The organism is Paenibacillus tengchongensis, from assembly GCF_008973665.1.
GTDB classification, from domain to species: Bacteria; Bacillota; Bacilli; order Paenibacillales; family Paenibacillaceae; genus Paenibacillus_AQ; species Paenibacillus_AQ tengchongensis.
Window position 1 is genome coordinate 1 of sequence record NZ_WACP01000003.1, and the last position, 57,671, is coordinate 57,671.

Annotated in this window: 52 protein-coding genes, 1 pseudogene and 1 riboswitch (1 of these 54 running past the window's edge); of the genes and pseudogenes, 35 read left to right on the forward strand and 18 right to left on the reverse strand. The window is 52.5% G+C overall.

The window, feature by feature from the left end; genetic code table 11:
- The first annotated feature begins 614 nt into the window (after positions 1-614).
- The 6 genes from F1381_RS05730 (at position 615) to F1381_RS05755 (ending at position 10,757) form a co-directional block, all read left to right on the forward strand.
- On the forward strand, positions 615-1,859 hold the full coding sequence (locus F1381_RS05730; RefSeq protein WP_151733880.1) for a sugar ABC transporter substrate-binding protein: 1,245 nt from the start codon (positions 615-617) through the stop codon (positions 1,857-1,859).
- A gap of 144 nt (positions 1,860-2,003) precedes the next feature.
- Positions 2,004-2,867 (forward strand): carbohydrate ABC transporter permease, encoded by an 864-nt coding sequence (locus F1381_RS05735; protein WP_187355238.1) that lies wholly within the window; start codon positions 2,004-2,006, stop codon positions 2,865-2,867.
- A 42-nt stretch (positions 2,868-2,909) separates the two neighbouring features.
- Positions 2,910-3,734, forward strand: coding sequence for a carbohydrate ABC transporter permease (locus F1381_RS05740; RefSeq protein WP_151733882.1), 825 nt, complete (start codon positions 2,910-2,912; stop codon positions 3,732-3,734).
- A gap of 45 nt (positions 3,735-3,779) precedes the next feature.
- A complete protein-coding gene (locus F1381_RS05745) occupies positions 3,780-4,772 on the forward strand; it encodes a LacI family DNA-binding transcriptional regulator (protein ID WP_151733883.1) in 993 nt (330 codons plus the stop codon).
- 322 nt (positions 4,773-5,094) lie between these two features.
- Positions 5,095-7,305: a glycoside hydrolase family 3 N-terminal domain-containing protein gene (locus F1381_RS05750; protein ID WP_151733884.1), complete on the forward strand. Its 2,211-nt coding sequence runs from the start codon at positions 5,095-5,097 to the stop codon at positions 7,303-7,305.
- Between the two features lie 77 nt (positions 7,306-7,382).
- On the forward strand, positions 7,383-10,757 hold the full coding sequence (locus tag F1381_RS05755; protein ID WP_151733885.1) for a GH36-type glycosyl hydrolase domain-containing protein: 3,375 nt from the start codon (positions 7,383-7,385) through the stop codon (positions 10,755-10,757).
- An 80-nt stretch (positions 10,758-10,837) separates the two neighbouring features.
- Here F1381_RS05755 and F1381_RS05760 read toward each other — a convergent pair whose 3' ends face one another.
- Complete coding sequence (locus tag F1381_RS05760; RefSeq protein WP_187355213.1) at positions 10,838-11,440, reverse strand: TetR/AcrR family transcriptional regulator; 603 nt, start codon at positions 11,438-11,440, stop codon at positions 10,838-10,840.
- A 304-nt stretch (positions 11,441-11,744) separates the two neighbouring features.
- Here F1381_RS05760 and F1381_RS05765 point away from each other — a divergent pair, with 304 nt between their 5' ends.
- On the forward strand, positions 11,745-12,512 hold the full coding sequence (locus F1381_RS05765) for an SDR family NAD(P)-dependent oxidoreductase (RefSeq protein ID WP_151733887.1): 768 nt from the start codon (positions 11,745-11,747) through the stop codon (positions 12,510-12,512).
- A 68-nt stretch (positions 12,513-12,580) separates the two neighbouring features.
- Here F1381_RS05765 and trpS read toward each other — a convergent pair whose 3' ends face one another.
- The gene (gene trpS / locus F1381_RS05770) at positions 12,581-13,573 is read right to left on the reverse strand and encodes a tryptophan--tRNA ligase (protein WP_246187919.1); all 993 of its coding nucleotides are present in this window, start codon (positions 13,571-13,573) and stop codon (positions 12,581-12,583) included.
- Between the two features lie 635 nt (positions 13,574-14,208).
- Positions 14,209-14,303: riboswitch (cyclic di-GMP riboswitch) on the forward strand.
- Positions 14,304-14,509: 206 nt separating this feature from the next.
- Here trpS and F1381_RS05775 point away from each other — a divergent pair.
- The gene (locus F1381_RS05775; RefSeq protein WP_151733888.1) at positions 14,510-14,869 is read left to right on the forward strand and encodes a hypothetical protein; all 360 of its coding nucleotides are present in this window, start codon (positions 14,510-14,512) and stop codon (positions 14,867-14,869) included.
- 47 nt (positions 14,870-14,916) lie between these two features.
- Positions 14,917-15,915, forward strand: a complete 999-nt coding sequence (locus F1381_RS05780) for a ketoacyl-ACP synthase III (protein WP_151733889.1) — start codon at positions 14,917-14,919, stop codon at positions 15,913-15,915.
- A 130-nt stretch (positions 15,916-16,045) separates the two neighbouring features.
- On the opposite strand, the gene F1381_RS05785 is transcribed toward F1381_RS05780, so the two are convergent.
- Positions 16,046-16,708, reverse strand: coding sequence for a hypothetical protein (locus tag F1381_RS05785; protein WP_151733890.1), 663 nt, complete (start codon positions 16,706-16,708; stop codon positions 16,046-16,048).
- A gap of 459 nt (positions 16,709-17,167) precedes the next feature.
- Here F1381_RS05785 and F1381_RS05790 point away from each other — a divergent pair, with 459 nt between their 5' ends.
- The 6 genes from F1381_RS05790 (at position 17,168) to F1381_RS05810 (ending at position 23,647) form a co-directional block, all read left to right on the forward strand.
- Positions 17,168-18,028 (forward strand): alpha/beta fold hydrolase, encoded by an 861-nt coding sequence (locus tag F1381_RS05790; RefSeq protein WP_151734221.1) that lies wholly within the window; start codon positions 17,168-17,170, stop codon positions 18,026-18,028.
- Between the two features lie 375 nt (positions 18,029-18,403).
- Entirely contained in the window at positions 18,404-19,756 is a 1,353-nt protein-coding gene (locus F1381_RS05795) for a sodium-dependent transporter (protein ID WP_151733891.1), read from the forward strand.
- 121 nt (positions 19,757-19,877) lie between these two features.
- Positions 19,878-20,051, forward strand: coding sequence for a hypothetical protein (locus F1381_RS28135; protein ID WP_187355214.1), 174 nt, complete (start codon positions 19,878-19,880; stop codon positions 20,049-20,051).
- A 160-nt stretch (positions 20,052-20,211) separates the two neighbouring features.
- Positions 20,212-21,180 carry an ABC transporter substrate-binding protein gene (locus tag F1381_RS05800; protein WP_151733892.1) on the forward strand — a complete coding sequence of 323 codons (969 nt, stop codon included), beginning with the start codon at positions 20,212-20,214 and terminating at the stop codon, positions 21,178-21,180.
- A gap of 272 nt (positions 21,181-21,452) precedes the next feature.
- The gene (locus F1381_RS05805; protein ID WP_151734222.1) at positions 21,453-22,406 is read left to right on the forward strand and encodes an EamA family transporter; all 954 of its coding nucleotides are present in this window, start codon (positions 21,453-21,455) and stop codon (positions 22,404-22,406) included.
- Between the two features lie 128 nt (positions 22,407-22,534).
- Positions 22,535-23,647: a metallophosphoesterase gene (locus tag F1381_RS05810; protein WP_151733893.1), complete on the forward strand. Its 1,113-nt coding sequence runs from the start codon at positions 22,535-22,537 to the stop codon at positions 23,645-23,647.
- A 46-nt stretch (positions 23,648-23,693) separates the two neighbouring features.
- On the opposite strand, the gene F1381_RS28140 is transcribed toward F1381_RS05810, so the two are convergent.
- A complete protein-coding gene (locus tag F1381_RS28140) occupies positions 23,694-23,861 on the reverse strand; it encodes a hypothetical protein (RefSeq protein WP_187355215.1) in 168 nt (55 codons plus the stop codon).
- 229 nt (positions 23,862-24,090) lie between these two features.
- The gene (locus F1381_RS28145; protein ID WP_187355216.1) at positions 24,091-24,240 is read right to left on the reverse strand and encodes a hypothetical protein; all 150 of its coding nucleotides are present in this window, start codon (positions 24,238-24,240) and stop codon (positions 24,091-24,093) included.
- A gap of 95 nt (positions 24,241-24,335) precedes the next feature.
- Here F1381_RS28145 and F1381_RS05820 point away from each other — a divergent pair, with 95 nt between their 5' ends.
- From F1381_RS05820 to mnhG, 10 genes are all read left to right on the forward strand, one after another.
- Entirely contained in the window at positions 24,336-24,971 is a 636-nt protein-coding gene (locus tag F1381_RS05820) for a carbohydrate-binding protein (protein ID WP_246187920.1), read from the forward strand.
- A 137-nt stretch (positions 24,972-25,108) separates the two neighbouring features.
- The gene (locus F1381_RS05825; protein WP_151733894.1) at positions 25,109-25,474 is read left to right on the forward strand and encodes a hypothetical protein; all 366 of its coding nucleotides are present in this window, start codon (positions 25,109-25,111) and stop codon (positions 25,472-25,474) included.
- Positions 25,475-25,624: 150 nt separating this feature from the next.
- Entirely contained in the window at positions 25,625-26,605 is a 981-nt protein-coding gene (locus F1381_RS05830) for a phosphotransferase enzyme family protein (protein WP_151733895.1), read from the forward strand.
- A 121-nt stretch (positions 26,606-26,726) separates the two neighbouring features.
- On the forward strand, positions 26,727-27,362 hold the full coding sequence (locus F1381_RS05835; protein WP_246187921.1) for a universal stress protein: 636 nt from the start codon (positions 26,727-26,729) through the stop codon (positions 27,360-27,362).
- A 66-nt stretch (positions 27,363-27,428) separates the two neighbouring features.
- Positions 27,429-30,299, forward strand: a complete 2,871-nt coding sequence (locus F1381_RS05840; protein WP_151733896.1) for a Na+/H+ antiporter subunit A — start codon at positions 27,429-27,431, stop codon at positions 30,297-30,299.
- Positions 30,299-30,634, forward strand: a complete 336-nt coding sequence (locus tag F1381_RS05845) for a Na(+)/H(+) antiporter subunit C (protein ID WP_151733897.1) — start codon at positions 30,299-30,301, stop codon at positions 30,632-30,634. Before F1381_RS05840 ends, F1381_RS05845 begins: the two co-directional genes overlap by 1 nt.
- On the forward strand, positions 30,631-32,109 hold the full coding sequence (locus F1381_RS05850) for a Na+/H+ antiporter subunit D (RefSeq protein WP_151733898.1): 1,479 nt from the start codon (positions 30,631-30,633) through the stop codon (positions 32,107-32,109). The genes F1381_RS05845 and F1381_RS05850 overlap by 4 nt, the downstream gene beginning before the upstream one ends.
- 33 nt (positions 32,110-32,142) lie before the next feature.
- On the forward strand, positions 32,143-32,595 hold the full coding sequence (locus tag F1381_RS05855) for a Na+/H+ antiporter subunit E (protein WP_343043388.1): 453 nt from the start codon (positions 32,143-32,145) through the stop codon (positions 32,593-32,595).
- Between the two features lie 32 nt (positions 32,596-32,627).
- Positions 32,628-32,885, forward strand: a complete 258-nt coding sequence (locus F1381_RS05860; RefSeq protein ID WP_343043389.1) for a Na(+)/H(+) antiporter subunit F1 — start codon at positions 32,628-32,630, stop codon at positions 32,883-32,885.
- Complete coding sequence (mnhG, locus tag F1381_RS05865) at positions 32,860-33,243, forward strand: monovalent cation/H(+) antiporter subunit G (RefSeq protein ID WP_151734225.1); 384 nt, start codon at positions 32,860-32,862, stop codon at positions 33,241-33,243. Before F1381_RS05860 ends, mnhG begins: the two co-directional genes overlap by 26 nt.
- Positions 33,244-33,320: 77 nt before the next feature.
- On the opposite strand, the gene F1381_RS05870 is transcribed toward mnhG, so the two are convergent.
- The gene (locus F1381_RS05870; RefSeq protein WP_151733901.1) at positions 33,321-34,574 is read right to left on the reverse strand and encodes an MFS transporter; all 1,254 of its coding nucleotides are present in this window, start codon (positions 34,572-34,574) and stop codon (positions 33,321-33,323) included.
- A gap of 339 nt (positions 34,575-34,913) precedes the next feature.
- On the opposite strand from F1381_RS05870, the gene F1381_RS05875 reads away from it, so the two are divergent.
- Positions 34,914-35,516, forward strand: a complete 603-nt coding sequence (locus F1381_RS05875) for a sensor domain-containing protein (RefSeq protein ID WP_187355217.1) — start codon at positions 34,914-34,916, stop codon at positions 35,514-35,516.
- A gap of 86 nt (positions 35,517-35,602) precedes the next feature.
- Here the strand turns inward: F1381_RS05875 and F1381_RS05880 are convergent, their stop codons facing one another.
- From F1381_RS05880 to F1381_RS05890, 3 genes are all read right to left on the reverse strand, one after another.
- Entirely contained in the window at positions 35,603-37,897 is a 2,295-nt protein-coding gene (locus F1381_RS05880) for a preprotein translocase subunit SecA (protein ID WP_151733903.1), read from the reverse strand.
- A gap of 328 nt (positions 37,898-38,225) precedes the next feature.
- Complete coding sequence (gene gdhA, locus F1381_RS05885; RefSeq protein ID WP_425495250.1) at positions 38,226-39,608, reverse strand: NADP-specific glutamate dehydrogenase; 1,383 nt, start codon at positions 39,606-39,608, stop codon at positions 38,226-38,228.
- Between the two features lie 1,173 nt (positions 39,609-40,781).
- A complete protein-coding gene (locus tag F1381_RS05890) occupies positions 40,782-41,036 on the reverse strand; it encodes a sulfurtransferase (protein ID WP_151733904.1) in 255 nt (84 codons plus the stop codon).
- A gap of 157 nt (positions 41,037-41,193) precedes the next feature.
- Between F1381_RS05890 and F1381_RS05895 the strand changes: the two genes are divergently transcribed.
- A complete protein-coding gene (locus F1381_RS05895; RefSeq protein ID WP_151733905.1) occupies positions 41,194-42,246 on the forward strand; it encodes a hypothetical protein in 1,053 nt (350 codons plus the stop codon).
- 8 nt (positions 42,247-42,254) lie between these two features.
- Here F1381_RS05895 and F1381_RS05900 read toward each other — a convergent pair whose 3' ends face one another.
- The 4 genes from F1381_RS05900 to F1381_RS05915 all read right to left on the reverse strand — a co-directional run bounded on the left by F1381_RS05900 (position 42,255) and on the right by F1381_RS05915 (position 44,644).
- Entirely contained in the window at positions 42,255-43,013 is a 759-nt protein-coding gene (locus tag F1381_RS05900; RefSeq protein ID WP_151733906.1) for a Crp/Fnr family transcriptional regulator, read from the reverse strand.
- A 93-nt stretch (positions 43,014-43,106) separates the two neighbouring features.
- Positions 43,107-43,751: a class I SAM-dependent methyltransferase gene (locus F1381_RS05905; RefSeq protein WP_151733907.1), complete on the reverse strand. Its 645-nt coding sequence runs from the start codon at positions 43,749-43,751 to the stop codon at positions 43,107-43,109.
- A complete protein-coding gene (locus F1381_RS29230) occupies positions 43,741-44,232 on the reverse strand; it encodes a GyrI-like domain-containing protein (protein ID WP_151733908.1) in 492 nt (163 codons plus the stop codon). The genes F1381_RS05905 and F1381_RS29230 overlap by 11 nt, the downstream gene beginning before the upstream one ends.
- Positions 44,195-44,644, reverse strand: a complete 450-nt coding sequence (locus F1381_RS05915) for a helix-turn-helix domain-containing protein (protein ID WP_151733909.1) — start codon at positions 44,642-44,644, stop codon at positions 44,195-44,197. Before F1381_RS05915 ends, F1381_RS29230 begins: the two co-directional genes overlap by 38 nt.
- Before the next feature lie 230 nt (positions 44,645-44,874).
- Here F1381_RS05915 and F1381_RS05920 point away from each other — a divergent pair, with 230 nt between their 5' ends.
- A complete protein-coding gene (locus tag F1381_RS05920) occupies positions 44,875-46,398 on the forward strand; it encodes a copper amine oxidase N-terminal domain-containing protein (protein ID WP_151733910.1) in 1,524 nt (507 codons plus the stop codon).
- A 194-nt stretch (positions 46,399-46,592) separates the two neighbouring features.
- Here F1381_RS05920 and F1381_RS05925 read toward each other — a convergent pair whose 3' ends face one another.
- Both F1381_RS05925 and F1381_RS05930 read right to left on the reverse strand, forming a co-directional pair.
- A complete protein-coding gene (locus F1381_RS05925) occupies positions 46,593-47,501 on the reverse strand; it encodes a sulfurtransferase (protein WP_151733911.1) in 909 nt (302 codons plus the stop codon).
- A gap of 268 nt (positions 47,502-47,769) precedes the next feature.
- Positions 47,770-48,138: a hypothetical protein gene (locus tag F1381_RS05930; protein ID WP_151733912.1), complete on the reverse strand. Its 369-nt coding sequence runs from the start codon at positions 48,136-48,138 to the stop codon at positions 47,770-47,772.
- Positions 48,139-48,299: 161 nt separating this feature from the next.
- Between F1381_RS05930 and F1381_RS05935 the strand changes: the two are divergent.
- Positions 48,300-48,746: pseudogene (locus F1381_RS05935) on the forward strand (ATP-binding cassette domain-containing protein); the annotation flags it as partial.
- A gap of 277 nt (positions 48,747-49,023) precedes the next feature.
- On the opposite strand, the gene F1381_RS05940 reads toward F1381_RS05935, so the two are convergent.
- Entirely contained in the window at positions 49,024-49,404 is a 381-nt protein-coding gene (locus F1381_RS05940; RefSeq protein ID WP_151733914.1) for a PilZ domain-containing protein, read from the reverse strand.
- Between the two features lie 258 nt (positions 49,405-49,662).
- Between F1381_RS05940 and F1381_RS05945 the strand changes: the two genes are divergently transcribed.
- The 5 genes from F1381_RS05945 (at position 49,663) to coaD (ending at position 54,586) form a co-directional block, all read left to right on the forward strand.
- Positions 49,663-51,294 carry a sensor domain-containing diguanylate cyclase gene (locus tag F1381_RS05945; protein ID WP_151733915.1) on the forward strand — a complete coding sequence of 544 codons (1,632 nt, stop codon included), beginning with the start codon at positions 49,663-49,665 and terminating at the stop codon, positions 51,292-51,294.
- 493 nt (positions 51,295-51,787) lie between these two features.
- Positions 51,788-52,588 carry a glycoside hydrolase family 73 protein gene (locus tag F1381_RS05950; RefSeq protein ID WP_151733916.1) on the forward strand — a complete coding sequence of 267 codons (801 nt, stop codon included), beginning with the start codon at positions 51,788-51,790 and terminating at the stop codon, positions 52,586-52,588.
- 123 nt (positions 52,589-52,711) lie between these two features.
- On the forward strand, positions 52,712-53,134 hold the full coding sequence (locus F1381_RS05955; protein ID WP_151733917.1) for a hypothetical protein: 423 nt from the start codon (positions 52,712-52,714) through the stop codon (positions 53,132-53,134).
- A 326-nt stretch (positions 53,135-53,460) separates the two neighbouring features.
- Positions 53,461-54,072: a 16S rRNA (guanine(966)-N(2))-methyltransferase RsmD gene (gene rsmD / locus F1381_RS05965; RefSeq protein ID WP_151733919.1), complete on the forward strand. Its 612-nt coding sequence runs from the start codon at positions 53,461-53,463 to the stop codon at positions 54,070-54,072.
- Entirely contained in the window at positions 54,056-54,586 is a 531-nt protein-coding gene (coaD, locus tag F1381_RS05970; RefSeq protein ID WP_151733920.1) for a pantetheine-phosphate adenylyltransferase, read from the forward strand. Before rsmD ends, coaD begins: the two co-directional genes overlap by 17 nt.
- Here coaD and F1381_RS05975 read toward each other — a convergent pair.
- Positions 54,546-55,745 (reverse strand): nucleoside recognition domain-containing protein, encoded by a 1,200-nt coding sequence (locus F1381_RS05975; RefSeq protein ID WP_151733921.1) that lies wholly within the window; start codon positions 55,743-55,745, stop codon positions 54,546-54,548. The genes coaD and F1381_RS05975 overlap by 41 nt on opposite strands.
- Before the next feature lie 159 nt (positions 55,746-55,904).
- On the opposite strand from F1381_RS05975, the gene F1381_RS05980 reads away from it, so the two are divergent.
- Positions 55,905-56,942 carry a SepM family pheromone-processing serine protease gene (locus tag F1381_RS05980; RefSeq protein ID WP_151733922.1) on the forward strand — a complete coding sequence of 346 codons (1,038 nt, stop codon included), beginning with the start codon at positions 55,905-55,907 and terminating at the stop codon, positions 56,940-56,942.
- Here the strand turns inward: F1381_RS05980 and F1381_RS05985 are convergent.
- Positions 56,932-57,671: the 3' portion of a nucleotidyltransferase gene (locus F1381_RS05985; protein WP_151733923.1), read on the reverse strand. Its footprint extends 499 nt past the window's final position; only the last 740 of its 1,239 coding nucleotides appear in the window; its start codon lies beyond the right edge, outside the window; it ends in the stop codon at positions 56,932-56,934. The two genes, F1381_RS05980 and F1381_RS05985, sit on opposite strands and share 11 nt — an antisense overlap.

The following is a 57,671-nucleotide window of genomic DNA, read 5'->3' on the forward strand; positions in this document are numbered from 1 at the left end:
TGGACAACGTGCCTACCTTCTTACAATAGAGTTTTTTCTATTTATGGACAGTTAATTTATACCATTTGGCTAATGTCAGCTTTTATGCAACGCTAGTGGTGATTATCGAATTAGGTGACTTGAAATCAGGATAATGGCTAAATTAGATTGCGAAAATCCAACTAGATGAAACAAACTATTGAATTATTCATCTTATAGCGATTACTAACCGGAATAATTTGAGGCTACGCCAACAGGCGGAGCCTCTTCGTATAATAATGCCTTTCGGCAGACACCAGAAAGTGAAAATGCGCTATTCGACATTTTTTTTGTCAACATACTTGAAATCGCTCACAAAGAGTCATATAATGAACTCATCGAAACGATTCGAATAGCCGGAGAGACTTCACAACAAGCACAGTCACCTTTATGCTTTATCTATGAAGAATAATGTCGAAATACTGTTTCATTCCTCCATAATATGGTTACTGAGTACTGTGGAGTCTGTGAAAAAGCCGCAATCTTCCTAGAAAGCAGAGAATTTTTTTTCGAAATAAATCGAAACGTTTCGATGTAAGGGCTTTATTTATGATTTTCTAATGAATGGCTTACACTAAAACAGGGGTGAAAAGACAATGAAGAAAAAAACCGGAATCACTGTGCTGTCTACGCTGCTGGGCTTCTCTGTAATTGTGGCAGGCTGCGGCAATTCGAACGAAGGGGCAGACGGAGGCGATACGAAGACGCTGAAGGTCTGGTTCATGGGTACATCGGATACAGTCGACCCGATCGCCAAAATGTATGAGGAGCAAAATCCGGGAATCAAAGTGGATGTGCAGGCGATTCCCTGGGATTCCGCCCATGATAAGCTGCTGACTGCAGTGGCTTCCAAGGACGGCCCTGATGTGGTGCAGATGGGCACTACCTGGATCCCCGAATTTGCGGCGGCAGGCGCGCTGATGGATCTGGCGCCGTACATTGAACAATATCCGGAGCTTCAGCCGGACAACTTCTTTGAAGGAGCCGTTCAGACGACGCAATATGAAGGCAAGACCGTAGGTATTCCATTCTACGTTGAGACGCGTGCCATGTTCTACCGTACCGATCTGCTGGCTGAGGTCGGCTATCCGGAAGGTCCCAAGACCTGGGACGAACTGAAGGATGCCAGCCGCAAGCTGGTCGAGAAAGGCGGCGCCGGTCATTACGCCCTGCCGGTTGAAGGCAAGGACTCGATCTTCCCGGCCATCTTCGCCTGGCAGAACGGCAGCGAGCTGATCGACGAGAACCGCCAGCCGCAGTACAATCAGCCTGCTTATGTTGAAATGGTTGAATACTTGAAGAGCTTCTACGACGAAGGACTGTCGCCGCTCGGTACCGACCTCGACACCGTGTCGGCGTTTAAAGAAGGCACAATGGGCATGTTCATCAGCGGTCCGTGGATGATTCAGACCGTGAAGGACAAGGCTCCGGAAATCGACGGCAAATGGGCGGTAACTACGCTGCCGGCCAAGGAAACGAATGTCTCCTCCATCGGCGGATCGAATATGTCGATCTTCAGCTACACGAAGAATGCGGATGAAGCGGCGAAATTCCTCTCTTTCATGGCAAGCCAGGAAGCGCAGCTGAAATACTATGAAACCTCCAATTCCATGCCTGCCCTGAAGGCGGCCTGGGAGAATGAAGCCCTGTCCGATCCGATGATCGCGGCCTTCGGCAAGCAGCTGGAAACTACGCGTCCGGCGCCGATGGTGAAGGAATACGAAGAAATCGCCCAGGCCGCTATGGCCAGCTTCGAACAGATTACGGTCGGCGGTGCAGATATTCAGAGCGAACTGGATAAGCTGAACGAGAAGGCGAACGATCTGCTCGGCAACAACTAAGCAAGGGTGCAGGAGAGAGCCGGAATCTTCCATATGAACTGGGGTTCCGGCCTGCTCCGGTTACTCTGCCGGGCATATGCCGGAGTAATGTGAAGGGATGTGAGGAAAGTGAATACATTGCTGAAGCAATGGAACAAGCATAAAATGCCGTATTTGTTTATCGCGCCGGCCGTTATCCTGCTGACTTTGTTTTCAATCATACCGATTTTTATCGCGCTGGTGATCAGCTTTACGGATATGGATCTGGTCGGGCTGGCGGATTACTCCAATATCAGCGGCGTCGGCTTTGCGAATTATGTGGATATTTTCAAAGACCCCGTGTTCCTGAAATCGATGTACAACACGGTTATTTACGTGGTCATCGGGGTGCCGATGGTCGTCGTGGCCTCCATGGGCGTCGCTCTACTCCTGAATTACGGGACAGGCTGGCTCTTCAAAAGCTTCCGCGTCATCTATTACATGCCGTCCATCACGAATATCGTCGCTGTGGCGGTAGTATGGGGCTATCTTTATAACGGAACCTACGGGTTGTTCAATCATATGCTTTCCTGGTTCGGACTGCCTGCACAGCAGTGGCTCCAGGACCCGGCTCTCGCTAAGTTCTCGCTGATTCTGATGGCGTTCTGGAAGGCGATCGGACTCAACATGATTATTTTCCTGGCGGCGCTGCAGGGCATTCCGCGCACTTATTATGAGGCGGCGGAGATTGACGGGGCCACCGGCTGGAAGAAGCTGCGGTATATAACGGTGCCGCTGCTCGGATTCGCTACTTTCTTTGTGACCATTACGACCTTGATCGGCTGGATTCAGTTCTTCGAAGAACCTTTGGTGATGACCAAGGGCGGTCCGCTCAATGCGACGATGTCCATGGCGCTCTTTATTTACAATAACGGGTTCCAGCTCAGCAAGTTCGGTTATGCGGCCAGCGGTTCGTTCGTGCTCTTCGTCATCATTATCATTGCGACAGTCATCCAATTCGCGGTCAAAAAGAAAGAAGTGGAATATTAATCCGGCGCTGCCGGCGTTTCTCGCAAGAAGGAGGGAACTAGAATGGCTTTTCGTGTCAAAACGATGGAAAAATGGCTGATGGCAGCGCTGCTGATCTTCGGAGGCCTCTTGATGATGGTGCCTTTTATCTGGATGATCGGCTCCTCATTCAAGCCGGAAAATGAATTTACCGTGATTCCGCCGGCATTGTTTCCGCAGAATCCGACGCTCGATAACTATAGAGATCTGTTTACAAAAATGGACTTTCTGGTCTATTTGAAAAATACGCTGATTATCGTCTTCTTCTCCTTTGTCGGCATGTTTCTCAATGCAATGGCCGGCTATGCCTTCGCCAAATTTGAGTTTCCGGGCAAAAACAAGTTTTTCTTCCTGATTCTCGCCACGATGATGATTCCCGGACAGGTGACCATGATTCCGACCTATCTGATCATCAACAAGCTGGGTTTGGTCAATACCATGGGGGGGATTGTGCTTCCCGGACTGGTCGGGGCCTTCGGGATTTTCCTGTTCCGGCAGTTCATGTCCACCATACCGTATGATCTGCTTGAAGCAGCCCGGCTTGACGGCGCTGGCGAGCTGCGGATTTTCTTTCAGCTGATGGTTCCGGTAGTGAAGCCGGTATTCGCCGTCCAGGGGATTCTGGCATTTATCGGAGCTTGGAACAGCTTTCTGTGGCCGCTTATTATCGCCAATGATGAGAAGCTCTATACCCTGTCGGTGGGCCTCTCGCTGCTCAAGGGGCAGTACGGTACGGAATACGGGCTGCAAATGGCCGGAGCCGCCTTTATGGTCGTGCCGATCATTATTATATTTATCTTCTTCCAGAAGCATATCATAGAAGGATATACGATCTCGGGCATGAAATAATATAAGGACACACCTGCGAAGGTCTTATACGAAAGGTTGAACAGCATGGCAACGATAAAAGATGTAGCAAAGCTGGCGGGAGTCGCGCTCTCGACGGCCTCCTATGCGATGAACGGCGACAGCAAGGTCAGTGCGAAGACAAGGGCCAAGGTGCTGGAAGCGGCCCGGACGCTCAATTATCAGAAGAACGGCTTTGCCATGGATCTTAAGCGCAGCCGCACCAACACAATCGCCCTGATCCTGACTGATCTGTCGGGCCCCTATTATTCGGAGCTGATCCGCAGCATTCAGGATGTCGCGCTGTCCAATAATTATGATCTGATCGCCTGCAGCTCCATGGGCGGCAAGGAGTCGACGGCGGTCCGGTTCATGCTTGAGAAAAGAGTGGACGGCGCCATTGTTCTGGCCCAGAATATTTCGGATGAAATTCTCCAGGCTTCGGCGGGCAGCCGCTTCCCGATTGTGGTGATGGACCGGCTGCTTTCCGGATCAGGGCTCACCAGCGTCGTTGTGGACGGCGAGCAGGGCGGTTATACCGCCACGCGTTACTTGATCGAGAAGGGGCATCGTTCCATTGCCTACATCAGCGGTCCGGCCAATTCGTATGACAATGCCTTGCGGTATCAGGGATTTCTGCGGGCGATGCAGGAAGCGGGACTGGAGGAGAAGCCGAAATGGCGGCTCAGCGGCGGCTTCGTCCGCGACGGCGGCCATAAAGCGACCAAGATGATGCTCATGCAGGGGGATTTACCAACGGCGGTCTTCTACGGTAATGATGAAATGGCCATCGGCGGACTGAAGGCGCTGGAAGAGGCGGGCGTATCGGTGCCTGGCGATTTGTCGGTCATCGGATTCGACGATATCCAGTTAGCCGAGTACATCCAGCCTGCGCTTACGACCATCCGGCAGCCGATGTATGAATCGGGCTCGCTGGCCGGGCATCTGCTGTTCCAGATGCTTAACGGGGATAGCGTCAATGACATTTATAAGTTAAAAATCGAGCTGATCGACCGGAAATCGGTGATAGCCCATACCTGATTAAGCAGGGATGGGGCCGATCCGGCCGCAGGCTGCTGGAGGTCCGGACCGTACCTATGGCCGGACCGGCAGGATCACCATAGGCTTGCCGCAGCCAATCCTCAACATAACGTGTACTTGGCGGAGTGACGTATGGAGTTGCCCGGGGAAGATTACATGCTTTGCATATGCTGGAGATATGAGCGCATCGCACTAAACGGGGCTTATCCATACGTTTTGAGTGAAACGTTTATGAAAAATACGATATACAAACCTAAATATTCCTTTAGAATAAACAAAAATATTAATAGAAACGTTTCGAAATAGGAGGGAGCGGAGAACGATGAATCGCAATGTAGCTGTAGAGAATCAGGCATCTCTTGAGAATGAACCACTGTACCGGAAGTATATACAACCTATGACCTTGGAAGAAAAAGCGGCGCAGCTGCTTCAGCTGGCAGCCCCTTTTTATGATAAGCCCGGCGGTCATTCCGAGATTACCGGACCGATGGAGGAGCTTGGCATCGGCGGCGAGACTGTACAGAATGCGGGCTCAGTGCTCGGCATCTCCGGCGCCGAGAAGATGATCGCTGTACAGAAAGCGCATCTTGAGAATAATAAACTGGGAATTCCGTTATTATTCACGGCTGACATCGTGCACGGGTTCAAGACGATCTTCCCGATTCCGCTGGGCATCGGCTGCTCCTGGAATCCGGAGCTGGCCTCACGCAGCGCGGAGGTAGCCGCACATGAAGCAGCGGTTTCAGGCATTCATGTTACCTTCGCCCCGATGGTCGATCTGGTGCGCGATCCGCGCTGGGGACGGGTAATGGAATCTACAGGGGAAGATCCCTATTTGAATTCGGTCTTCGCCCGAGCCTTTGTCGAAGGCTTCCAGGGTGAAGATCTGACCGGCGACGTGTCGCGGGTAGCCGCTTGTGTGAAGCATTTCGCCGCTTACGGGCTGGCGGAAGGCGGCCGGGATTACAACACGGTCGACCTGTCGGAACGCCAGCTGCGCGAATACTATTTGCCGGCCTACAAAGCGGCGGTAGACGCCGGCGCCGAGATGGTAATGACCTCCTTCAACACTGTAGAGGGCATGCCGGCTACCGGGAATCGCAAGCTGCTGCGCAGCCTGCTGCGGGAGGAATGGGGCTTTGACGGCGTCGTGATCTCCGACTGGGCGGCGATCAAGGAGATTGTGGCCCACGGGGCGGCCGAAGACGATAAGGAAGCGGCGCTCAAGGCGATGATGAGCGGCGTTGACATCGATATGATGACGGCAAGCTATATCAACCACCTGCCGGAGCTGGTGCGTGAAGGCAAGGTGGAGGAACGGCTGCTGGACGAAGCCGTGCTGCGTATCCTGAAGCTTAAGGAGAAGCTGGGCCTGTTCGAGAACCCGCTGCGCGGCGCCGATCCGGCGGCCGAAGCGGAAATCATGCGCTGCACGGAGCACCGTGAGGTCGCCAGGCAGCTGGCTGAGCAGTCCGCCGTTCTGCTTAAGAACGAAGGTGTGCTGCCGCTGCGGCAAGGGCAGAAGATTGCGCTGATCGGCCCGTTTGCGGACAGCGGCGATATCCTCGGCTGGTGGTCCTGGCTGGGCGATACCGAGACGGCAGTGAAGCTGGGCGGAGCGATGCAGCAGCTCGCGGCCGATCCCGGCGATATCGTGATCGCTGAAGGCAGCGGCATCGAGAGCATCAGCGTAGCGCAGAAGGATGGGGCGCTGCAGGCGGCGCAGGACGCCGATGTAATCGTGCTGGCCCTGGGCGAAGCCTCCTATATGAGCGGCGAAGCCGGCTGCCGCAGCGATATCCGTCTGCCGGAAGCGCAGCTGGAGCTGGTCCGCCTGATGAAGGAGACGGGCAAGCCGCTGGCGGTGGTGCTGTTCAACGGCCGGCCGCTTGACCTGCACGGCGTGTATGACGCCGCAGATGCTGTGCTGGAGGCCTGGTATCCGGGAAGCGAAGGTGGCGAAGCCTTGGCGAACCTGCTGTATGGCCGGAGCAATCCGTCCGGACGGCTCAGCATGTCCTTCCCTTACTCCGTGGGACAGGTACCGGTTTATTACAACCATTACAGCACCGGCCGGCCCTTCTCGGCTGCCGAGAAGGAGAAGGGTAACCGCTACATTTCGAAATACCTGGATATTCCGAATGATCCGCTGCTGCCGTTCGGCTTTGGACTCAGCTACACCAGCTATCAGTATGAAGGCCTGCAGCTCTCGACCCATGAGATGACCGCCGGCGGGGAGCTGGAAGTGAAGGTCACAGTAACGAATACCGGCAGCATGACCGGAACCGAAACGGTCCAGCTGTATGTGCGCGATGTGGCCGGCGAGGTGGTCCGGCCGGTTAAGGAGCTTAAAGCGTTCCGGCAGGTTACCCTCGCTCCCGGAGAGAGCCGCGAGGTCGCATTGACTCTGACGGAAGAGCAGCTGCGCTATCATCACAGCGATCTGTCGCTCAGCAGTGACCCGGGCCGGTTCCGGCTCTTCGCCGGAAGCAGCAGCAGAGATGTGCTGGAAGCCGAGTTCCGTCTGGTGTAATTCCGGCAGTGGAATGGAACGAATAAAGAACATAAATAATGCGGGAACTACCCGCTGCTGATAAGGAAGTGAGAAGAATGACAACTGTATCAGGCACCAAGCTGTCACTTCAACAAGGCGGAACAGCGTTTACGTTTCTGCCGGGCGGGGATCTGTATCAGGCGGTCTCCGGCCAGATGATGATCAACCAGCTGCTCTCCAGCGCCGTAGACGGCGCCGCCGGCAATATTTATCTCCGCGTGCATACACCGGAAGGCATTCATCCGTTTCCGCTGCTCGGCGTGAAATCGGGCAGCCGCTTCGGCCGGGCGGGCGACGCTCTGGTATGGGAAGGAGCCATTGCCGCCGCTGCTGTGCCGGGACTGAAGGAAGCTGTTCATTACAAGGTGGTATTCACCTTAACAGAACACGATGTATGGTTCTGGGATGTGACGATTGCGGGCAGCGGAGCCCGGGTAGACCTCGTCTATGCCCAGGATGTCGGCATCGCCGCTCCCGGTGCGGTTACAAGCAATGAAGCTTACTTATCGCAATATATCGATCATACCGTATTCGGCAGCGGGGAGACCGGGTATACCGTCTGCTCGCGCCAGAACCAGCCGCAGGGCGGGAAATTCCCTTACCTGCAGCAGGGGCTGCTCGGCGGCGCCGTGTCCTATTCCACTGACGGCTTTCAGTTCTTCGGCCTGAGCTATAAGGAAACCGACAAGCCGGAGGCCTTGTACCGCGAACGTCTGGCCGCTGAAATCTACCAATATGAATTTGCTTATGTGGCTTTGCAGTCGCCTGTAACAGAGCTCGGCGGAGAGGTAAGCTTCACGTTCTACGGACTGTTACGCGAAGATCATCCGGCAGCGGTAACGGAGCTGGAGTTCGCAGATCTTGTGCGTACCGCGAGAGAGCAGGCCGTAAATAGCGCGGCAGCACCGACTGCGGCTGACTGGCAGGCGCCGGTTACGCGCTCGCGGAAGCTGGGTGAGCCGCTTGAGACCCTGCCGCTGACGGAAGAGGAGCTGACGGAGCTGTTCCCGGTGAAGCGCCAGGAAGAGCGGGAGGAGGGCAAGCTGCTCTCCTTCTTCACCGACACCTATGAGCATGTAGTGCTGAAGGAGAAGGAGCTGCGGGTCGAACGGCCGCACGGCCATATTCTGATGAGCGGGGACAATGCGCGGCTGAATCCGGAAGTGATGACAACCACCTCTTATATGTACGGAATCTTCAACTCGCAGGTGGTTGTCGGGAATACCAATTTCAATAAAATGATCTCCAACAGCCGCAATGCGCTGAATGTCTTCAAGACCTCCGGCCAGCGGATTTATGTGGAGAAGGATGGCCTGTACCGTCTGTTGACAATGCCCTCGCTGTTCGAGATCGGGCTGAATTATGCCCGCTGGTATTATAAAACAGCCGATGATACGCTGATCATCACCAACTATACCCGCTGCGATGCACCGGAGATCAAGCTGGAGGTGCGTTCGGCAGGCGGCTTTGCCTACCGCTTCCTTGTCAGCCAGCAGATTACGATGAATGTGGCGGAATATGAGCTGCCTTACCGGCTCACACAGGAATCCGGCGCCCTTGTCTTCCGTGCAGATGGCGGCATCAGCTCCGGCGTGTATCCGGAGCTTGCCTACCGGCTGCTGCCCGAAGGCGCGGATTACCGGACCGGGGATGAAACACTGCTCAGTGAAGGCGCTGCTCCGGGCAGCGCTGCGCTGACCGTATTGGAGCTTGAAGCCAGCAGCGCCTGGAGCATTACGTTCCAGGGCCTGCTGGACGGCAAGCCGCGTCCGGCCGGTGAGGCATCGTTTGAGCAGGAGACCGCACGCTACAGGGAATTTTTGTCCGGCGTCATGAACGGCTTCAAGCTGACCCGCACCGGCGGGGACGAAGCGGAGCTGTTCAAGGTGAACGCGCTCGCCTGGTGGTACACCCACAACATGCTGGTCCATTATTCTGTACCGCACGGGCTTGAACAGTACGGCGGCGCAGCCTGGGGGACGCGCGATGTGTGCCAGGGGCCGGTGGAATATTTTCTCGCCACCCATAAATATGACCAGGTCCGCGAGATTCTGCTGACGGTATTTGCCCATCAGTATGAGGAAGACGGGAGCTGGCCGCAATGGTTTATGTTCGACCAGTATGCGTCCATCCAGCAGGAGGAGAGCCATGGCGACATTATCGTCTGGCCGCTGAAGGTGCTGGGCGATTATTTACGGGCCACCCGCGATTACGGGATTCTGGACGAGAAAGTGCCGTACACACGCAAGCATGGCTTCCAGTTTACGGAAGAGACGGCTACAGTGCGGGAGCATGCGCGCAAGGAGCTGGAATATATCCGTACGCATTTTTTGCACGGCACATTCCTCTCCTCCTACGGCGACGGAGACTGGGATGACACCCTGCAGCCTGCCAATAGCCAGCTGAAGCAGTATATGGTCAGCAGCTGGACTGTGGCTTTGACTTACCAGGCGGTGCTCGGCCTGGCGCGCGTGCTTGAGGAAAGCGAAGCCTCCTGGTCGGAGGAGCTGAACGGAATGGCGGAAGGCATCCGCTCCGATTTCAACCGTTATCTCCTCGGTACAGATGTGATCCCCGGCTTCATGTACTTTGAGGATCCGGCACAGCCGCGGCTGATGCTGCATCCGGAAGATGAGGAGACCGGGATTAAGTACCGCCTGCTGCCGATGACGCGCAGCATGATCGCCGAGCTGCTCACACCGGAGCAGATGGAGGAGCATTACCGGCTGATTCAGGAGCAGTTCCTTTGCCCGGACGGCGTGCGGCTGATGAACCATCCGGCGCAGTATGCCGGCGGTGTCAGCATGCACTTCAAGCGGGCGGAGCAGGCGGCGAACTTCGGGCGGGAAATCGGGTTGCAATATGTGCATGCCCACATCCGCTTCGTGGAGGCGATGGCCAAGACCGGCAAGCGGGACCAGGTCTGGAAGGGCCTCCTGACGATCAATCCGGTCGGCATCCGCGACGCCGTGCCGAACGCCGAGCTGCGGCAGAGCAACGCCTATTTCAGCAGCTCGGACGGCAAGTTCGCCACGCGGTACGAGGCGGACCGCCGCTTCGGCGAGCTGCGCGAAGGCAAGGTTCCGGTCAAGGGCGGCTGGAGAATCTATTCCAGTGGTCCCGGAATCTATATGAACCAGCTGATTTCCAATGTGCTGGGCATCCGCGAAGACAGCGGCGATCTCGTCATTGATCCGGTGCTGCCGGCGGAAATGGACGGCACGGTATTCCGGTTCGAATACGGCGGCCTGCCGGTGAAATTTATCTATCACTGCGGCGGCGAACATCTCCAAAGCGTGAAGGTGAATGGAGCTGAAGCAGAGGCAGAGCGGCTGGTCAATCCGTACCGGATAGGCGGCCTGCGGATCAAACGCGCGGAAATTGACCGTCTGCGCACGGAAGAGCCTTTGACGATTGACATTTATATGTAAGTATAATGGACAGACTAAAAACGGACTCGGGTACCGCCTCAGGCGGGAACCGGGTCCGTTGCTGTTTCTGCAGGAAATGGTTAAGTTCTGCGCTTAAAAACAATATGATCAATCGGCGTATTCACCAGCAGGGTGAGCTGACCGGCCATAAAGTCCGCCGAATATTTAAACCGGCTTTCCGCCCAGTACATAATGACGCCGACCGTGGCGGAGGTCTGATAGCTCAGAATAATCTCGTAGTCCAGCTGCGGCGCCCCCGGCTTCATCTCGATATGCATGTCCTCCTGCATCGAGTGGCGGAAGGTCTGCAGCAGATCGGCCCTCAGTTTCTCGCGGCTGACCGACAGCAGCGCCAGGAAAACGTCCTTGTGCGTCTCAATATGCCGGAATAATTCGTGTATCGACGGTGCAATCATTGCCGCATCGACCTGCTGCAGTCCCGAGTAGGGCTGTACCAGCGCTTCCGATATATGCAGCAGAAAGTCATCGTGAATTTCACGCAGCAAGTCCTCTTTATCGATAAAATGCTTGTAAAACGTCCCCCGGTTATAATCCGCACGCTCTGCGATGTCGAGTATGGTCACTGCGTCGTAATCTTTTTCCAGAATCAGTTCAATAAAAGCGGTCTTCAAGGCCAGCCTGGTTCTGCGCGTTCTGCGGTTTGTCTGTTCTTCCGGCATCATTGCCATCTGCCCCCATGTCCACAATCTAATATAAGTATAACCATGAACCGCCATAAAGAAATAAAGGATTTCTATTGTCTGTGATATATGTTACTGCATAATAAAATCAACATTTAAGTATTGAGTGTGCAAAATGAGCACAACCTGAACACATTGGGCTCCGGTCTGTCGGTTAAGCAACATTAGCTGCAAACCTGATTATTGTCACGACAAGTATAGAGGTGTAAGCTAGTTTATGTAAAGGCACTATACGATAGTAAGTTACATTTAAGCACCTACTATACAAACGAAGGATGGGATAATCATGAGTCAAACACAAGTCAAAACTGCTGTAATCACAGGCGCTGCCGGAGGCATCGGCAAGGAGCTGGCCCGCCGCCTGGCCGCACGTAAACTGAATCTCGTATTGGTCGATTTGAAGGAGGACGCCATCAAGCAGGTGATGGCTGAGCTTGGACTGGACGAGTCCCATGCGCTGGCGGTTGCAGCCGATGTTTCGAAGGAAGAAGATGTACAGAATTATGTAAATAAAGCAGTGGAACGATTCGGCACAATCGATTACTTTGCCAATAATGCAGGTATCGAAGGCCCATCCGCACCCATTGACGAAATGGCGGTCAAAGCGCTGGATCAGGTCTACAATGTCAATGTACGAGGCGTGTTTCTCGGTCTGCACTATGTGATCCCGGTGATGAAAGCCCAGAAATCCGGCGCGATTCTCAACACTTCCTCGCTGGCCGGACTGATGGGTGCACCCGGCATGTCCCCTTACATCATGTCCAAGCATGCGGTTATCGGCTTGACCCGCGTGGCGGCCAACGAGCTTGCGCCGTTGGGCATCCGCGTCAACGCCGTTCTTCCCGGCACGATCAACACGCAGATGATGCGCAAGATCGAGAACAATTTCGGCAATGCCGCAGAGTATAAGAAAGTGAACGAAGCGGCGACCCCGATGGGCCGTTACGGTGAGCCGGAAGAGGTGGCTGCGGTCATGAACTTCCTGCTTTCCGAGGAAGCATCGTTTGTGACGGCTTCCCTGTACACCGTGGACGGCGGTATGGTCGGACAATAAACAACCGCACAGGGGAGATAAGAGGGGCCGGGGCTGCACTTATGCAGCCCCGGCCCCTTATTTTGTTTTCAGCCAAATAGATTCAAGCTCATTGCTTCCCGCACCTCCAGCATTGTCTCCCGGGCGAGGGAGCGGGTGCGCTGCGTACCGTCCATAACAATGTCATTTACCAGCTGCTGACGCTCTGTATAGTAGGCCCGGCGCTCGCGCATCGGTGATATTAACTGCTCCAGTGCGGCGGTAATGCGCTCCTTGCAAGCAGTGCAGCTGATGGTCCCGCGTTCACAGCCTTCGCGGATTTCCGGCGCTTCAGCGGAGATGAAGGCCTGGTGATAAGCATAGATGGGGCAGATCTCCGGATGGCCGGGATCATGCTTGCGGATGCGGGCGGGATCGGTCTTTGCCTTTCTAATCTTGAAGACGATTTCTTCCGCGCTGGCATCCAGCGTGATCGTATTGCCCAGGCTCTTGCTCATTTTAGCGCTGCCGTCGGTGCCGATGAGCCGCGGCGTTTCGCTGACCAGCGCTTTGGGCTCGACCAGCACCGGCCGGTACAGCTCGTTGAAGCGGCGGACGATTTTACGGGCCAACTCCAAATGAGGCAGCTGGTCCTCGCCGACAGGCACCAGCGTAGCCTTGCAGAAGGCAATGTCGGCCGCCTGGCTTACCGGATAACCGAGGAAGCCGTAGTACAGCTCATCCAGGCTGCTGTTTTTGGACTCCGCTTTGACGGTCGGGTTGTGGCGCAGCATATTGACCGTGACAAACATCGAGAAATACATCGTCAATTCGGCGATCTCCGGAATTAGGGACTGCACATAGATCGTTGTTTTTTCCGGTTTGAGGCCTGCGGCCAAATAATCAAGCACAATGTCACGCGCATGATCCCGGATGACTTCCGGACGGTCAAAATGGGTGGTCAGCGCCTGCACGTCGGCCAGAAAGACAAAGGATTCATACTGCTCCTGCAGCGCTACGCGGTTCTTCAGACTTCCGGCGTAATGGCCAAGGTGGAGTTTGCCGGTCACCCGGTCTCCTGTTAATACACGTTCTTGCATCATAGAAATTCCTCCTAGAAAATAATGGTTGATAAATGTGGTTCAGTTCCGAATCATTCTGCATTGAACAGAAGCGCCACCAGCCATCCTCCACGGCCATCACCCCCTTTCAGGCAATAAAAAAAACTCCGTCCCCTTAAGGACGAAGTTAACTTCGCTGTGCCACCTTAAACAACCGTACAGCCCGGATAAACGGGATGCAGCGGCCTGTGCTGTAACGGTGCGGAGAACCATGAGCTTCCGGTCTCGATACCGCTCCCGTGATAACGGCGGGAAGCCCGGCATTCTCCTACTGCAGCCTATCCGGCGGTTCGGAGAAGCAACTCCAAAGTCCATTCACGCAAATGCCGGACACCGGTTCACACCAACCACCGGCTCTCTGCAAGTCCCGCCGCATTCGGCTACTTACTCTTTGTCAACGTTGTTCCAAATATAGGGTTTATATTACTGCAATCTGCAATAAAATTCAACCACATAGATTTTATAGACGGCGTTTCAAGGAAAAGGTTGTATTTTTTACGAAAAAATTTATTATCAATCCTGTTAATTAAAAAGAAGGATTATCCAGAATTCTGTCGAATTTAATAAATACATAGATAATAAATACCAATATATGTTTGTTTTCTGAAGCGCCAGCTGATGAACAAAGGCAACTCCGCCGAAAGGCGGAAGACGCAAAGCCACCGGTCTAACCCGCAAGGATCTGCAGCGGTATGACAGCGGGGTTACTCATGTAGTTTGGTTTTTTGTTGTCTAAATACAACAGAGGAGAATTGCAACTATGCTGGATTACGTTATCTGTCCGCTCAGGCGGAGCGTTCGGCCTATTTCCGGGACGTAGCTTATCGGCAGTATGCGGCTGAAGAAGCCGTGCTGTGTCTTTTCCTGAAAACACCTTTGAATGATTCTGAAAAATATTGAACAGGAGTGTAATATCCCATGATCGCAGAAACGAAAATGTATCCCGAACATAATACCATTTTTATCAGCTTGCACGGTTTCGCCGACCTGGCGGAAACCATCAAAGAAGTGGATATTTTTGAAGCTTCGCTTCCGACCTTGCCGATTAAGGATATGTCGCTGATTATCGACTGCACCGATATGGCGGCCTTCAAGCCGGATATTCTGCCGGTGCTGGAGCGCTGCTATGTCATGTATAACGGCTTCAAGCATTGCGTGCTTGTAAATCCGGTCAAGGTTGTGGCCAAATCACAGCTGCAGCGGGTAGGACCTAAAGCGGAATTCCAGGGGCATTTTGTAGATACAGTGGACGAAGCCTGGGCTATCGTCAAAGGATAAAGTTCGAGTGCATATGAACATACCATGCAGATAAAGGGTGGTCTTTAATGGCGAATGTAAAAATAATCGGCACTGAAGTGTACCATCCGGCGCTTGCGGTCAGCAATGAGGAGCTGGCAGAGCTGGCTGGTGAGAATGCCGGCAAGCTGATCGGAATTTGGGAGTTTTTTGGCCGCAAGAACCGGTACTATGCCAATGATTACGAAGAAAGCACGCTCTATATGGCCATTCAGGCCGCCAAAGCCCTCCTGGCCGGCTGCGGACTGCAGGGCAGCGATCTCGATATGATCGTCTTCTCCTCAGGGACCCACGACTTCTCTGCGCCGACGGATGCGGCTCTGCTGCACCAGGCGATTGAGGGCAAGGACAGCTGCATTGTCTATGACAGCAACGCGAATTGCGTAGGCATGGTGGTTGCCGCCGATCAGGCCGCCCGTTCGATGATGACGAACCCGCGCGTGAAATACACGCTGGTGGTCGGCTCCGAGCAGATTGCCCGGTTCTATAAAGAGAGCGACCTGGCATCCAAGGGTCTGTGCGGGGACGCCGCGTGTGCGGTATTGCTGGAGCGCGTGGAGGAGGAAGGTACAGGATTCATTGATTCCTTGTATTATACCAATACGCAGAAAGCGGAAGATATGCTGTATCCGGCAGGCGGAATGACCCGGATGTTCGATACGGACATTCCAATGGAAGACAAGAGAATCTATCTCCATCCCGAGTATAATGTCAACGTCGCTTTCCCGACGGCGGTGTCCAATATTGAACAGCTTCTGCAGGAGCAAGGTCTTGTGAAGCAGGATGTGAAGCATTATATCCTGAGCCAGCTCAACCTGAGTGTGATCAAGGATATCGCGGCACAGCTGGGAGAGGATATGACTAAGTTTCCTTATATCGGCGATATTTACGGATATACAGGCACGAGCAGTCCGTTCATTACGCTTCATCATGCCATGAAGGACGGCACCCTGGTTCCGGGCGACCGCTTCTTCCTGTGGTCGGTAGGTGCAGGGATTACTTCCTGTGCAACACTGTGGCGGCTTTAACCGCCGGATGGTTATAGATTTTCACGTTTATTAAACAAGCCTGCGCATTTGCGCAGGCTTGTTAGCGTTCAAACATACTATGTTTCAGGCTGTCTGCCTGTGCCGGCAAAGCTAGCCTTGGCCGCCGGGATTAATGTGAACTCTGCCGCTGCTGCGCACGGATTGCCAGCCACAGGGAAGCAATCAGGATCAGTTCAAGCACATTGGTGGCCGCCGAGCTTTCCAGCGGTACCGGTATCGCGCTGCCGGCCAGCATGATGAGCGTACCCCAGAAGAGCAGGGAAGTGACCTTCCGCTTCCAAAGCACAACACCGGCTGTAAAAAGCGGGATCATGATTAGAATGACCAACAACGAAGGCCCGGAAGTCTCCTCGGCAGGCACATAGCGCAGTGCACCGTATTCAAGCACCGGCCGAAGCTGAAGGGAGAAGGTATGCGTCGCCAGTTCCATGATGATGAGACCGGCCGTGAACAGCCAGGCTGCCCCCCGTGCCGCTGTGGTCGCGGCCCAGGGACTGCCCGTACGCCGGATCAAATCATAGCTGACCAGGACGAGCAGCGGCGTACAGAAGGCGTGCAGCCAATACCGCGCCAGGTTCAATGACTCCAGCAGGTCCCCTTCCCCGATGGTTGTTCCCGCAGCCATAACCCCGTTATCCCAGACCAGCGCCGCGGTTACGGCAAGCAGGCTATAGCAGGCCGACCGTATCGAATCCCCGAGGAATAAAGTTAGTCCGTACATCAGCAGCCCCAGATACAATAACGTGATTATGAAATATATCCATGTGTCCATGTGTGGTGTCTCCTCTCGTTGTCAAGGTCCCAGGCCGCGTTCGCAGGCTGCCCGGCATGGCCGGATTTCACTTGTCATTTAAGTACCCGCATTCATACGGCGCTACACAAATTCAATCCGCGATCCCTATGGCGATGACCGGGCGGTGAGAGCCAGCATGACGAGTACCGGCTTTCTAACTAATTGACAAAATAATGATCTGGACATAAGTGTTCCTTCCTCTCCTTTCAGATTCATTACCTCAAATGGGGCTGCGGGCAATCACCATAACCATAATCGTTATCGTTGCCACGGCAGGGAAGGGATTGTGGCCCGGTCCGGCGAACGTTTATGTCAATGTTAGCTAATTCGGAAGGAGTAGGTATATGATGCTGGAACGTTCGATGGAGAACATCATGGAAGCTGCTGTGAAAGGGGGTGAGGCTTAACCAAAACAACAAAGGGGAAATGAAAATGAATATGAACGAATCAAGCGGAACCGTACATTGCGGCGGTTATAAATTTAACTACTATAGACGGGGCAGCGGCATCCCGGTTCTGGTCATCGGCAGCAGCATTTATTATCCACGGCTGTTTCCGGGTGAACGCTATGCCGGCTGTGAACTGATCTTTCTGGACCACCGGGGATTCGTTCAGCCGCTGCAGCCTGATGCACCGGAGCTGAAAGGGCTCGACCCGATTCTTGAAGATATGGAATGTGCCAGGCAGCAGCTGGGATTGCAGGACATGATACTGATGGGCCACTCGGGTCATGCCTTTATGGCAATGGCTTACGCGCAGAAATATCCTCAGCATGTGCAGAAGCTGGTTCTGCTCAATACGGCACCATCCAATAGCAGGGAGCGGCAGAAGCAAAGTGCCGAAGCTTTTGAGCGTAACGCAAGTCCGGAGCGCAAGAACCAGTTCATGCAGCAGATGGCGCTTCTGGAGGAGGATATCCGGCGGGAACCCGGGCGGCGTTTCGCCCACATGTGCATCCGGGCTGGCGCGCAAAGCTTTTTCGATTATACGTTTGATGCGGCGCATCACTGGGCTGGCGTACAGATGAATATGCCGGTTATCGATTTTCTGTGGGGAGAGGTCTTTGCCTCACTGGATCTGGCAGCCTCCATACGGTCGTGTGCCAAACCGGTCTTCTTGGGACTCGGCAGACATGATTATCTGGTCGGTCCGCTGTCTCTTTGGGATGACTTCGCTGACGGCACCTGTCCGCATGTACGCACAGCAGTGTTCGAGTGCAGCGGACATAATCCGATGTTCGAGGAACCGGATACGTTTGAGCGGGAGCTGATGGACTGGCTTTTTCCAAGGCAAAAATGAGGCGATTAGAAGGAGATATTGCCTGGTTTCAGTAGTAGGCTTATGCTCGGCGTTTGTTGCCGGCCAGATCGGAGAAGACACGGGATGATTGAATGTACGGTAGAAGAACGGGTATATGCTGAGAGCCCGGCTTATGGGCATTTACACTTGAATATATACACTGCAAATCCGCACACAGTGCATAACGATTCTAAAGGCCTGCCGGCCATTCTGTTTTTTCATGGCGCTGGGTTATGTCAGTATCTGTGTTGAATACCGGCCGCCCGGACTGGAGGTACTGGGGATTAAATCTATATTAAAAATAAAAAATAGTATATATCTCACGCATTAAGTTAGGTTATAATGGGCTCTAAAAAAAGAAAATGGGGATCGTCCATGAATCAAAAGAAAAATGAAACAAACCTGCTTTCGGAGAAAAAGGAGCGTTTTTCGTCCAGCGGCTTTATTCTGGCGGCCATCGGCAGCTCGGTGGGTCTCGGGAATATGTGGAAGTTTCCGTATATTACCGGAGAGAACGGCGGCGCAGCCTTCTTCCTGCTGTTTATTGTCTGCCTGGTGCTGATCGGCTTGCCTGTCCTGCTGGCTGAGCTGGCTATCGGCCGCAGCGGGCGGGGCAGTGCAGCGACTTCGTTTATTCGCGCGGGAGGCGGAAGAGGCTGGAAGGCAGCCGGGATTTTGCAGGTGATGGCTCCTTTTCTGATCCTGTCCTTTTATGTGATTGTAGCCGGCTGGACTTTATATTACGCAGTAATTGCCTTTAACGGTGAGCTGTTCAGCACTACCGATTATGCCGGGGCGTTCAGTTCCTTCAGCTCGGGGGTTCAGCCGATTGCCTGGCAGGGAGTAGCGATGCTGATTACGGCAGGCGTCGTTGTTCTCGGGGTAGCGGGCGGTATCGAAAAATTTAATAAAGTGCTGATTCCCGGACTGGTCATACTCCTTATTGTGCTGATGATCCGTGCATTAACCCTCCCCGGAGCTTCGGGGGGCGTATCCTTCTTCCTTAAGCCGGATTTCTCTGTTCTTACGGCGGAATCCGCTCTCGTTGCCTTGGGACATGCCTTCTTCTCGCTGTCGCTCGGGATGGGGATTCTGCTGACCTACGGTTCTTATGTGGATAAGCAACAATCGCTGGGCTCGGCCACCCTGGCGATTGGGGCCGGGGATCTGATCTATGCGTTCATTGCCGGACTGATTATTTTTCCGACAACCTTCTCCTTCGGGATCGCTCCCGATCAAGGGCCATCGCTGATCTTTATCGCGCTGCCGGCGGCCTTCTCGGCGATGCCCTTCGGCGGTCTGTTCGGCGGATTGTTCTTTATCCTCCTGGCGATTGCCGCTCTGACATCGGCAGTGTCTCTGCTGGAAGTTCCCGTATCCTATGCTATGGAACGCTGGAACTGGAGCCGGGCGCGCGCAGTCTGGATTTTGTCCCTCATCTGCTTTTTGGTGGGCGTACCCTCTGCAATGTCGCTCGGAACGGTCCCGGAGCTGTCCTTTGGCGGAAAAGCGCTGTTCGACTGGGTGGACTTTGTCACCTCCAACATCATGCTGCCGCTTGGCGGCCTGCTGATTACGGTTTTTGCCGGATACTTCTGGAAAGGGGCGGCCGAAGCCGCCGGACTGCAGGCCCGCTGGTTCCGGATCTGGCTGTTCATGCTCCGGTATGTTGCCCCCGTCCTGGTATTCCTGGTGCTGCTGCACACATCGGGCATCCTGTCCTTCTGATTTATACTGAAAGCCTGCAACCCTGCGGTTGCAGGCTTTCAGTATTCTCCGCTAGTCGTATAAAAACCCGGAAATGGCCGTAACCTATGGGGGCAAATTTATACTTTGGAGGAGCGTGCACATGATGGACAGCCAACCGGAGCAAGACCCGAAAAACAAAGCGGCAGCGGACAAGAAGCTGCAGCCTGCGGACCGTACCGGTAAACAGGGAACGGAATTCGCAGAGGAACTGACGCGCAGCGATGTGGAACAGGCATTTACCAACCCGATTACCGGAGAGGAACGGTTGTATTAAGGAACTGAAAAGCAACACGCCAATGGCCATAATCCGCAAATCGTCCAGCTTATTTACGGTTATAGTCCATGTTCACACAAGTAAAGATGGACTATGATAATTGTGATAGTGATAATCATTATCACTAAAAAATACTGGGGTTGGAGAGTGGTTGCGGGTCATGAAGAAGAGATTGATGGGTCTGGTACTGGCCGGTGTTATGGCATTAAATATCGGGTCAGCGGCAAGCATCAACGCCGCGCCGGCGAGTGTCGCCAAAGCTGCGCAGGCTGCGCAAAAGACGCAGAAGATTACCTATAAAGGCAAGGTCTACACTGTTCCGGCCAAGACCGACAACATTGTCATCGCAGGCGCCATCGAGGCGCTGGAAGATGCGCTGGTGCTGAACTTCAAGCCAAAGGGCGCATTGACTGTAGGCGGTGACTTCCCAGATATGTTCGCGAAGATCACAAAAGGTGTACAGCCGATCGGCGAGAAGACGGAGCCGAATCTGGAGGCTATCCTCAAGCTCAAGCCGGATGTCATTCTCAGCAGCACGAAGTTCCCGGATGAAACCAATGCGAAGCTGGCAAAGATCGCCACGACCATCCCGGTATCGCATATCGCCACCGACTGGATGGACAACCTGAAGCTGCTGGCAGCGCTGACCGGCAAGCAGAAGGAGTCTACGGCAGCGATTCTGAAATATCAGAGTGAGCTGAAAGAGGCCAAGGTGAAGCTGACGCCTAAGTTCAAGGGTAAGAAGGTCGTTGCAGTCCGCGTGCGCTCCGGCAATCTGTATCTGTATCCGAAGGATGTATTCTTTAACCGTTCCCTGTACGCTGATCTCGGAGCGGCAGTTCCGCAGGAAATCGCTCAGGTGAAGGCGCAGCAGCTCGTGTCTCTGGAAGCTTTTGCCGCGATCAACCCGGACTACCTGTTCGTGCAGTTCTCTGCTGACGAGAACAAGGATAACCCGAAGGCGCTGGAAGACCTGCAGAAGAATGCGATCTGGAAGAGCCTGAAGGCGGTCAAGAGCGGCAATGTATACGTAAATCTGGTTGATCCGATTGCCCAGGGCGGCACGGCGTTCAGCAAATTCTCCTTCCTTGAAGCATTGATGAAGACCAAGCTGTATACCGGAAAATAATCTCCGGGAATTACAAATTTAAAGAATAAGGGTTGACGGCAGCTCACTTGGCATGTAACATATGAACAGTCGTCAACCCGATAAATACATAACTTTCTCGTATAACCTCGCAGTCACCGATTACCACAGGGCGAGGGTTTCTACAGGAAGCCTATTCTTCCTAACTACGATGGCAAGGACCCAGAAACCAGGGGCCCCTGTTACGGAGTTAGGTTTATTTGCGTGATGCGGCGGAAACAGAAGATTCAGGAGGCATCTTAGATATGAAAGACATGAAATACTTGATTTCCGTGCTTGTGGGGGCCATGAGCTACGGCATACTGTCGACTATCGTCGTACTCGCTTACGGGGAAGGCTACAAGCTGGGGGAGGTTGTCGGAACCCAGCTGCTGACCGGCTGTATTCTAGCCTGGCTGCTGGCTTTATATACGAAGTTTAGAGCCAGCCGCAAGCAGTCCGGCCGCGACCGCAACTCTGCAGCGGCTGGGCCTCTACCTGCGCGCTTGACCTGGAAGCAGCGGCTGCTGCTGATGCTTGCCGGTGCGCCGACCGTCGTTACCGGTCTGCTGTATTACCAGTCCCTGCGGTACATTCCCGCATCGCTGGCGATAATTCTGCTGTTCCAGTTCACCTGGATCAGCGTGCTCATACAGGCGGTAAGCAAACGCCAGCGGCCGGATAAAGTTACTCTCCTGACGCTGCTGCTGCTTTTCGGAGGGACGTTGCTGGCGGCGGGTATACTGAATCAGGAGTCCGCTGAATTTAATATGACAGGACTTGTCTTGGGGCTGCTCTCCGCCGTGAGCTACTCGATGTTCATTATTTTCAGCGGCAAGGCGGTACCGTCCGCACATCCGGCTTTCCGGAGCGCCTGGATGGTTACCGGCGGGCTGGTGCTGCTGTGCATTCTATTTCCGCCGTATTTCCTGTTCAACGGCCTGCTGTGGGGACAATTGCTGCTGTACGGATTCCTGCTCGGATTCTTCGGCGCATTCATTCCGCCGGTGCTGTTCGCCATCGGTGTTCCGCATATCGGCGGCGCGATGGCCGGCATTCTGGGTGCTGCTGAACTGCCGGTGGCTGTGCTGCTGTCTTCCATAGTTCTTCATGAACAGGTGAGCGGCCTGCAGTGGACGGGTGTAGTGCTGGTGCTGTTAGGCGTTGTGCTGCCGGAGCTTTACAAGCTGCGCTGGAGAAGCGGGAGCAGCGTAGCGGCTCATCAATAAACAGCACTTACATGATAAGGCCCATTTCCCTAAGCTATCGCTAGGGAGATGGGCCTGTTTTCACGCGGAATCGATTTGAGCTGCTGGGTGAGGTATACTTAATGATAGACTGAATAAGGAGAAATCAAATGGTTATCATCCTCGGACTCGTATTTATTCTTGTATACGGCTTGATCGTGTTCTATATCGGCTGGAGCGGCTGGAGGTGGATTAAACCAGCGGTGTCCGGCAGATTCCGGCTAGTCTACATTACTACGCTCATCTTTCTGGCCCTTTCGCTGATTCTGTCCAGAGTGGTCGCCGGCTCGACCGTTTTAAGCGTCATCGGCAGCTACTGGCTGGCCTTGTTCAGCTTATTGGCCATGCTGCTGCCGCTCGTCCACCTCATGATCTGGTTGACTAAGCTGACCCGGCTGCCGCGTCATGCCGTCCAGAAATGGTCGGGGGTGCTCACGCTGATCGTGCTGATCGCGTTGCTCGGCTATGGCAGCTTCAATGCTTACAGCCCGGTAGTGCGGTCTTATGACATACATATCGACAAGCCGGGTCCTGAGACCGGTGAGCTTCATATTGTGATGGCATCCGATATGCACTTCGGGTATTTGTCGGGCAAGGCTCATGCAGAGCGGATGGTTGAGGAGATCAATGCGCTGAAACCGGACATCGTTCTGCTCCCCGGAGATATTGTGGATGATGATATTGTACCGTACAAGGACAAAGGCATCGGCGGGATTCTGGCGGAGATTAAGGCTCCGCTGGGCGTGTTCGCTTCCCTGGGCAATCATGACCGCTTCAAGGGGGAGACGGAGGAGCTGATTGCACTGCTGGAGGAAGGCGGACTCCAGGTGCTGTATGACGAAACCATTGAGGTCGGAGGCGGGCTGACCCTTGTCGGACGAAAAGATTACAGCGATCCGGACCGGGCGTCGCTTGCCGAACTGATGGCAGACGTTGACCGTTCGGGACCGGTCATCCTGCTGGAGCATCAGCCGGTGGAATTCGGCGTTGCCGAGGAGCAGGGGATTAACCTGATGCTTTCCGGCCATACTCACCGGGGGCAGATCGCTCCCGGCAATCTGGTGACCGACAGGCTGTTCGAGAATGATTGGGGATACCTGCAGAAGGGCCAAATGCATTCTGTCGTGTCTTCCGGTTTTGGCTTTTGGGGGCCGCCGATCCGGATCGGGTCGCGGGCGGAAGTCGTGTCCATCCATGTCCATTTCCAGAGTTCTGATAGTTAATGCAGAAGGGCCAACACGGATAAGCCGGGTTGGCCCTTCTCTACGGTCAGTGGATCATCCGGATAATCTCATCGACGATCAGCTGAGGCTCTGAATACATAATCATATGGCCGGATTGAGATGCTTCGATCAGACGCCCGGAGGCTAAAGCGGACACGGTCTGCCAATGGGCGGCGTGAAGCGCCGGCCGGTAATTCTGCTCTGCCCCGGTCATCAGTGTACCGGAGATCAGACTTACCCCGATGTCTCCAAGGCCCGGCGGTTGGTCCGGAGCGCTTTTAAATCCCCGATAAAATCCTTTCCCTCCGCCAGCATGGCGAGGTAATTCCTGAAGTTCATCTGATGCTTTCAGAGAAGATGCGGGAAATATAATATTTGCTGACGCAAAATTCAGCGGCCAGAGCTTCCAGGTAAGGGGCTCTGTGAAATGATAAGCCACATACTCAATTGACCACTGCAAGTTCTCCATTGCGGCGGATACCAATGTCTATTCTGCGGTCAATGAGCCGCAGCTTGGAGCCGAGCGGCAGGGGGGCGATACGGGCAATATGAATGCTCCGTTTGATGTGTTGTTCAAAAACGCACTCAACCACAGCCTGATTGTGAATTCAACGGTCACGAACAGCAGCGGAACCTCTTACACCGGAAGCAGCTGGGACAATAACGGCGTGAACTTATTTACAGGGGCGTGAAGTGGTTCAACAAATCGACCATCGGGCAATGGGCCTGGTCCTCTTCGATTCTCGGAGTGGAGAATATGAGCAAGTCCAATCCGCCGTCGGCTCCGTTCACCTTCTTCTACGGCACCAGCGAACGTCTGCCCTATGCCTACACAACATTCCCGTTATCCAGTGTAGTCTCTGTGGTAAGCCAGTATGCCGGAGTTTCCAAAGTGACACTCAGCGCTGCCGATTGGCTTAGAACCCAGGTGTACGACACCTGCGGGATGATCGAAGCCGAGAATTACACCTCCATGTCCGGCGTGCAGAAGAATGAAATCAGCACGGAAGGCGGCCAGAACGTCGGATATATCGAGAACGGCGACTATCTCGTGTTTAACAATGTGAACTTCGGGAGTAACGGAGCCAGCAGCTTCCAAGCCAGAGTGGCCTGCAGCACTGCCGGGGGCAGCATAGAGATCAGACTGGACAGCCCGACAGGTACACTGATTGGAACCGTACCTGTAACGGGAACCGGAGGCTGGCAGACTTGGGTGACCAAGACGGGCACGCTGAGCGGTGCGACCGGTACACATCAGGTCTACTTGAAATTTACAGGCTCCAGCGGCTACCTGTTCAATCTGAACTGGTTCAAGTTCATCTAGTAGTAATCATCAAATAATCAAACAAATAGAATATTATTTCTTATAATCTCAATTATATCTAAAGAACATCCGATAATAGGGTTGTAGATTCTGTTGAATCTGCACCATACATACTTGGATTACTTGGAGGAATCAGCATGCCTTACACAATGGAAGTAAATGTTCAAAAGAATCAGGTGGTAGTCAAAGCTTTCGGTCTTACCGAAGAGGATGTTCCATCCTACATTTCCGATTTCGAAAAAGCAATGAACCAGCTTAAGCCGGGATTCACAGGAGTGACCGACGTAACAGGCTCGCCTTCTATCCTGTCTCCCGAGGTTGCTGCTAAGCTTGCTCCTACAGGCGATCTCGCTGTTGCCAAGGGTGTAGGCGGATGGGTCTACGTGGCCAATTCACCGGTTTGGAAAATGCAGATGAAGCGGCTGTTTGGACAGTTTGCCGTGCATTATCCCACCTATGAAGAAGCGGATGCATATCTGCAGAGTTTGCCTAAACAAGGCTAACCCTTTGTTTATCCTCAGAGAAGGTCTTCGGACCTTCTCTTTTTGATGTTCGGAATGGAAGGATGCCGAATTGACAGCACTGGACACTGATTTTACAATGGCTGTTGTACAAGACAACCTTGAAAGGGGCATAAGCCTACGGAAGCCTATGTGAACCGGCATTGGCCGGAATGGAGCGGAACGCTGCAGAAGCGGAGCGGAGGGTGGAATAATACGACCTATATTGTCGGCAGCGGAGACAACCGGGCTGTGCTGCGGATCTATAATACTCACCGGGACATGGACAAAATCCGATTTGAGCATACCGTGCTGCAGCAATTGGCCGGGCTGTCGCTGCCCTTCGGCACACCGCTTCCGATAACGGCGGTCGACGGAGAAACCCTGGTGCAGCTGGAGAACGGCAAATATGCCTGTTTATTTCGCTACATCGAAGGCGATTCTCCTGGAGAAGAGGACGAGAGGTTCTATGAGTCATTAGGCTCAGCGGCGGGCATACTATCACAGGTCCTGGCAACCATTCATACGGACAAGCCGCCGGTCTACCGGCCCTATTATGAGCTCAGGGAAGCTTATCCGCTATGTACAGACTCGTCGGTCCGGGAGCTTTGCCTGAACCCACCGCAAGCCCTGGCCGATTTAGCGGCGGAACTGGAAATCCTGTATAAAGCCTACACTGAGCTTGCAGATTCGCTCTCCGGGCTGGCAGAGCTGCCGCATCAGCTGGTACACGGGGATCTGAATGCCTCCAATCTGCTGGTAAAGAGCGATGATCACACCCTAGTGGCGGCACTGCTTGACTTTGAGTTTTGCACCTGGGATTTGCGGGTAATGGAGCCTGCGGTTATTTTATCCGGGCTGGTGGGCCATGGTGCAGAAGAAGCCGTTGTCCGTGATTTCTGGACAGGCTTCAGCGGGCAGGTTCAGCTTTCCGGCGCCGAATTAGAGGCTATCCCGGCGCTGATGGTGCTAAGGAAGGTCGATGTGTTCCTGCATTTTACGAGCCGCTTTTTTGAGGGAACAGACGGAGCACAGGTGCTGAGGGAACAAGTCAAGCTGTTGTCTGCGGACCTCGGGGAATTGTCGGCAAGCGCTGCACAAATGATGAGAATTGTGAATTCACACTGTTCGTAAACTTTACAAGCAGGATTAGAATAGTTATAATTTATATATAACATTTTAGGGTTTAGAACAACAAAAGGGGGCCTAACGCCAGTAGGCTCCCTTTGTATTTCTTACCCGTGTTTACAGGAGGTTGAAGGTCATACACAAGGAAAAGATTATGGTATGTGTTCATTACGGTCCGCACGGGGAGCGCCTGATCCGGCGTGGTATCCAACTCTCCGAGCTGATTGGGGCTCCGCTGTACGTGCTCAATGTGGAGAGTTCGGACAGCGATGAATACAATCACAGCAAAGAGATGTTCATGACAGTCTGGAAGCGCCTTGCCGAAGAGGCCGGCGCCGAGTTTATGGTCCGCCAGCGCCGCGGCCGCAAGACAACGGATGTGATCGTTGAGGCCGCTGAAGAGAAGGAAGTGACCCAAGTCATCATCGGACAGTCGGCCCAGACATTGTGGCAGGAATTGACCAAACGCAATTTTGTCAATGAGCTGATCAGCAAAATGAAGATGATGGATCTGCATGTCGTCGCTGTCCAGCGGATGCGTGCCGGTCTGGAGCAGACGCATGAGGAAGGTGTCATTGCCTATCTGGTCAAGAGTGGCGACGTGTACCAGCTCAGCGACGAACCGGAAGGTGCTGATTATATAAAGGGAAAATATTTCCACGAGCTGCACACGGAATTCGAGAATGGACTGTTCAGAATTGAGCAAGATGGTAAAGCGAGATATCTGCACATCTGCGAAGGAACCTTGACCGATCCGCTATAGTCGGTTTCTTCCTTCGGGAGTAAGTACCAGAGTTCACAACTTCATATGACCAATGGAAAAGGAGGCTTGCCTTTGCTGCATGTAACCGTTCTTGTCCCGTTTCTGCTGGCCCTATTGATAGCGCTTCTACGCGGGAAGCTGCCCAGACTCCACAGGGGATGGCTGATCCTTGCCGGACCGCTTCTGTTGTTTGTTTACTTTCTGACCCGGATTACAGTAATAAAGGGAGGGGAATCCGGATATGAGTCCGTATCCTGGATTCCGTCCCTTGGCATTGACCTGGTGTTTCACCTGGATGGATTAAGTTTGCTGTTTGCTTTATTGATCACAGGGATGGGAACACTGGTCATTATCTACTCCATTTACTATCTCGATAAACGCAAGGAAGAATTAACCCCGTTTTATGTATATCTCCTCTTATTTATGGGGGCGATGCTGGGCGTGGTACTGTCCGATAATCTTATGGTGCTGTACGGCTTCTGGGAGCTGACGAGCGTGTCGTCCTTTCTCCTGATCGCGTTCTGGCACCGGCGGCAGAAATCCCGCTACGGCGCCCTGAAATCGATGCTGATCACAGTATTTGGCGGACTGGCGATGTTTGCCGGCTTTCTGATGCTCTATGTAATGACCGGCACGTTCAGCATCCGCGAGATTTGGAGCCAGATCGGCGACATCAGCGGACAATCGCTCTTTGTGCCTGCGATGCTCCTGATTCTGCTGGGCGCCTTCACGAAATCGGCCCAGTTTCCGTTTCATATCTGGCTGCCGGATGCCATGGAAGCACCTACTCCGGTCAGTGCGTATCTGCATTCGGCGACCATGGTCAAAGCCGGTTTATATTTAGTCGCGCGTTTCAGTCCGGTATTCTCGGGCCAACATGAGTGGTTTTGGATTGTGTCGGGTGTCGGCCTGATCACCTTGATCTATGGATCGATCCAGGCGATGAAGCAGACGGACCTGAAGGCTCTACTGGCTTATTCAACGATCAGTCAGCTGGGACTGATTATGGGATTACTGGGAATGGGATCGGCGGCTTCATTCTATACCGGTGAAGAGGCTGTTTACTATACCGCTGCAACGACAGCGGCTCTCTTCCATTTGTTTAATCATGCCGTATTTAAAGGCTCACTGTTTATGGTGGTCGGCATTGTCGACCATGAGACAAATACCCGCGATCTCCGCAAGCTGGGGGGACTGGTGTCGCTGATGCCGGTAACCTTCACTATTGCGATGATCGGCAGCTTTTCGATGGCGGGCCTGCCGCCGTTTGCCGGGTTTCTTAGTAAGGAAATGTTCTTTACGGCTGTCCTGAAGATCAGGGAGCTGGACATTCTCAATACAGAGTGGCTGTTTACCATCTTTCCGGTTCTGGCCTGGATCGCCAGTATCTTTACCTTTGCCTACAGCATGATCATGGTCTTTCAGACCTTTTTCGGCAAATACCAGCCGGAGAAGCTGGATAAGAAGCCGCATGAGGCACCGTTCGGCCTGTTGCTGTCCCCGGTCCTGCTGGCGCTGCTGGCCGTGATCACCGGGTTGTTCCCGAATATGCTGTCCAAGACGCTGATTGTTCCGGGTATGAATGCCATTCATCCGCAAATCGCGGCGGACCATCCGTTTTACGTTAATATTTATTTCTGGCACGGCTTTACACCCGAAGTGTGGATGACACTCGGCGTTATCATCCTGGGGATTATCGTTTACCGCGTTTACGGCCGCCTGAGCCTCGTCGACAGAGAATGGGGCGGAGGCAGAGGCTACAGCCTGAATCAGGTCTATGACGGCAGCCTCCGGCTGGTGGAGAACCTGTCCCGTGCGGTTACAAACATCTATATGACGGGCTCCATGCGCCATTACCTGATGTATATCTTCGTCCTGTTCATTGCCATCGTAGGCGGAACGATGTGGTACACGGATGGGTTGGTGTTCGGGCAAGGGGAATATGCCCCGATTTCTTTCTTTGAAGTAGTGGCTGTACTGGTCATGCTGACCGGAGCGCTGGCCATTCCATTCGCCAAGTCCAGAATCTCGATGATCTTGCTGACAGGAATGGTAGGGTATATGGTAACGCTGCTCTTTATTCTGTTCCGTGCACCCGATCTGGCGCTGACGCAGATGATCGTCGAAGTGGTATCGGTGACGCTGTTCCTGCTCTGCTTCCGGCATTTGCCGCGGCTGACGCGCGAAAAGGTCAAATTCCGGGTGAAGCTGCCGAAGCTGATCATCTCCATCGGCTTTGGCGCAACGATGACGCTTGTTGCTCTGGCCGCGCTCGGCAGCAGCCCGTTCGAGTCTATTTCGAGCTATTACACGGAGAACAGCTATAAGCTGGGCGGCGGCAAAAATATCGTCAATGTCCTGCTGGTGGACTTCCGCGGCTTTGATACGATGTTTGAAATCACGGTGCTGGGGGTCGCTTCGCTGGCCATCTATTCTATGATTAAGCTGCAGCTTGAAGCGGATCATAGGCCCGCCCCTCTTAAAACTGTGCTGCTCGACAACAAGCCGCGCTATGCCCGCAGCAACGATGTATTACTGCAGTCCGTTGCCAAGGTGGCGTTCGTAATTATCATTACGTTCTCCCTGTATTTATTCTTTGCCGGACATAACCAGCCCGGAGGCGGCTTTATCGGTGCATTGATGGCTGCGGCGGCCCTGGTGCTGCTATCTATTGCGTTCGGCCCCGAGTTTGTGGAGAAGGTTCTTCCTGTTGATTACCGTAAATTAATCGCAGTCGGAATTCTGATCGCCTTTCTGACCGGTATCGGTTCGTTTGTGTTCGATGTTCCGTTTCTTAGCCAGGCGTTCGGATATTACGAGCTGCCGATTATGGGGAAGACAGAGCTTACCACGGCGATGCTGTTTGATCTGGGAGTATATCTGTCGGTTATCGGTGTGACGATGAATATTATCTTTACGATCGGGAGGGATAGATAATGGAGCTGCTTATTGCCCTGGCGATCGGTGTCTTGTTTACTGTGGGTGTGTATCTGGTCCTGTCCAAGAGCCTGCTCCGCATCCTTCTGGGAACGACACTGCTGACGCACGGCGTTCATCTGCTGCTGCTGACCATGGCCGGTCTGAAGACCGGCGCTGCCCCGCTGCTTGGCGAGAAAGCGGAGACGTATGTCGATCCACTGCCGCAGGCGCTGATCCTTACTTCCATCGTAATCAGCTTTGGCGTATCCGCATTCTTCATCGTCCTGGCATACCGGGCATACCGCTCGGCGGGTATGGATGATGTGGAAGGAAGCAAGGGGGAGAGACGATGAATAATCTGCTGGTGCTGCCTTTGCTTATTCCTGCCGTTACGGCAGTGATCTTGATATTTCTGAAAGACAGGATCGCTCTGCAGCGTATAATCAGCGCAGTCAGTGCATTCTTGAATATCGCTGTTGCTCTAATCATTGTGTACCAAGTGAAGACAGACGGGATTCAAACGCTGTTTATGGGAGGCTGGATGCCGCCTTACGGGATTGTCTTCGTCGCCGATATGTTTGCGGCGCTGCTCGTTTTGACCACGGCGGTCGTAGGGGCGGCCGGACTGTTCTTTTCCTTTGCCTCGATCGGTGAAGAACGGGAGCGTTATTATTACTACACCTTCTTTCATTTCCTGCTGACCGGGGTGTCCGGCTCCTTCCTTACGGGAGACCTGTTTAACCTGTTCGTCTGCTTTGAAGTGCTGCTGGTGGCCTCGTATGCCATGATCGTGCTGGGCGGAACGAAGGTTCAATTGCGCGAGACGCTAAAATATATTCTCGTCAATGTGATTTCCTCCGCCTTGTTCGTAGCGGCAATCGCCTACCTGTATGCAGCGACGGGAACGCTGAACATGGCGCATCTCGCAATGCGTGTGGCGGAGGCCGGGCAGGGCGGCGTCATGAACGTCTTTGCGGTGGTGCTGCTGCTGGTATTCTCGCTCAAAGCAGGCCTGCTGCTGTTCTTCTGGCTGCCGGACTCTTACAGTGCTCCTCCGTTTGCCGTCAGAGCTGTGTTCGGTGCGCTCCTGACCAAAGTGGGGTTGTATGCCATCGCCCGCACCTTCTCGCTGATCTTTGTCCACGATCCGGGTCTGACCCATACGATGATCGGCTGGATGGCCGGAGCAACCATGATACTGGGCGCCCTCGGCGCACTGGCTTATCAGGACTTAAGCCGGATTTTTAATTATAACATTGTTATCAGCGTAGGCTTTATTGCCTTTGGGATTTCACTTGCCACCGGGGATTCGCTGAATGGGGTAGTCTTCTATCTGATGCACGATATGGTCGCCAAGGCGCTGCTGTTCTTCATCGGGGGATTGATTGTAGCCGTCACCGGAACGGAGCAGCTGAAGCAGATGGGGGGTCTGATCCGGCATTATCCGTGGCTGGGATGGATGTTCTTTATCCTGGCACTGGCGCTTGTAGGTGTCCCTCCGCTCAGCGGCTTTGCCGGCAAGGTCATGATGATCCGCAGCGGCTTCGGGGAGCTTCAGGTGGCGTTATCCCTGATCGCGCTGGCTTCCAGCTTCGTTGTCTTGTATTCGCTGATTAAAGTGTTCCAGGAAGTGTTCTGGGGAGGCGAAAGGGGAGAAGAAGAGATTCATCCCTTACGTTACAAGGCGATGATGGCCCCTGCTGCCGTCCTGTTCGTTCTCATCATACTGATGGGTGTAGGCGCCGAAACGGTGAATGGATATGTAGTTCAGGCGGGTACCGTTCTGGCCGATCCGGCACAATACATTAACGCTGTCATGAAGGAGTAGATGAATATGGCCTTTCAAATCTTATTGAATTTCATGATAGCGTTGCTGTGGATGTTCCTGTTCAATGACTGGTCCGCATCCGGCTTCATCGTCGGGTACCTGCTCGGTATCTGCGTGCTGTTCGGGCTGCGGCGGTTCTTTAGCGGACGGCTGTATCTCGGCAGAGGCTGGGCGATCATCAAGCTTGCCGTTTTGCTGCTGCGGGAGCTAGTCGTCTCCAGTTATGTGGTGGTGAAGGCGGTGCTAAGGCCCAAGCTTGATATCCGTCCGGCGATACTGATGTATCATACAGAGCTGAAGTCGGATTGGGAGGTCGCCATACTTATCACAATCTTATGTCTGAATCCGGGTTCGGTGGTGCTGGAGGTCTCAAAGGATAACCGGACACTGTACATCCATGCGATGGATATCAGGGATGCTGAACAATTCAGAGATAGTATCCGCAATACGTTTGAGCGTGCGATAATGGAGGTGTCCCGTAAATGATACAAATAATACTCATGCTTTCAGTATCTATCATGGTGATTTCCATTGCAATCTGCGCCTGGAGGCTGGTCAAGGGCCCTTCGCTTCCCGACAGAGTCGCAGCGCTGGATACCATCGGAATCAATCTGCTGGCGATGGTGGCCGTTCTTTCGGTGCTGTTTAAGACTCAGGCTTTTATTGAATATATTCTGTTGATTGGAATTCTTTCATTCGTGGGAACGATGGCACTGGCACGATATATTGAGAGGGGAGTGGTGCTTGAATATGGAAACGATCAAGATGATCGCTGAGCTGCTGTTCGCACTGCTGATTTTGACCGGCGCCCTGCTCAGCGCCGCCAGTTCTGTAGGACTTATCCGCCTGCCGGATGTCTACTTACGGTCGCATGCCGCAGCCAAAAGCGCTACGCTGGGCGTATTATGCGTACTGAGCGGGGCATTTCTGTACTTTGCCTTTTTCCTGGACTTCATCAGTGCCAAGCTGCTGCTCGGGATCGTCTTCGTATTTATGACCTCCCCTCTGGCCGCACATCTGACCAGCCGGGCGGCTTACCGTTCAGGCGTTCCGCTGTGGAACCGCCGGATACAGGATGATTTGAAAGAGGTACTGGAGAAGGAGCGGACGGAGACAGAACCCTCATCCTCATAGATAATACAAGAAACAGGGATGTCTTCAAGCCTTGAATGGGCTTGAAGGACATCCCTGTTATTTTTGCAATAAAACCTTCAAATCGAAGCATGCTGCGCTGCATCTCCATTCCGGTTTATCCGTCTGCGGTAAAGATGCAGCATCATGTAGGAGGCAGCAAACGCTGCGGTAACGAGCCATAAGGGAATCCGCGGGTCCAGCTTGTATGCCCAGCCCCCAATGATGCCAGCCGGTGCCGTGAAGAGCAGAATCAGTACGGACAGCATGGAGAACACTTTGGCCCGCTTATCGTCGTCGATGGCGTTCTGTACGGCAGCTTCCAGATAAGGTGAGCTGATCATCAGGCCCACGGCGGCCAGAATCGTACTGAGCCCGACCCAGAGCAGGCTGGCCGAAGGATATAGCACCAGCATCACATTGGACAGGGCCGAGAGGCCGAAGCCTGCCATCATGGAACGGTGGGCGCTGTGCTCGGGAATTTTGGGCATGAGCAGCCAAAGCGTCAGCAGCATAATTACAGAGGAAACCGCCGGAAAGAGAGAAATGATGCCGCTGTCCAGGTGCAAATAATCCGCCATATACAGTGAGAGATAGGTGGACTTCAGTGTCGCCTGAAAGTTAAACAGAATATACACCCCGAAGATCAGCAGCAAATTGCTGTCCGCCCACAATTCCCGGAAAGCGCCGCCATATTCGGTCATAATCTGCCTCAGTCCCAGCTCCCGCGTTTCCTGGCGTTTACGGATCCCGGCTTCGGTCTCCCGGGTCGTCAGATGACGTCCCACGAACTGAAAGGTCATGAATAGAAAAGCAAGTACATACATGATCCGCATGCCCTGTACCATTCCGTACTGGTTAACCAGCAGTCCGCCGAGCGGCGCGAACAATCCTCCAATAACGCTGATAATCTGCAGCAATGTGAATACATAAGTCCGGTCATTCGGACGGGTGTCCTCGACGATCAGGCAGTAGAAGGCGATATGCGGCACGCGCTGGAAGCCGTTGATGACCGCAGCCGCAACAAAGAACCACAGGTTCTGCGAGAATGCCCATAATAACGTAGCCAGGCTCCAGCTTAACAGGTCAAAAATGATAATCGCCCGTTTGCGGCCCATCCGGTCCGTCAAATACCCGCTGAGCAAAGAGGAGATGACCTGCACGATCAGCCCGATCGTGGTGATCCAGCCGATATGGAGCTCCGTCAGTCCAAGCTCGTACATATACAGGGTGGCATACGTCGAGAACATGCTGAACGGAATCAGGAAAAAGGGTTCAAAGGCCAAGCAGCCCCGGCTGTTTCCCTGCAGCCGGGGGAACAAAGGTTTTGCCATTAGGATATCCTCCAGGTCGACATTAGAAGTAATTAGAGCTCAGACTATTAAATGATAATTAGAGGATATTGTCAACATCGGGACGGCGCCGGTCCTTCCTAAAGCATGCTGGCCTTTGGTCTGGGTAGACTCCGGTCGCGGGACGGTGTTGGCTCTTCATTTTGCCACGTATAATGTTGATTAATTGAAATCGTGAGAGGAAGGTTCAATGAAATGAATAAAGAAATATATGCCATGCGGAGCGGAATGCCGGATTCCATGCCGGTTTATGCACAATCACCATCCAAACCGGCTAAACGCAGAACAAAGCCCAAAATGTATCGGAGCCTTTTGTATTTTATGATTTCGCTTCCGGTCACCATCATTTATTTCGTGTTTATGGTTGCAGGTTTGGCCATATCCATCGGGTTAACTCCCGTGTTCATTGGCATTCCGCTGTTTTTTGCAGTAGCCAAGGGAATGGATTACATCGTACGGTTTGAGCAAGACCAGATGAGATCACTCCTGGGTATCCCTGTACACCATGAAGAGCGCGGAGCACCTGTACAAGTGGAGAGAGCTGGCTTCTGGCAACGGATGATGATGGGTTTTGAGGCTGAGCAGTTTATACGTAATCTCATGCTGATCCTTGGCCGGTTCGTATCCAGCATCGTCTTCTTCACCTTGTCCATAACGATGGTAGCCGCTTCACTGGGTCTGATAACACTCCCTGTGCTGCATCAGATCTTTCTGCGAACGATGGATTTGAATATTCTGGAGAACAGTGTATTTGCCCTGTTCCAGATTGACTGGACTCAAACCCAGCAATATATTTCTTATATGGCAGCAGGGGTTATTGTTGGCATGATCGGAAATTATGTCATTCGCAGGCTGATGGATATGCAGCGCAGAATGCTCTTCGTAGCTGATGAGGAAGGGCAGCCGTATTCCATTCAAAGTTAATAAACGTACGAAAAAATACATCGCCAAGCGGATGATACGCATCGGCGATGTATTTTGTGTTGCGGAGTCAACGCTTCGCCTTGGGGCTACACCGGACCGTATTTAGCCTTGAATAACAGCCTCACGACCGGCTTCACAATCTTACTAAGATAATAAGCCACTACAGTCGTTCCGGTCCAGGAACTGCGCTTATTCTGAATATATTGATCGCTGATAATATACGTCCGGGTGGAAGGAGGGCTGCTCAGGCCGAACTTGTCCCACACCGCCGGGTCATTTGAGCCTCCAAGCTTCTCCAGCATCATCTCCGCCGCGCTGTTGATTTTAGCCGGGAGCTGCTCATAGGCTGCGGTGATTTGCGTATGAAATTCGTCGACCGGATTGCGGCTGGCCAGGCTCTCCAGGTGAATGCCTTCGCGGAGGTAGGAGACGTATGCCAGATGGTCCGCCCAGAACTCGTCGATATAATAGAGCCGCACCCGCTGCTCTGCAGGGCTCATCGGTTGCTCGCCTTTCAGGATGCGGAGCCGCTCCGCGTATAATATTCGCCGCTGATCCTCCACCATATCCGAATAACAGTTCAGTTCCTTATGAATATCGAAATTCTGGCCCATAACCATCCGCTGAATACTTGCGAGCTGGCGGAGGAGCGCCGGCTCTTCCAAAGCCTCATCCCGTCTGGAAGCGCGGACTGCTGTATGGATGCCGAAGCGGAGCAGCAGCTCATCCTCCAGACTTACGTAGAATACGGAAGCTCCCGGGTCGCCCTGCCGGCCCGCTCGCCCGCGCAGCTGGTCGTCGATCCGCAGGCTTTCGTTCACATGGGTGCCGATCACGTACAATCCGCCCAGCCCGAATATGGCCTCTGCTTGCACAGGATCGCCGCCGCCGAGACGGATGTCGACGCCGCGCCCCGCCATATTCGTAGACACCGTCACGGCGCCGGTTACTCCGGCCTTGGCAATAATCCCGGCTTCTTCCGCGTCGTTCTTCGCATTCAGAACATGGCAGGGCACGCCTGCAGCCGCCAGTGACTCCGCCAGCAGGGCAGATTCCTCGACGCTTGATGTACCAATGAGAATGGGTCGTCCCGTCTTATGGACAGCTGAGATTTCCTGTACGAGCGCCTTAAGCTTGGCTGCTTTATGCGTATAAATGCGGTGCGGATAGTCGATCCGAATGTTTGGCCGGTTCGGCGGAATTTGCACCACCTGCAGCGCATAAATGTCTTCGAAATCCCCCGCGGAAACGTGTGCGGTAGCCGTCATACCGCAAATCTGCGGGTACAGGCTGATAAAGTGTTGTATGGTAATCGTCCCGAGGATTCTTCCGCCGGCTATAGAGTGCAGCCCTTCTTTGGCCGTAAGCGCGGCTTGCAGCCCGTCTGGCAAATAACGGTTCTCCGCCACGCGCCCGGTATATTCTTCGATCAGCTCGATTTTGCCGTCCCGGACGATGTAATCGACATCCTTCTTTAACAACGTTTCCGCATGCAGCGCGCAGTTCAGCGACGTCAGCAAATGACTGTTATGGTCTTCGTACATATTGCCGCAGCCCAGCAGCGCTTCCGCTTCCGCAGCGCCTGCTTCATTTAAGTAAACGTTCCGCTGGAATTCGTCGAATTCGTAATGCTCTGCTTGCTTGAGCTGCCGGGCCACCTCCGCGAAACGAATGTCAGCGCTCCCGGATGCGGCCGAATCACCGCTGATGACCAGCGGCACCCGCGCCTCGTCGAGAAGCAGTGAATCCGCCTCGTCGACGATGACATAGTGAAAGGGACGATGCACGGTATCATCTGCGCTTAGGACGATGGAGTCGCGTAAATAATCGAATCCCGCTTCTTTGGCTGTAACATAAGTAATGTCCTTGGCGTACGCTTCCCGCTTATCGGCCAGGCTCATGCCCGCTTGAACCGGGCTCACCGTTAACCTCAGGAAACGGTAGACCGGTCCCATCCACGCTGCATCCCGGTCGGCCAAATAATCATTAAAGGTCAATACATGAACACCTTTTCCGGTCAGCGCATTCAGATAAGCGGGCATCACGGCAGAGAGTGTCTTGCCTTCGCCTGTATACTGCTCGGCCAAATACTGCTCGTGCAGAGCGATGGCAGCCATAATCTGAACATCGTAAGGCTGTAATCCGAGCTGTCGCTTCGCCGTTTCACAGACTAAAGCATAAGCGTCGACAAGCAGCTCGTCCAGCGGCGTACCTGAATGGGCCTCTTGCTGCAGCCTGAGGGATTCCGCTTGAAGCTGTCCGTCGTCCCATGTCTCCAAATTCCGGTTCCTGATGAGTCCCACTTTGTCCTGATAGACTTTCAGCATATTTTGATTATCGCGGTCTTTGAACTTATGTATCAACTTGACGGCCATATTCATAGGACTTTGACCCCCTCCTCGGCAGAATACGCATATTTAACGTAGTTTACGCTGAACTGCCTCCGTAGGATTCAAAAAAATGGGAGTGTGGAGGGAAGTTTAGAACTGGAGCGGCGGCGTCTGCTTCAAAGCTTTCCGGAGGAGAGGTTATCTAACTAGTTTTGCAATTAGCCCCATACAGGTGAAATTAAGTAGCAGTTTTCGAGCAAAATCGGGCAGACTGCTACCAGAGTTCGTTGTAAAAAAGCCAAAAAAGGCTGCGGGCAATTTGCCGTATGACAAACTTCCGCAGCCCTCAATCCCGCCCGGCTTGGGCAGGCTATTTATGTTACACCATTCCCTGAGCCAGCATCGTATCGGCAACCTTCAGGAACCCGGCAATGTTGGCTCCGGCAACCAGGTTCCCGGCAGCTCCGTATTCTTCTGCAGCCTGTATGGTTCTGCGGTAAATGTTCTTCATAATCTGCTGCAGCTTCTCATCGACCTCTTCAAAGCTCCAGGCTAACCGCATACTGTTTTGGCTCATTTCAAGCCCGGAGACGGCCACACCGCCGGCATTGGCGGCCTTGGCCGGAGCAAACAGCACCTCATTTTCCAGGAACAGTTCAACCGCATCGATGGTGGTAGGCATATTTGCTCCTTCACCGATGGCCTGGACACCGTTCAGAATCAATTGCCGGGCAGAGGCCTGATCCAGCTCATTCTGGGTCGCGCAAGGCAAGGCGATATCGCAGGGCAGACTCCAGATCCCGGTACAGCCCTCCTTATATTCGGCATGGGGGTGTTCCTTCACGTATTCGCTGATGCGCAGGCGTTCGGTTTCTTTGAGTCTTTTGACAGTAGCCAGATGAATTCCCTGGGGATCATGGATGTAACCATTCGAATCGCTGCACGCAATGACCAGTGCTCCCAGCTGCTGGGCTTTCTCGATCGCATAAATGGAGACATTGCCCGAACCGGACACTACAACCCGTTTATCCTGAAAGCTGGTGTTCTGTGCCGCGAGCATTTCCTGTACAAAATATACGCAGCCGTATCCGGTGGCTTCTTTGCGTGCCAGGCTGCCGCCGTAGAGCAGGCCTTTTCCGGTCAGCACTCCTGCCGTATGTCCTCCGTGAATCCGTTTGTACTGCCCGAACATAAAGCCGATTTCACGGGCGCCGACACCAATATCGCCGGCCGGAATGTCCGTGTCCGCTCCAATGTGCCGGTACAGCTCTGTCATGAAGCTTTGGGTGAACCGCATGATTTCCTGATCAGATTTATCCTTGGGATCAAAATCACTGCCCCCCTTGGCTCCGCCCATAGGCAGACCGGTCAGCGAATTCTTAAAGATTTGCTCAAAGCCCAGAAATTTGATGATCCCCAAATAAACCGAGGGATGGAAGCGGAGACCGCCTTTGTAAGGGCCGATCGCACTGTTGAACTGCACCCGGAACCCGCGGTTGACCCGTGTTCTGCCGGAATCGTCCACCCAGGGCACGCGGAAGGAAATGCTGCGCTCGGGTTCGACCAGCCGTTCAAGAATTCCCTGCTCCATATACTGCGGGTGCCGGGCGAGCACAGGGACGATACTGTCCAGAAATTCTTTGACGGCTTGGTGAAACTCGGACTCCTGCGGGTCACGGGATTGTACTTCGCTGTAGATTTTCTGTACATATTGCTCTGCTAAGCGGGTAGCTTCTGAAGTTACTTTAAGTACGATGGACACGTTGGCAAACACTCCTTGTTAGATAGTAAAATCCCGGCAGCACGGATATGATTTGAATTTTAATCATTTTATATAACCTTACATGAATTTACCAATCAAAGTTTTTTGGCATGAGTATCAAAATGTTCTATGAACCTTACATTGTATGCTAGATTATAGCAGGAGGATGTTCAAAAGTGAGCGTTACGAAAGACAACTGCACACAAAAAAATACACCGCTTAGGTGCAAGGGCTCCTTAGCGGTGTATTTTAAAGATTGGGTTTACGGCCTGATGTTAGTAGCTTCTGCCGCGGTGTTTCCATGATTTGCAGGTTCTCTTAGGTTTGCAGGGCACATAGCGGCAGGGAAGGGGCTTACAACCTAATTTTGTTTTAGTGGTACAACAGCTTTCGATTTTAGGATCATATCTGACGGTGACGTATTTTTTTACAATTTCTTTCTTCACGAAACACTTTCTGATCGGTTTTTTTGGAATACAACAATGGGATCTGTGTACTCTGCTCATTTTTCATTACCTCCCAATAATTTTTACACCATATCATATGTTTGTGTGATCCACCCGGATTGGGATATTAGACTAGATTTGATAGGCTCATTACTAAAGATTATCGGGACAACAAGTCCGTCATCATGGATATTAGTGGAGGAGAGACCACAGTGCTGAATGTACAAACCCTGCGCGCTCCTGTGCCAGCACATTTGGACATGCCGACGCCGGAGCCGCAGGGGAACCGGGGCAAATGTATGCGAAAAATCGAATACAATGTTCTGTTGCGAGGGTAAACGGGGGAAATGTATGCGAAAAATCGAATATAATGTGCGGCTGCGGGGGTAAACGGGGCAAATGTATGCGAAAAATCGAATATAATGTGCGGCTGCGAGGGTAAACGGGGCAAATGTATGCGAAAAATCGAATATATTGTGCGGCTGCGAGGGTAAACGGGGCAAATGTATGCGAAAAATCGAATATAATGTGCGGCTGCGGGGGTAAACGGGGCAGGTGTATGCGAAAAATCGAATATAATGTGCGGCTGCGGGGGTAAACGGGGCAGGTGTATGCGAAAAATCGAATATATTGTGCTGCTGCGGGGGGAAAAGGCTGAAATGTATGCGAACAATCGAATACAATGTTCAGCCAGGCGCGGGCTCTTGGGGTTACTTTACTCCCGAAGCTATATAGGGTTATCCCCGTAAGAACTCCAGTCACTCCAGCCCCTGCATACATCCACATTGCTCCTTCTCCGGCGCCAGACGTTCAGGCAGACCGTGACGCCGGAGCCGCAGTAGGTTATGATCCCGCAATTCTTGTCCAGTCCGGCAAAATGCTCCGCAAGCTGCTCAGCGCTCTTATAGCTGCCCTCTGCGTCTTGCGTATCCTTCCAGATGTAGTTGAGCGCACCGGGAATGTGCCCGGCCTTCTTATCCATGGTCTCGTCGTACTCTCGGCTCTAAGACCGAAGTTGCTTTTTGTTTTGTTAGCTGGCACACAGAAGTAAGGAGCGTAAAGTAGTACTATGTTCGAGGGATGAAGAAGTGCTTTGTTACTGTACGAACGATAAAACAAATTAATCGGGGGAACATCTTATGAGAAGAAGCGTTGTGTTGGTTGCATTAATAGTATTGTGCTCGAATTATTTACCAGTATACGCATCGGCAGAGAATAACTTGCCAAATACAGAATCTAACTACATGCCTATTATTGTTGAGCTAGATGAAGAAGAATCAGCAGAAAAAGAAGCATCAGCAAAAAAATATGATGAATCAATGCACGCCGCAGAGGAATTAAATCAATATAAGAAAATAGTGTTTGAATATGTAGATTACTTAGATACTGTTAAAGAAGTAGCCAGTAAATATAGTAAAGATACAATTACCCAAAAGAATCGTCTGCAAGCATATAGCGACTACAATTCGATAATTATCCCTAATTATATAGAGTATTTCCAACAGCTAAATGTAGATTATGATTTTAACAAAAGCATATTCAGCACTGAACTTGAAAAAATTAATGATACTTATATTCTTTATTTAGATACAACACTAGATGGCTTCATTAAAATTCGGGATACTTTAAGTAAAACAAACTTCAAAAAGAGTGACATTATTGCTGGATTCGAAAAACTGGATGAGGCAGAAGTTTACTACAATAATATGTTAAAGCTATGGGATGCTTATACCAAAGAATATGATCTTTTGATTAAATTTGATGATTATAGTCCGATGAAAATAAAGGAACTTAATAGATTTAAATCCATGCTCCTTATAAATAACGTATACCGAGATAATGCTGTGGCAGAAATTAAAAAGTACAATCCAATTACAGAGGAAAATCGAAAGCAAGCATATATATCCTATAATAACGTTGTTATTCCAAACTTCACTAAATTTATTAGTCTTATGAAAAAAATAGAGGCGCCGAATCATCAGTTACATGACATTCACTCCATGTATATTAAAGGCCTTGAAATCCAATTTCAGGGTTATAACATGTTCAAGGATGCTTTGTATAAAAATCCTTTGAATATTAATAAACTAACTGCGGCGTGGAAAAAAGTGAATGAAGGCCAAGCATACCTGGATGTTGTAAATAAAAATATTAAACTTTATGAGGCTAAGTATTCCGGTAGCTTCGAATAGCTTAGTGCTTACTCATTAGTGAGAGTAGACCTACACTTGAAGGACGAAGAGGGATGCCATTCGCGAGTATGAGTCGCAACTTCCTCGTCCTGTGCTAGTTGTTTTAAGGCTGGTAAATTGTTAATCGTTATGTATTTATTTCGTATGGAAATGATATGTCTGGCCTGCAGTTCTTGTATGCCTATCGTTACTGATTCGCGGCTTACACCAATCATATGTGCCATATGCTGATGAGTAGTCTTCCAGTTGATTAAGTATCCTTCCTTTACCGCTACTCCAAAGTTAGAATGTAGATCAAGCAGCAGGTTGGCGATCCGGATTTTGCTCGAAAGGAAGGCTAAGTACTCTAGTTTGCGGTCTGCTTGGTCTAGTCGTTCACTCACAACATAGAAAAGCTTTCGAAGAATTTGAGGATAAGCCTCTATCAATTCATCCAGCTCTGATCTTTGAATCGCCCAAAGCGTAGTCTTTTCAAGCGTTGCCGCTGATGCTAAACGGGAATTATTGTTATGAATAGCCTCTAATTCACCAATTGTCTCACCGGGGAATTGATGGCCGAGTATTAACTCCTTATCTTCAGATTGACGGAAGATTTTTAGCGACCCTGATTTAATTACATACATTTCATTGCCCGGATCACCCTGCCAAAAGAGAACTTTATCCTTTGGGTATGTACGCTCTGAAAACCTGGATAATACATCATTTTTATCGGGTGGATGAATTTCATTAAACAAAGAAGTATCAAGAATAGAATTAAACATCTGCATACACTGCCTTCATGAGGTTATTTTGGATATTTAACTTATCTATTATTATGGGGCCATCTGTTACAACAGTCAGTAGAGGAGATCACAGATTGACTATTTTGTGTTCACGAAATTATACACAGTGCCTCGTTCAAGGGAGGCCAGACGGACCTCACCGTATCGCTTCCAATGATAGCTGCTGTGAAAATGATCAAAATGCACACCACCCAATGGTATTTCACTCTTCAGCGTAAACCCGGAGGCTTCTATATCTTCAATAACTTCCTTTAAGAACACCTCAAACAAGGAGGTCTTATAACCACTGAGATCTTTGAACGCGAGGAATGAAAGAATACCATCCTGCTTCAAACATCGAACTACAGTTTCGAGCAGTTCACTCCTTGGCGAATGGTGAATGACGTCGTACATCATCAGAAAATCAATCTGGTTTTGCACGGCATCTGGTAAGCCTAGATGATTCGTATTCATCAATTCCACATTCGTTAAACCCGCTTCGTCTAGTCGTCTCCCGGCGTGCTTAATAATCTTTTTCAACTTCTCTATAGCGATTACGCTTCCATTTGGTCCAGCGGCAATCGCTGCCGGTATCGTATAGTGTACAAATCCACACCCAATATCCATAACGGTCATTCCTGCCTCAAGCCCGCAGTGACCTAAGAGTTTAACGGCTTCCGTTCTTTCCCACTGGCAAACTTCATCGTAAGCGTTCAGATCAAGCACATCCTTTCTACTGTTCACTGAAACTCGCCTTCCTTTTTACAGGTATGTAGATGTCTATTTGACTATCGATATGCGCTTGGCAACGTTCATCATACAGCTCAAACTGCGGACCTTCGGCGATTTCATATTCGGATTGATACGACCACACCTTAACTATATAATCCCAAGACTTGCTGATTGAGGAGACTAAAACATCCCGCGGAACTTGTGGGGTCGTAAAAATGGCGTATGTGGCGGAAGAAAATGTTCTGCAAACACTTCCGCTCGGAGCATTATCGAAGCTTGTTACCTCCATTCCCAAAAGATACTTGAAGCTCCCGTCCTCCTTCCAGTTATGACATATTCCCAAGTCGATCCATCTTGCAGGATCAATCCAGTTAGGAATTGTACTGGGCCAGTCATTACTAAGATACATGTTCCAAAATTCAGGGATGGTTGTTTTACTTTTTGATGTATCCAGCTCATAACCTATAAACTTGAACTCGGGTTTTAATCGCATTAATAGGCTGCATCTCTATATCTCCTTTAAATTCCATTGCTGTCATATGATGCTCCCCCAATCTTTCCAGAATTTTTAAATGATCATACGTCTTTTTTACTCTGCATTCGCTGGGACTTAATCCAAAGTTTCGCTTAAATGCTCTTGTGAACGCCTCGGGAGATTGATACTGAAGTTTATAAGCAATATCAATAATGCTCTCATCCGTGCTCGCCAGCCAAACCACCGATAGGGACAACCGCCTCTTTCTGACATACTCCATAACGGCAATGCCAGTGAGATAATGGAAAACTCTATGAAAGTGATAAGGGGAAAAGGAGAGTCTGGCAGAAATGAGTTCTAAGGAAAGCTGCTCGCACAAATGTTCTTCAATGAAATCGATGGTATCCCGAATATAAGTGTAATATCCCATAAATCACCTCTTGTTAAGAGTAATAGGCTACAGTGGAGTTGTCCTGATTTTTCTTGTTGAATTGCTGCTTTTCACGGTAATCCAGTTAACTGTCAAGTGTTGGTACGAGGGCAGTAACGTGTTTCCGCCCTAAGGGGAACTTTACCAAATAAGTTGTGGTACAATGATACAGTCAGGTTAAAGACAAACTGCCATGATCTGATAAGAATACATAACTGGGGGAAGAGTAAGTGAAGAAGTTGATTTCTATATTAGTGATGTTTTGTTTAATTTGTACTTCAGCAATAAGTATTGCAAGTGCAGCAACTAAGTTTTCTCTGGAAGTGGACGGGAAGAAGATTGAAATTAATAATCCTGCGCCGTTCGTAGATTCTTCCAACAGACTACAGCTTCCACTAAGTCTGGTCCAAAAGGCGCTCAATATAAAACTAGCTTGGGATAGCGATAAAAAGGAGGCCACATTTCTCGTTCCAAAAGAGATTGACCCAAATTCAGTGCAAACTGGCATTGATTATTGGGGAATCATTTTTAAAGTCGGAAAAAATTATTATGCATCTAATTACAAGGTGTATCAAATGGACACAGCTCCTATCAATAAAAACGGTTCGATTTATGTACCCGCAGTTTATATTGGACAAGCTTTAAATTACACCGTAAAGTATGATAAAGCTACCGGACTAATCACAATGACTGATAATGGACCAAGTGAAGAAGAAAAAGCCTCATGGGCAAGGATAAATTTTTTTAGAGCATACGAAGAAGAAAACTGGGTTGATCGCGAAGGAGTATCGCCGGGAGGATCTACAATAGATCTTACGAAGCAGTATTATCTATATATAGAAAAGAACGTTAGTGAAAAAATCGAAGCTCAGGTGTACTTAGATGTGAGCGAATTTGCTGAAGAAAGAATACGTGAATTAGACAACATTCTCGCAGATAAGTTCGGTCGAGGAATTATCCGAAGCATGATAGAAAGTGTGTTAGTTTCCGATTCTGACCCTGTATACGCTTGGTATTCCATGAAAACCTACGATTTAAAGAGGACGCAGTACTTGACTATAGCGTCTGAAAAAGGAAACAAGAATGATTTGCTTGTTCGTGTTTACAATCCAGATGTCGTACCTACAAGTTTAAAGGATTATAAATTCGATCCGCTTAAGCCCTCGCTTAAATCCAATAAGGTGATAAAACGTGGTGTTTTAAGTTTTAATCCTTTTTATTCTACCATAGATGAATTTGAAGCGGTGGCTATTTCTCATGAACCTTTAGTTTTAAGTTCTACAGCTCACAGTGGGCTTAAGTCAGCATACTTAAAACCGTTAGCAATTGAAGTGTTTAATGCATACGGACTATATTATTCTGACCCTGAAGCAGGATTGGCGAAGTTTAAAGAGATCGTTTCAAAGAATGTAAGCCCCATCGGCAGTTATAAGGAAGATAGCATAAGGGAATTCTCCAAGACAGAATTGGGAACCCTGAATTCTCTAAGCAAAGCAGAGTTGGATAAAATAGCTGCATCGCTAAAGGCGATCGATATAAGATCTAACCTCATAAGTTCCGGTGGAACGTATAAAGGTATATTTGGAGAAGCCACGTTAGTGCCTGGAGAGGAAAAAATAATTGGATATATAAATAAAATTGATTCACCCATAAAGCACCAGTTTTACGTTGAATTCAGGTTCCTTAACATAAATGGGAAAATAACGTTGACTGGGATACACGTTGAATCTGGTGAAAGTTTATTTCCCATCTGATTTAAGATATGAATTCCTTCATGCGTAAGGAATATAGAGTTGTTCGAAAGCCAGTTTCAAGGTGAATGATAAATATTTCTTCATTATACTTGTTTGCAGTTTGTTTGCAAAAAGCCAAAAAGGACTGAACCAGGCAGATTATAGATTTTCCGGTTCGGTCCTTTTTTATTGTTTATACAAATCTCTCGTAACTCTTACACTTCCCCGGTAGCAACCGGATTCCCCTCGTACGAAATCCAGTCACTCCAGCTCCCCGCATACAGGCGAACATTCTTGAAACCGGCGCGTTCCAATGCCAGCACATTCGGGCAGGCCGTGACGCCGGAGCCGCAGTAGACGATAATCTCACGTTCCTTGTCAAGGCCAGTGAAATGCTCGCTAAGCTGCTCAGCGCTCTTGTAGCTGCCGTCGGCATTCAACGCGTCTTTCCAGAAGTAGCTGACTGCGCCGGGAATATGCCCGCCGACTGGGTCCAGGGTCTCGTTCAGCCCCCGGTAACGGTCGTTCGCGCGGGAGTCGAGCAGGACGGGCAGGGCGGAGGCATGGGTACCGGAGCTAACAGCGGACTCGAATAGGGAACCGGAACCATCGGACCCGGTCTTCACTGATTTCCGCGACACTTCACGTACCTCCTCCATTCCCGCCAGCATCTGCGGCTGAACTCTTGCCGTAAAAGTGCTCGGCACCCGCACGGGCTGGTGATCCGTCACCGGATATTTCTCCGCTCTCCAGGCGCTGAACCCGCCTTCGAGCACGTACACCTGCTCATGCCCGAGGTAGCGCAGCAGCCACCATAGCCGGGCGGCGTTCATGCCGCTCTCGTCGTCATAGGCAACGATACGCGTATCGTTGCCGATTCCCAGCTTCGACAAGCGTGCTGCAAGGGTCTGCGGGTCCGGCAGCGGATGGCGTCCCCCATGCTCAGAGACCGGAGCGGACAGGTCCGTCTCCAAATCGAGATACACCGCGCCGGGAATATGCTCCTGTCCATAGCTTTCCCGGCCGGCATCCGGCTTACCGAGCGTAAAGCGGCAATCCACAATCGTCTGCTCCGGCTCATAGAGCCTGGCCAATAGCCAGCGTTTCGATACAGTTGCGTCCAATACAATCCCATCCTTTGCTTATTTCAATATGATGTATATTATAGCGGATAACTTTTCTTAAGCCGAGCAAAATCAGGTCCGGAGGGAGGGATCGCGATGGCGCCGGGTCTCGGCAGATGAATCTCTTGTCTTAAGAGTGTAGTGGTAACAGTTATACTATGTAAACGAACAAGTATACAAGAAAACAGCAGCCCAGCCAGTAAGGATAGCAGCAGGCTGCGCATCCGTCCAGGGGGACCTGCGCAGCCTGCGCTTAATGATTTGGCGCTTAAATCAGCCGGTAGCCGGGAGGCAGCTCCCCGCTGTCGCGGATACGGCGGATCTGGGCCAGCGTCAGACGCTGATTGGTGGAGATGATGGACTCGACATCATTGCCGGAAATATAGTCATCCAGATCACGGATGCTGCGGTTGCCGCGCAGAACGCGGAAGCTGCCTCTGAAGCGGGTGCGGCTGAACAGCACAAGCGTTGCATTGCTGCTGGTAGAGAAGAAACGGAGACTCTCGATTCCATCCAGAATATTGTCCGTATTGCGGATGCCCAGATTACCGGTATAGATCCGGCTTCTTCCCCGGTAGTTCTCTTCGGAGTAGACCGTCAGCCGCGGATACGTCTGTGAGATAAAGGCTTTTGTCATTGTCGCATACCTCCCGGTTAATGTTGTGCAGCGGAGTTTCCATACTATTCTATGAGCCGGCGGACCTTGAGGTGTGGTTGAGAGACTAGAACGGGACTGTCATCCAGCGCGATTTTTATAAATACATGCTGTTTCCGAGTTTCGAGCCTTCCGTCTACAAAGAATCGTGGATGAACGTAGGGGACGCGCTGCGGTATCAGGCTGAATTCTACTCCGATTTCGATTCCGCCAAGGCGCAGCGGATGCTAGAGTTCATGCGGCTGCGGAAGCAGAATAAAGTGAAGGTCCTGTCCAAGGGCATGTACGAACGCCTGCAGCTTACCCTGGCGCTCTCCCGCAAAGCGAAGCTGTATATGCTGGATGAACCGATCGGCGGCGTGGACCCGGTGGCCCGCACCAGAATTCTGGATGCGCTGATGGAATTCTACCAGGAAGACAGTACGATCCTCATATCGACCCATCTGGTAAAAGATATCGAGCGGATATTCGATGAGGTGCTCTTCATTAAAGAGGGAGAGCTTGTTCTGCAGGGGGAAGTGAAAGATATTCGGATGCAGCGTCATATCTGTATCGACGAGCTGTTCAGAGAGGTGTATGCGGAATGCTGAAGCTGCTGAAATACGATTTCCGGCGTGAGCGGGACAATATATTGGCGATGTTCGCTGTTGCTGATGCTGGTTATCGCTGTAGTGAAGGTATTGCCCGTTAAACGAAAAGTATGGATCGGCATTATGTTGACTGCATTGCTGCAGAACGGGCTTATTTATAGATTCGGGAAATATACTGCAAACAGGCAGGGCGCGGGCGCCCTGCCTGTTTGCATGTGTGCTTATAAAAGAAACGGCCGGTAGCCGCTCTCATAGAGCTTAAATGGCAGGAAGACGATTACAGGCCCAGGGCCCGTGCAGTGCCGGTCCAAATGTCCAACTCGCGCAGCAGCCGTTCTTCTTCTTCTTCTGTAAGGTCCAGCCTGATGCCGTACTGAAATTGCCCAAGTCCGAACATCCAGCCCCAACGCACGCTGCCTTCGAACTGGAGCATGGTATCTGTCAGCTGGAAATGGATAATAAGCTTCGTATCGCCTGCGGTGAAGCGCAAATTCAGAGATGTGCGTACCTTGCATCCGGAGCGGCTCAGGTCAAGCAGCAATCCTTCGGTCAGTCTGCCTGCTCCCGGTCCGGCAGAACCTGCCGGAACCTCCAGCCAGCATGTAATCGGCTGGTTCATTACATACCGGAACGGTTCTTTTCTGCTGGAATCATCCATCGTTTACCTCCGCCTGTTTTTTTGCTATTATATCCAAATGATTTTCGTCACACAATCTCCTAAAGTGCCATTTTTATAGTTGAAATTTAAAATATTTAAGTCAAGCGCTCCATGAGCATGAGTTGCCCGGCGGCTTATTCTAAACATCATGTAAAGTTACACCGATAACATATTTAACGACTTCTTTCGACATGCAGAAGATGACAGAACAAAGTTGATTTTAGGCTGCCAAGCCATGGCGGCAAGAGGAGAATGGATATGTCGCTTAATCTGCGCACCTTATTGTCCGGTGCTTCCGCACTGATTATTGTTCTGCTGACGGCGCTCTTAATCCATGTAATCGGAGAACAATCCACGGACAGGGTCGAGGTCAGCATCGGCGGCTCGCTGGCTAAGGAGGCCTACCAGATGGCCGAGAAGCTGGATCATTTCATGTGGGCGCGTTCAGGCGAAGTGGAGGTGCTCAGTAAGCTAAGTGCGTTTCAGCAGCCGTATGATCCTGCAGAGATCGGAGGACTGCTCAATCAGCTCAAGAGCAGCCTCCCGGTGTTTACCTGGGTCGGGTTTCTGGATACGCAGGGCAACGTCATTTCGGCTACCGGCAATATCCTGGCCGGACAGAATATCAGCCAGCGCCCTGTGTTTCAGGAAGGGCTGAAAGGGCTCTACACCGGCGATGTCCACGACGCCGTCCTGCTGGCCAAGCTGCTGCCGAATCCGTCTGGTGAACCGCTGCAATTCGTAGATGTCAGCGTGCCTGTCCAAGGCAAGGACGGGCAGGTGAGCGGTGTCCTGGCTGCGCATCTGAGCTGGGAGTGGTCACGGGAAGTGGAATCCTCGATCCTTGCTCCGCTCAAGGACCGCATGCGCGAACTGGAGATTTATGTGGTCAGCAGGAGAGATGATACGATTCTGCTGGGGCCTTCCTCCATGATTGGCCGGAAGCTGTCGGATGATGTTCTCGCCAAGGCCCGCGCCGGTGAAAATTCATGGGTTGTGGAGAAGAACGGGGCCGACAAAAAATATTTAACCGGGTATGCCTACGGCGACGGTTATATGAATTATCCGGGGCTTGGCTGGACGGTAGTGGTCCGGCAGCCGGCGGAGATCGCCTTTGCCCCGGTGCATCAGCTTGAGCGCTTCATGGTGCTGTCAGGCCTGGCCGCAGCCGTGGTCTTCGGGATTCTCGGCTGGCTGCTGGCCGGCTGGATCGCCCGTCCGCTGCACCGCTTGTCCCAATCAGCCAATATGCTCAGCAGCGGAACCCAGGTGGAGATCCCCGTCAACAGCCGTATTAAAGATGTAGCGGTTCTTGCTTCGTCCTTAAACAATTTGGTGGGTAATCTGACCAAAACGGAGAATAAGCTGAGCTTCATGTCCGACATAGCGCTGCATGACGGGCTTACGGGACTGCTGAACCGTACCGGACTGAACGAATTTCTCGCGCATGCGGTCGGCAAGGCGAAGCAGAACCGGACGACGCTCAGTTTCCTGTACCTGGATTTGGACGGATTCAAGAACGTCAATGATTCGCTCGGACATGCCGCCGGCGATGCGTTGCTTAAGAAGGTTGCCGACCGTCTGGTAGACTGCACCCGTGAGAATGAAATTGTTGCCCGCATCGGCGGCGATGAATTTGTTGTCGTGCTGAACACAACGGCAGGCAAACCGGCGTACGAGGCCGAGGTGGTCGCGGCACGCATCATCAGCAAAATCAATCTGCCGATTGAAATCGGTGATGCGACCGCCCATGTAGGCTGCAGTGTGGGTGCGGCCGTATGGACACCGGATGGTCTGGAGCCGGAAGAGATTTTGCATCTTGCCGATGAGGCGCTGTATATCTCCAAGCGCAGCGGCAAGAACCGGATTACCTTTGAAGCGGCAAGTTAGCAGTTCAATGAGACACAGCAAAACAGCCCTATACCCGGCTTCCCGTTGCTTTACAGCGGACAGAAGGCGGTGTATAGGGCTGTTTGGGCATGAGGCCGGACTACGGCTGTATGTAGTACATTATTTTAAGCGCCTCCGCGGTTTCGTCCAATATTTGATCCACAGATGTTCCTCATCGTCACGGAAGAAATGGATCCCGATCCACTTCAAGGGAGTCCACAATTCTCTAAAATAAAATGAAGGCATAGGTTAAAGGACCCTCCTTAGTATAGTAAATTGTTACTATATACTACGTCATATTGATGAAAGAATCAAACGGTTGGGATCGGTCTTAACCTTCACTATAAAATAACAGTGTTATTGGAGTGTTATCGGGAATTATAATTCTTTCAATATTGAATGCGTGCACGGATTTTTCCTCCGGCGAACCGGTAGGGAAACGCACAAGCCCTTGCCGCTGCTGCGGCATTTAATAAAGAAAGGATGTGATGAAATGACGGCAAGCAAATTTCTGGACAAAATCATACCTTATGCTGTGGCGGACATGCAGCGCAGCCATATTGCCGCTTCACTGACTATTGCCCAGGCCGCGCTGGAATCAAACTGGGGCAACAGCGGGTTAACCGCAAAGGCGAATAACCTGTTTGGCATAAAAGGCAGCGGCCCGGCGGGAAGCATTGTCATCAGAACGACCGAATATGTAGGCGGCAGGCCCGTACAGGTAGCCGCTACCTTCCGGGCCTATAATAACTGGGGTGAATCTGTTGCGGATCATTCCGCTGTTATTGTCGGCGGGGTCTCCTGGAACCGCAATTTGTACAACAAAGTCATCGGTGTCGATGGCCGGACGGCGGCGCGGGAGATTGCCGCCGCCGGTTACGCCACCGATCCGCAATACGCAAACAAGCTGATCCGGATTATGGATGAGTATCATCTGTATCAATACGACGAGTTTGAGGAGGATGACGAGATGTCGGCTGAAGACAAAGCAAAGCTCGCAAGCCTGGAATCCGAAGTGAATCAATTGCGCGTTCTGCTGGCGGGTCTTACCGTCAGCAGGGATACGCTGAAGTCCGGTGTGCAGGAGCAGGGAGAAGCGATCAAAAATGTGACCGGACGGCTGTCTGTGATTGAAGGGCGCTCGGTAATGAATGTTCCCGAGTGGGCGGAGGCCGCCGTACATGCTGCGGTCGCTGCCGGTCTGCTGGATACGCCGACCGGCGGCAGCCATGATTTCTACCGGATTCTGACGGTGCTGAACCGGGCAGGCCTGCTGGTCACCGGACAACAATAAAGTACCGGGCATTTCCTGCTTCAGCACAGCATATGCGGATTTCACTCAAACGTGTGATTTGACCAAACCACCGTCTTCTTTCCTTAATACTATGAGATATATTGAAGAAAGGGGGTACGATCTATGGGAACTTATCTGGATGCAAGAACCTCGCAAAATGCCAGCACAGCCAACTCGATCGCCATACCGATTCTGGCGATTAACACCCCGCAGTTATTCGGGCAAATCGGGCTTTTGTCGGCGGGGATTACGGCCAACCCGCGTGTACTTCTTAAAGGAACCATATCCGTTCAGGTTCCGCTGGCCCTGGTCGGCATTACCATTACAATTGTCAGAGGGACTTTGCCGACAGACCCGGTAGTATACTCGGCAACCTCGACATTCAGCCTCAGCCTGCTAGCGCCGCAGGTCATTGCCTTTTCCGCCGCCGATTACCTGCCTCCGGTTACCCCGCAGATTACCTATACCGCATTTGTCAGCTCCAATCTGCTGGGAACGGTGCGCGTCGGGCCGGAAAGCTTTGACGGCATTCTGGTTTCCGATTAAGCGCAGGGCTTTATTGTAATCATTGCAAACAAAAATCGAGGCCCTATTTCTAGGGCCTCTTTCATGGGAGAGGAGAAACCGGACGAAGAGCTTATGGGGAAACGTAAGCCTGCTCCGCGGTTGTCTACGACATTTTGCGATGTCGATAGTTACATGATGTCCGCTTCGGGCCGGACTTATACATATGACGGAACTTTTTTTACGGGGAAATGTGCGACAGATTTAGACAGACTTTTTCAATCGTCATTCAATTGTGGTACTATAGGCTTGCTACAATGCCGTTTAGGCATGAATAACAGAGAGACATAAAGCAGGTGAAATGATCGGTGAGAGTTGTATCGGGAAGCGCAAAAGGCAGACCGCTGAAGAGCGTGCCGGGAACTGGAACGCGGCCGACGACCGATAAGGTCAAGGAGGCGGTATTCAGTATGATCGGTCCGTATTTTGACGGGGGGACCGTGCTGGATTTGTTCGCCGGAACAGGCGGGCTAGGCATTGAAGCGCTCAGCAGAGGGATGGACAGTGCGGTATTTGTGGACATGGAACCGAAGAGCATTGAGACGGTCCGGGCCAATCTGAAGACAGTTAGGCTGGAAGCGCAGGCGGAGGTCTACCGCAATGATGCGGGACGGGCCCTTGCGGCGATGGAAAAGCGGGGCAAGGTATTTGACCTGGTGTTTCTCGACCCGCCTTATAGGTTGAAGCACGGGGCTGAACTGATGCAGACTATGCAGCAAAAAGGACTGCTCAGTCCCGACGCGGTCATTGTGCTGGAACATGAATCCGGGTATGCATATCCGGCGGATATTCCCGGTTTCAGCCAAATCAAGCATAGCGTGTACGGCGAAACAACGATCTCTATCTACAGGATAGAGTCCGTCCTTCCCGGGGAAGAGGCGGAGAGTGGCGAGGAGGATACTGATGAGTCAGCAGATTAGAAAAGAACGGGTCGCCATTTATCCCGGAAGCTTTGATCCGGTAACGCTGGGGCATATGGACATTATTCATCGCGCCGCCAAGCAGTTTGACAGGCTGATCGTTGCCGTATTGAACAATTTAAGCAAAAATCCGCTGTTCTCGGTAGAGGAACGGGCGGATTTGCTGCGACAGGCTACTGCAGATCTTCCCAATGTGGAAGTTGACAGCTTCCGTGATTTGCTGGTCAATTATCTCCGCCAGAAGGATGCCCAGGTGATTGTGCGCGGGATCCGGACGGTAACGGACTTTGAATATGAGCTGCAGAATGCGTCCATCAATCAGAGTCTGAATCCGGACGCGGAAACCATTTTTATGATGACCAATCCCAAATATTCATATCTCAGCTCCAGCGTCGTCAAAGAGCTGGCTCATTTCGGCGGGAATGTGTCGGATTTCGTGACGCCGGAAGTGGAGCAGGCGATGAGACGCAAGTTCAGCGCTTTGGCTGACGATAACGGGCAGCAACATAAATAGCTGCCGAACTTGCCAATAATAGGAGCAGCGCAAGGCTTTGGAGTCCCAGCAGGCGCGGCAGAGAGGTCCACACCGGCAGGGCAGCTAGGCTCTGGGCGTCTTCCGGGCCTGCGGGCAAGACGGCTGCGGGCAAGGCGGCGGCTTGCAGGGAGAGCAGCGGCTTCCACAGCAGCACGGTCAGCAGGAAGGCGTATCCTGCATGCAGCAGCCGGGCTGCCGCAAAGGGCAGAAACCGCCCGCCAGCCTGCTTCAGTGCGGACAGCGCCTGCAATTGGGCGCACAGCCCGCTCCATGCCAAGGCCGCCGACAGCGCACCCGCTGCGAGGACTCCAGACTGATTCAGCGCAGAGGCGGCGGCGTTTGCGCCCAGATGCAGCTCCAGTACGCCAGCAGTCAGGCCTGCCGGAAGCCAGGACAGGGCGCTGCCGATGATCTGGATAACGACGGCAAATATAATCATATAGCCGCCGACAATCATCAGATTCTGCACGGCGGATGCCACGGAATCGCCCAGCAGCTTGCCGAAGCTACGGCCGTCTGCCGCCCGGGCCGCGGCCGCAGTCTGGACCACCCGCCGGCTGAGGGAGACCGGGTTTCGCGCGGGATTGGCCGGCTCTGTATGCCTGCCGGCGAAACGTCCATTTGTGAAGCCGGCCAAGAGACCCGATGCCCAGTGGATGGCAAGCAGCGCATAACCGGCCTCCGGCTGATGCAGAAAGCCTACGCCTACCACGATAAGCAGCGTCACGGGGCTGGCGAAATGGCTTAGCGCGGCAAGCCTGCGGGCTTCCGGCCCCGTGAGGGCGCCCTGCTTATACAGCCGGGCCGCGCCGGCGGCTCCGGCCGGAAAGCCGGCATTCATGCCCAGTGTAAGCAGCCAGCCTCCGGCGCCGGGGAGCCGGAAGACGCGGGTCATCACGGGCTCCAGCAGGACACCGATGCCGTGGACCCAGCCGGAGGCCGTCAGCATCTCGGACAGCATCAGAAAAGGCAGCAGGGCCGGAAAGACGAGCGTCCACCACAGCTTCAGCCCCTGAAGCGAGGCCTGAAAAGCCGGCTCCGGAGAAGCTACGATGGCCGCCGCCAGCATGATGGCAAGGGCGCCGGACAGAAAAGGTGCGGTGCCTGAGGCGATTCGGCGTATTTTCAGATGATTCATGTTATGTACCACCTCTTCATAGCATAAGACATGGGCTTGACCTGTTATCCATGTTATGCGCTGCAAGCGGCTGACATGCCTTGGCGAAAGAGGAACCGAATCTCCTGCAGGACCAGGCGTTTCAGCAAAGCGGTGCCGGAAAGAAAGAAGGGACAGCATTTGAAGCAACCGAAACGACGGATAGGCTTCCGCGCTTTTATCTACTTAGTTACCTTTGTGGTTATTGTGTATGTTGTGGTTTTTATGAATACGCCGTATATCGTATACCGGCCGGGCAGCGCCTCTGAAGTCGCTCCGATGATTCAGGTGGAGAATGCCGATCCGCCGGAGCAGGGCGCCTTCATGATGACAACCGTGTCTGCCAGTTATGCCAATGTGGCGCTGCTGGTCGTATCCATGTTTAACTCCTATGCGGAGATTGTCGCCAAGGAGACGCGGCTGGGTGACCGGACGGAGCAGGAGTACGCTGCTGAGCAGGTCTATTATATGAGCAGTTCGCAGTCGTTCGCCGTACAGGCCGCCTACAAAGCCGCCAACGTGCCTTATGAGGAGGTCACCGATTACCTCTATGTATTCTCCGTGCCGGAGACCGGGAACAAGGATCAGTTCCGTCCGGGTGACCGGATTGTAGCAGTGGCCGGGGAGAAGGTGACCGATGCGGAGGCGCTGGCGAAGCTGTTGTCGTCCCGTGCCATCGGCGACCGGGTCGATGTTAAGCTGCAGCGGGACGGGAAGGAAATCAGCGAGCAGGTGAAGCTGGTTGAAGTCAGGGACAAGGAGAACTCGCCGGCGCGTCCCGGTCTGGGCATCAGTATCGGAGCGGTCCAGAAGGTGGTGCCGGAGGAAGAGGGGCATGGGATCAGCTTTGTCGACACCGAGGTCGGCGGCCCTTCGGCCGGCCTGATGTTCACCATGGAGATTTATAACCGGCTTACCCCCGGCGACTTGACCAAGGGTTACCGGGTAGCGGGAACGGGGACAATGGATGCCGGCGGCAACGTCGGGGCGATCGGCGGTGTGAAGCACAAGATCGTCGCCGCAGACCGCGAGGAGGCGGACATCTTCTTTGTTCCGCTTAAGAATGTTGACGAAGCGAAGGCGCGGGCCGACCAGATCTGCACCAAGATGAAGCTGGTACCGGTGGCCACGCTGGACGAAGCGCTGAAATACATGGAGGAGCTGCCGGTTAAACCATGACCGGCGGCAGCAGATAGTCGGCGAGCAGCTCTTGCCGCTGCGGGTCCGTGAACGCTGCGGCGTATACACCCGCAGCAGCAAGGTCCAGCCTCAGCATGGGATGGTCGAATTGGGCCGGGCGGGTGACCACCGGCAGCGTAGCGCGCTGCTTCATCTGCTTCAGCAGCTGCCGCCCCGCTGCGCTAAAGCCCAGGACCCGCAGATACGCGGGCCCCTGGCCCAGCCGCTGCGGCGTCAGCTCTTCCTTCGTATGATTCAGCAGGGTGTGGACGAGCAGCCGCTGCAGCCGGGTGTGCGTGTAACGCTTGCTCTTCAACCCCTGCAGCAGCCCTTCAATGGTGAACGGCTCCAGCCTGGCGAATATGCGCAGCAGCCGGTTCTCCAGCCCTTCGTTCATCTCGTGCAGGCTCTTCAGCTCCGCGGCGCTGCGCGTAAGCAGCGTATGGCGGAGGGGGTGACGGAATGCCTCCAGCGTCACCGGCCCGCGGCCGGCCGCCTGTTCCCTGGCCAGGATGGACAGGCTGTACTCCGGCAGGTAAGGCGCCGGAGAGCCGCCCTCCAGCAGCAGCCTGCGGATTGCGGTCGCGCTGGCAATGCTTGAACCCGGCTGCAGCGGAGCGTGGAAGCCCGCGCCGGTGCGCGGCACGGTCAATGGGACCATGCTGCTGCCGAGCCTTTCGAGGGCGATAAGGTAATGCAGCCCGAGACTGTTGTTGGGCTGGCGGAGCA

Excerpts from the sequence above, each read along its gene's own strand:
- F1381_RS05750 (WP_151733884.1), top strand. The coding sequence starts at position 5,095 with ATGAATCGCAATGTAGCTGTAGAGAATCAGGCATCTCTTGAGAATGAA.
- F1381_RS05800 (WP_151733892.1), top strand. The coding sequence starts at position 20,212 with ATGAAGAAGAGATTGATGGGTCTGGTACTGGCCGGTGTTATGGCATTA.
- coaD (WP_151733920.1), top strand. The coding sequence starts at position 54,056 with ATGAGTCAGCAGATTAGAAAAGAACGGGTCGCCATTTATCCCGGAAGC.
- F1381_RS05745 (WP_151733883.1), top strand. The coding sequence starts at position 3,780 with ATGGCAACGATAAAAGATGTAGCAAAGCTGGCGGGAGTCGCGCTCTCG.
- F1381_RS05795 (WP_151733891.1), top strand. The coding sequence starts at position 18,404 with ATGAATCAAAAGAAAAATGAAACAAACCTGCTTTCGGAGAAAAAGGAG.
- F1381_RS05845 (WP_151733897.1), top strand. The coding sequence starts at position 30,299 with ATGGAGCTGCTTATTGCCCTGGCGATCGGTGTCTTGTTTACTGTGGGT.
- F1381_RS28135 (WP_187355214.1), top strand. The coding sequence starts at position 19,878 with ATGATGGACAGCCAACCGGAGCAAGACCCGAAAAACAAAGCGGCAGCG.
- trpS (WP_246187919.1), bottom strand. The coding sequence starts at position 13,573 with ATGATGCAAGAACGTGTATTAACAGGAGACCGGGTGACCGGCAAACTC.
- F1381_RS05825 (WP_151733894.1), top strand. The coding sequence starts at position 25,109 with ATGCCTTACACAATGGAAGTAAATGTTCAAAAGAATCAGGTGGTAGTC.
- F1381_RS05870 (WP_151733901.1), bottom strand. The coding sequence starts at position 34,574 with ATGGCAAAACCTTTGTTCCCCCGGCTGCAGGGAAACAGCCGGGGCTGC.
- F1381_RS05775 (WP_151733888.1), top strand. The coding sequence starts at position 14,510 with ATGATCGCAGAAACGAAAATGTATCCCGAACATAATACCATTTTTATC.
- F1381_RS05915 (WP_151733909.1), bottom strand. The coding sequence starts at position 44,644 with ATGGGATATTACACTTATATTCGGGATACCATCGATTTCATTGAAGAA.
- F1381_RS05790 (WP_151734221.1), top strand. The coding sequence starts at position 17,168 with ATGAACGAATCAAGCGGAACCGTACATTGCGGCGGTTATAAATTTAAC.
- F1381_RS05730 (WP_151733880.1), top strand. The coding sequence starts at position 615 with ATGAAGAAAAAAACCGGAATCACTGTGCTGTCTACGCTGCTGGGCTTC.
- F1381_RS05740 (WP_151733882.1), top strand. The coding sequence starts at position 2,910 with ATGGCTTTTCGTGTCAAAACGATGGAAAAATGGCTGATGGCAGCGCTG.
- F1381_RS29230 (WP_151733908.1), bottom strand. The coding sequence starts at position 44,232 with ATGCGATTAAAACCCGAGTTCAAGTTTATAGGTTATGAGCTGGATACA.
- F1381_RS28140 (WP_187355215.1), bottom strand. The coding sequence starts at position 23,861 with ATGACCGGGGCAGAGCAGAATTACCGGCCGGCGCTTCACGCCGCCCAT.
- F1381_RS05945 (WP_151733915.1), top strand. The coding sequence starts at position 49,663 with ATGTCGCTTAATCTGCGCACCTTATTGTCCGGTGCTTCCGCACTGATT.
- F1381_RS05860 (WP_343043389.1), top strand. The coding sequence starts at position 32,628 with ATGGTGATTTCCATTGCAATCTGCGCCTGGAGGCTGGTCAAGGGCCCT.
- F1381_RS05765 (WP_151733887.1), top strand. The coding sequence starts at position 11,745 with ATGAGTCAAACACAAGTCAAAACTGCTGTAATCACAGGCGCTGCCGGA.
- F1381_RS05760 (WP_187355213.1), bottom strand. The coding sequence starts at position 11,440 with ATGATGCCGGAAGAACAGACAAACCGCAGAACGCGCAGAACCAGGCTG.
- F1381_RS05810 (WP_151733893.1), top strand. The coding sequence starts at position 22,535 with ATGGTTATCATCCTCGGACTCGTATTTATTCTTGTATACGGCTTGATC.
- F1381_RS05930 (WP_151733912.1), bottom strand. The coding sequence starts at position 48,138 with ATGACAAAAGCCTTTATCTCACAGACGTATCCGCGGCTGACGGTCTAC.
- F1381_RS05975 (WP_151733921.1), bottom strand. The coding sequence starts at position 55,745 with ATGAATCATCTGAAAATACGCCGAATCGCCTCAGGCACCGCACCTTTT.
- F1381_RS05735 (WP_187355238.1), top strand. The coding sequence starts at position 2,004 with ATGCCGTATTTGTTTATCGCGCCGGCCGTTATCCTGCTGACTTTGTTT.
- F1381_RS05890 (WP_151733904.1), bottom strand. The coding sequence starts at position 41,036 with ATGGATAAGAAGGCCGGGCACATTCCCGGTGCGCTCAACTACATCTGG.
- F1381_RS05780 (WP_151733889.1), top strand. The coding sequence starts at position 14,917 with ATGGCGAATGTAAAAATAATCGGCACTGAAGTGTACCATCCGGCGCTT.
- mnhG (WP_151734225.1), top strand. The coding sequence starts at position 32,860 with ATGGAAACGATCAAGATGATCGCTGAGCTGCTGTTCGCACTGCTGATT.
- F1381_RS05950 (WP_151733916.1), top strand. The coding sequence starts at position 51,788 with ATGACGGCAAGCAAATTTCTGGACAAAATCATACCTTATGCTGTGGCG.
- F1381_RS05955 (WP_151733917.1), top strand. The coding sequence starts at position 52,712 with ATGGGAACTTATCTGGATGCAAGAACCTCGCAAAATGCCAGCACAGCC.
- F1381_RS05785 (WP_151733890.1), bottom strand. The coding sequence starts at position 16,708 with ATGGACACATGGATATATTTCATAATCACGTTATTGTATCTGGGGCTG.
- F1381_RS05940 (WP_151733914.1), bottom strand. The coding sequence starts at position 49,404 with ATGGATGATTCCAGCAGAAAAGAACCGTTCCGGTATGTAATGAACCAG.
- F1381_RS05850 (WP_151733898.1), top strand. The coding sequence starts at position 30,631 with ATGAATAATCTGCTGGTGCTGCCTTTGCTTATTCCTGCCGTTACGGCA.
- F1381_RS05875 (WP_187355217.1), top strand. The coding sequence starts at position 34,914 with ATGATTTCGCTTCCGGTCACCATCATTTATTTCGTGTTTATGGTTGCA.
- F1381_RS05900 (WP_151733906.1), bottom strand. The coding sequence starts at position 43,013 with ATGCAGATGTTTAATTCTATTCTTGATACTTCTTTGTTTAATGAAATT.
- F1381_RS05880 (WP_151733903.1), bottom strand. The coding sequence starts at position 37,897 with ATGAATATGGCCGTCAAGTTGATACATAAGTTCAAAGACCGCGATAAT.
- F1381_RS05895 (WP_151733905.1), top strand. The coding sequence starts at position 41,194 with ATGAGAAGAAGCGTTGTGTTGGTTGCATTAATAGTATTGTGCTCGAAT.
- F1381_RS05805 (WP_151734222.1), top strand. The coding sequence starts at position 21,453 with ATGAAATACTTGATTTCCGTGCTTGTGGGGGCCATGAGCTACGGCATA.
- F1381_RS05755 (WP_151733885.1), top strand. The coding sequence starts at position 7,383 with ATGACAACTGTATCAGGCACCAAGCTGTCACTTCAACAAGGCGGAACA.
- F1381_RS05855 (WP_343043388.1), top strand. The coding sequence starts at position 32,143 with ATGATAGCGTTGCTGTGGATGTTCCTGTTCAATGACTGGTCCGCATCC.